General features: G+C 64.4%; 61 protein-coding genes, 1 tRNA gene and 1 other RNA gene (1 of these 63 running past the window's edge). 33 read left to right on the top strand and 30 right to left on the bottom strand.

The features are described 5' to 3' along the window. The first annotated feature begins 40 nt into the window (after positions 1-40). The 4 genes from AR323_RS06360 (at position 41) to AR323_RS06345 (ending at position 3194) form a co-directional block, all read left to right on the top strand. Positions 41-1021, top strand: a complete 981-nt coding sequence (locus AR323_RS06360) for an NAD(P)H-dependent flavin oxidoreductase (protein WP_057883088.1) — start codon at positions 41-43, stop codon at positions 1019-1021. A gap of 47 nt (positions 1022-1068) precedes the next feature. Then, positions 1069-1143 (top strand) — tRNA-Gln (locus tag AR323_RS06355). A 164-nt stretch (positions 1144-1307) separates the two neighbouring features. After that, positions 1308-1877 (top strand): hypothetical protein, encoded by a 570-nt coding sequence (locus tag AR323_RS06350; RefSeq protein WP_152980307.1) that lies wholly within the window; start codon positions 1308-1310, stop codon positions 1875-1877. A 219-nt stretch (positions 1878-2096) separates the two neighbouring features. Beyond that, positions 2097-3194, top strand: a complete 1098-nt coding sequence (locus tag AR323_RS06345) for a reverse transcriptase/maturase family protein (RefSeq protein ID WP_057883086.1) — start codon at positions 2097-2099, stop codon at positions 3192-3194. Here AR323_RS06345 and AR323_RS06340 read toward each other — a convergent pair. The 5 genes from AR323_RS06340 to AR323_RS06320 all read right to left on the bottom strand — a co-directional run bounded on the left by AR323_RS06340 (position 3163) and on the right by AR323_RS06320 (position 8501). After that, positions 3163-3741 (bottom strand): recombinase family protein, encoded by a 579-nt coding sequence (locus AR323_RS06340; RefSeq protein ID WP_057883085.1) that lies wholly within the window; start codon positions 3739-3741, stop codon positions 3163-3165. The two genes, AR323_RS06345 and AR323_RS06340, sit on opposite strands and share 32 nt — an antisense overlap. 859 nt (positions 3742-4600) lie before the next feature. After that, a complete protein-coding gene (locus AR323_RS14815; protein WP_161808720.1) occupies positions 4601-4774 on the bottom strand; it encodes a hypothetical protein in 174 nt (57 codons plus the stop codon). Then, positions 4774-4941: a hypothetical protein gene (locus AR323_RS14810; protein WP_161808719.1), complete on the bottom strand. Its 168-nt coding sequence runs from the start codon at positions 4939-4941 to the stop codon at positions 4774-4776. The genes AR323_RS14815 and AR323_RS14810 overlap by 1 nt, the downstream gene beginning before the upstream one ends. Continuing rightward, complete coding sequence (locus AR323_RS06330) at positions 4941-5714, bottom strand: hypothetical protein (protein WP_057883084.1); 774 nt, start codon at positions 5712-5714, stop codon at positions 4941-4943. Before AR323_RS06330 ends, AR323_RS14810 begins: the two co-directional genes overlap by 1 nt. 1344 nt (positions 5715-7058) lie before the next feature. Beyond that, positions 7059-8501 carry a tyrosine-type recombinase/integrase gene (locus AR323_RS06320; protein WP_057883082.1) on the bottom strand — a complete coding sequence of 481 codons (1443 nt, stop codon included), beginning with the start codon at positions 8499-8501 and terminating at the stop codon, positions 7059-7061. 216 nt (positions 8502-8717) lie between these two features. Here AR323_RS06320 and AR323_RS06315 point away from each other — a divergent pair, with 216 nt between their 5' ends. Further along, positions 8718-9104: a c-type cytochrome gene (locus AR323_RS06315; RefSeq protein WP_057883081.1), complete on the top strand. Its 387-nt coding sequence runs from the start codon at positions 8718-8720 to the stop codon at positions 9102-9104. Between the two features lie 9 nt (positions 9105-9113). On the opposite strand, the gene yghU is transcribed toward AR323_RS06315, so the two are convergent. Continuing rightward, complete coding sequence (yghU, locus tag AR323_RS06310; RefSeq protein WP_057883080.1) at positions 9114-9986, bottom strand: glutathione-dependent disulfide-bond oxidoreductase; 873 nt, start codon at positions 9984-9986, stop codon at positions 9114-9116. Positions 9987-10072: 86 nt separating this feature from the next. On the opposite strand from yghU, the gene AR323_RS06305 reads away from it, so the two are divergent. From AR323_RS06305 to AR323_RS06280, 6 genes are all read left to right on the top strand, one after another. Beyond that, positions 10073-11083, top strand: coding sequence for a DNA topoisomerase IB (locus tag AR323_RS06305; protein WP_057883079.1), 1011 nt, complete (start codon positions 10073-10075; stop codon positions 11081-11083). Between the two features lie 31 nt (positions 11084-11114). Continuing rightward, the gene (locus AR323_RS06300) at positions 11115-11636 is read left to right on the top strand and encodes a CinA family protein (protein WP_057883078.1); all 522 of its coding nucleotides are present in this window, start codon (positions 11115-11117) and stop codon (positions 11634-11636) included. Then, entirely contained in the window at positions 11633-13696 is a 2064-nt protein-coding gene (locus AR323_RS06295; protein WP_057883077.1) for an NAD(+) synthase, read from the top strand. Before AR323_RS06300 ends, AR323_RS06295 begins: the two co-directional genes overlap by 4 nt. A gap of 66 nt (positions 13697-13762) precedes the next feature. Next, complete coding sequence (locus AR323_RS06290; RefSeq protein WP_057883076.1) at positions 13763-14812, top strand: type III polyketide synthase; 1050 nt, start codon at positions 13763-13765, stop codon at positions 14810-14812. Beyond that, positions 14802-15488: a methyltransferase domain-containing protein gene (locus tag AR323_RS06285; protein ID WP_057883075.1), complete on the top strand. Its 687-nt coding sequence runs from the start codon at positions 14802-14804 to the stop codon at positions 15486-15488. Before AR323_RS06290 ends, AR323_RS06285 begins: the two co-directional genes overlap by 11 nt. After that, positions 15467-16552 carry an NAD(P)/FAD-dependent oxidoreductase gene (locus AR323_RS06280; protein WP_268810499.1) on the top strand — a complete coding sequence of 362 codons (1086 nt, stop codon included), beginning with the start codon at positions 15467-15469 and terminating at the stop codon, positions 16550-16552. The genes AR323_RS06285 and AR323_RS06280 overlap by 22 nt, the downstream gene beginning before the upstream one ends. Positions 16553-16561: 9 nt before the next feature. Here AR323_RS06280 and AR323_RS06275 read toward each other — a convergent pair whose 3' ends face one another. Continuing rightward, the gene (locus tag AR323_RS06275; RefSeq protein WP_057883074.1) at positions 16562-17638 is read right to left on the bottom strand and encodes a branched-chain amino acid aminotransferase; all 1077 of its coding nucleotides are present in this window, start codon (positions 17636-17638) and stop codon (positions 16562-16564) included. A 454-nt stretch (positions 17639-18092) separates the two neighbouring features. Then, complete coding sequence (locus AR323_RS06270; RefSeq protein WP_161808718.1) at positions 18093-18635, bottom strand: hypothetical protein; 543 nt, start codon at positions 18633-18635, stop codon at positions 18093-18095. A gap of 52 nt (positions 18636-18687) precedes the next feature. Here AR323_RS06270 and AR323_RS06265 point away from each other — a divergent pair, with 52 nt between their 5' ends. From AR323_RS06265 to AR323_RS06250, 4 genes are all read left to right on the top strand, one after another. Next, the gene (locus AR323_RS06265; protein ID WP_057883072.1) at positions 18688-19473 is read left to right on the top strand and encodes a TlyA family RNA methyltransferase; all 786 of its coding nucleotides are present in this window, start codon (positions 18688-18690) and stop codon (positions 19471-19473) included. A 10-nt stretch (positions 19474-19483) separates the two neighbouring features. Then, a complete protein-coding gene (locus AR323_RS06260) occupies positions 19484-20041 on the top strand; it encodes a TspO/MBR family protein (RefSeq protein WP_057883071.1) in 558 nt (185 codons plus the stop codon). A 37-nt stretch (positions 20042-20078) separates the two neighbouring features. Then, on the top strand, positions 20079-20333 hold the full coding sequence (locus AR323_RS06255; protein ID WP_057883070.1) for an accessory factor UbiK family protein: 255 nt from the start codon (positions 20079-20081) through the stop codon (positions 20331-20333). A 61-nt stretch (positions 20334-20394) separates the two neighbouring features. Beyond that, positions 20395-20691, top strand: a complete 297-nt coding sequence (locus AR323_RS06250; RefSeq protein ID WP_057883069.1) for a hypothetical protein — start codon at positions 20395-20397, stop codon at positions 20689-20691. Here AR323_RS06250 and recF read toward each other — a convergent pair. After that, positions 20688-21758, bottom strand: coding sequence for a DNA replication/repair protein RecF (gene recF / locus AR323_RS06245; RefSeq protein ID WP_057883068.1), 1071 nt, complete (start codon positions 21756-21758; stop codon positions 20688-20690). The two genes, AR323_RS06250 and recF, sit on opposite strands and share 4 nt — an antisense overlap. Before the next feature lie 228 nt (positions 21759-21986). On the opposite strand from recF, the gene AR323_RS15260 reads away from it, so the two are divergent. Both AR323_RS15260 and AR323_RS06240 read left to right on the top strand, forming a co-directional pair. Continuing rightward, positions 21987-22112: a hypothetical protein gene (locus tag AR323_RS15260; RefSeq protein WP_268810498.1), complete on the top strand. Its 126-nt coding sequence runs from the start codon at positions 21987-21989 to the stop codon at positions 22110-22112. Next, the gene (locus AR323_RS06240) at positions 22109-22327 is read left to right on the top strand and encodes a PspC domain-containing protein (RefSeq protein ID WP_057883067.1); all 219 of its coding nucleotides are present in this window, start codon (positions 22109-22111) and stop codon (positions 22325-22327) included. The genes AR323_RS15260 and AR323_RS06240 overlap by 4 nt, the downstream gene beginning before the upstream one ends. 46 nt (positions 22328-22373) lie before the next feature. On the opposite strand, the gene AR323_RS06235 is transcribed toward AR323_RS06240, so the two are convergent. Genes AR323_RS06235 through AR323_RS06215 form a run of 5 tightly spaced genes read right to left on the bottom strand, consistent with a single transcriptional unit; the run spans position 22374 to position 25873 of the window. Continuing rightward, on the bottom strand, positions 22374-23156 hold the full coding sequence (locus AR323_RS06235) for an SDR family oxidoreductase (protein WP_057883066.1): 783 nt from the start codon (positions 23154-23156) through the stop codon (positions 22374-22376). An 11-nt stretch (positions 23157-23167) separates the two neighbouring features. Continuing rightward, complete coding sequence (locus tag AR323_RS06230) at positions 23168-23695, bottom strand: NUDIX hydrolase (RefSeq protein ID WP_057883065.1); 528 nt, start codon at positions 23693-23695, stop codon at positions 23168-23170. Continuing rightward, positions 23692-24366 carry a TPM domain-containing protein gene (locus AR323_RS06225; RefSeq protein ID WP_057883207.1) on the bottom strand — a complete coding sequence of 225 codons (675 nt, stop codon included), beginning with the start codon at positions 24364-24366 and terminating at the stop codon, positions 23692-23694. Before AR323_RS06225 ends, AR323_RS06230 begins: the two co-directional genes overlap by 4 nt. A 13-nt stretch (positions 24367-24379) precedes the next feature. After that, positions 24380-25186, bottom strand: coding sequence for a TPM domain-containing protein (locus tag AR323_RS06220; protein WP_057883064.1), 807 nt, complete (start codon positions 25184-25186; stop codon positions 24380-24382). A gap of 9 nt (positions 25187-25195) precedes the next feature. After that, positions 25196-25873 (bottom strand): LemA family protein, encoded by a 678-nt coding sequence (locus AR323_RS06215; RefSeq protein WP_083495261.1) that lies wholly within the window; start codon positions 25871-25873, stop codon positions 25196-25198. A gap of 152 nt (positions 25874-26025) precedes the next feature. Here AR323_RS06215 and mscL point away from each other — a divergent pair, with 152 nt between their 5' ends. Continuing rightward, positions 26026-26451 carry a large conductance mechanosensitive channel protein MscL gene (gene mscL / locus AR323_RS06210; RefSeq protein ID WP_057883063.1) on the top strand — a complete coding sequence of 142 codons (426 nt, stop codon included), beginning with the start codon at positions 26026-26028 and terminating at the stop codon, positions 26449-26451. A 7-nt stretch (positions 26452-26458) separates the two neighbouring features. Beyond that, positions 26459-26807: a transfer-messenger RNA gene (gene ssrA / locus AR323_RS14330) on the top strand. 187 nt (positions 26808-26994) lie between these two features. Here the strand turns inward: ssrA and AR323_RS06205 are convergent. The 4 genes from AR323_RS06205 to AR323_RS06190 all read right to left on the bottom strand — a co-directional run bounded on the left by AR323_RS06205 (position 26995) and on the right by AR323_RS06190 (position 30834). Beyond that, positions 26995-27231: a hypothetical protein gene (locus AR323_RS06205; RefSeq protein WP_057883062.1), complete on the bottom strand. Its 237-nt coding sequence runs from the start codon at positions 27229-27231 to the stop codon at positions 26995-26997. A gap of 134 nt (positions 27232-27365) precedes the next feature. Continuing rightward, a complete protein-coding gene (locus tag AR323_RS06200) occupies positions 27366-28625 on the bottom strand; it encodes an N-succinylarginine dihydrolase (protein WP_057883206.1) in 1260 nt (419 codons plus the stop codon). Next, entirely contained in the window at positions 28622-29635 is a 1014-nt protein-coding gene (locus AR323_RS06195; protein WP_057883061.1) for an arginine N-succinyltransferase, read from the bottom strand. Before AR323_RS06195 ends, AR323_RS06200 begins: the two co-directional genes overlap by 4 nt. Beyond that, positions 29632-30834 (bottom strand): hydrolase, encoded by a 1203-nt coding sequence (locus tag AR323_RS06190; RefSeq protein WP_083495260.1) that lies wholly within the window; start codon positions 30832-30834, stop codon positions 29632-29634. The genes AR323_RS06195 and AR323_RS06190 overlap by 4 nt, the downstream gene beginning before the upstream one ends. A gap of 167 nt (positions 30835-31001) precedes the next feature. On the opposite strand from AR323_RS06190, the gene AR323_RS06185 reads away from it, so the two are divergent. Beyond that, complete coding sequence (locus tag AR323_RS06185; protein ID WP_057883060.1) at positions 31002-33086, top strand: malate synthase G; 2085 nt, start codon at positions 31002-31004, stop codon at positions 33084-33086. On the opposite strand, the gene rsmA is transcribed toward AR323_RS06185, so the two are convergent. The 4 genes from rsmA to AR323_RS06165 form a co-directional block, all read right to left on the bottom strand. Continuing rightward, complete coding sequence (rsmA, locus tag AR323_RS06180; RefSeq protein WP_057883059.1) at positions 33079-33897, bottom strand: 16S rRNA (adenine(1518)-N(6)/adenine(1519)-N(6))-dimethyltransferase RsmA; 819 nt, start codon at positions 33895-33897, stop codon at positions 33079-33081. The genes AR323_RS06185 and rsmA overlap by 8 nt on opposite strands. Then, positions 33890-34903, bottom strand: coding sequence for a 4-hydroxythreonine-4-phosphate dehydrogenase PdxA (pdxA, locus tag AR323_RS06175; RefSeq protein WP_057883058.1), 1014 nt, complete (start codon positions 34901-34903; stop codon positions 33890-33892). Before pdxA ends, rsmA begins: the two co-directional genes overlap by 8 nt. Next, on the bottom strand, positions 34900-36270 hold the full coding sequence (locus AR323_RS06170; protein ID WP_057883057.1) for a peptidylprolyl isomerase: 1371 nt from the start codon (positions 36268-36270) through the stop codon (positions 34900-34902). Before AR323_RS06170 ends, pdxA begins: the two co-directional genes overlap by 4 nt. A 111-nt stretch (positions 36271-36381) precedes the next feature. Then, positions 36382-38694 (bottom strand): LPS-assembly protein LptD, encoded by a 2313-nt coding sequence (locus AR323_RS06165; RefSeq protein WP_235510471.1) that lies wholly within the window; start codon positions 38692-38694, stop codon positions 36382-36384. 134 nt (positions 38695-38828) lie between these two features. Between AR323_RS06165 and AR323_RS06160 the strand changes: the two genes are divergently transcribed. From AR323_RS06160 to AR323_RS06135, 7 genes are all read left to right on the top strand, one after another. Beyond that, positions 38829-40283: a leucyl aminopeptidase gene (locus tag AR323_RS06160; protein WP_057883055.1), complete on the top strand. Its 1455-nt coding sequence runs from the start codon at positions 38829-38831 to the stop codon at positions 40281-40283. Between the two features lie 8 nt (positions 40284-40291). Next, positions 40292-40441 (top strand): DUF2256 domain-containing protein, encoded by a 150-nt coding sequence (locus AR323_RS14325; RefSeq protein WP_083495259.1) that lies wholly within the window; start codon positions 40292-40294, stop codon positions 40439-40441. Next, a complete protein-coding gene (locus tag AR323_RS06155) occupies positions 40372-40875 on the top strand; it encodes a DNA polymerase III subunit chi (protein ID WP_407701070.1) in 504 nt (167 codons plus the stop codon). Before AR323_RS14325 ends, AR323_RS06155 begins: the two co-directional genes overlap by 70 nt. A 74-nt stretch (positions 40876-40949) precedes the next feature. Continuing rightward, the gene (gene ndk, locus AR323_RS06150; RefSeq protein WP_057883054.1) at positions 40950-41372 is read left to right on the top strand and encodes a nucleoside-diphosphate kinase; all 423 of its coding nucleotides are present in this window, start codon (positions 40950-40952) and stop codon (positions 41370-41372) included. A gap of 88 nt (positions 41373-41460) precedes the next feature. Beyond that, positions 41461-41901, top strand: a complete 441-nt coding sequence (locus tag AR323_RS06145) for a nuclear transport factor 2 family protein (RefSeq protein ID WP_057883053.1) — start codon at positions 41461-41463, stop codon at positions 41899-41901. Between the two features lie 86 nt (positions 41902-41987). Next, entirely contained in the window at positions 41988-42215 is a 228-nt protein-coding gene (locus tag AR323_RS06140; protein ID WP_152980305.1) for a hypothetical protein, read from the top strand. A 54-nt stretch (positions 42216-42269) separates the two neighbouring features. Continuing rightward, positions 42270-42722: a methyltransferase family protein gene (locus tag AR323_RS06135; protein ID WP_057883051.1), complete on the top strand. Its 453-nt coding sequence runs from the start codon at positions 42270-42272 to the stop codon at positions 42720-42722. Here the strand turns inward: AR323_RS06135 and AR323_RS06130 are convergent. Genes AR323_RS06130 through purM form a run of 3 tightly spaced genes read right to left on the bottom strand, consistent with a single transcriptional unit; the run spans position 42719 to position 45994 of the window. Further along, positions 42719-43918 carry a sulfotransferase gene (locus AR323_RS06130; protein WP_057883050.1) on the bottom strand — a complete coding sequence of 400 codons (1200 nt, stop codon included), beginning with the start codon at positions 43916-43918 and terminating at the stop codon, positions 42719-42721. The two genes, AR323_RS06135 and AR323_RS06130, sit on opposite strands and share 4 nt — an antisense overlap. Further along, entirely contained in the window at positions 43918-44865 is a 948-nt protein-coding gene (gene purN / locus AR323_RS06125) for a phosphoribosylglycinamide formyltransferase (RefSeq protein WP_268810497.1), read from the bottom strand. The genes AR323_RS06130 and purN overlap by 1 nt, the downstream gene beginning before the upstream one ends. A gap of 22 nt (positions 44866-44887) precedes the next feature. Further along, positions 44888-45994, bottom strand: coding sequence for a phosphoribosylformylglycinamidine cyclo-ligase (purM, locus tag AR323_RS06120; RefSeq protein ID WP_057883202.1), 1107 nt, complete (start codon positions 45992-45994; stop codon positions 44888-44890). A gap of 154 nt (positions 45995-46148) precedes the next feature. Here purM and AR323_RS06115 point away from each other — a divergent pair, with 154 nt between their 5' ends. The 4 genes from AR323_RS06115 to AR323_RS06100 are packed head-to-tail and all read left to right on the top strand — an operon-like array spanning position 46149 to position 49059. Continuing rightward, positions 46149-47351 carry a heavy-metal-associated domain-containing protein gene (locus AR323_RS06115; RefSeq protein WP_235510470.1) on the top strand — a complete coding sequence of 401 codons (1203 nt, stop codon included), beginning with the start codon at positions 46149-46151 and terminating at the stop codon, positions 47349-47351. Next, positions 47351-47965: an HdaA/DnaA family protein gene (locus AR323_RS06110; protein WP_057883048.1), complete on the top strand. Its 615-nt coding sequence runs from the start codon at positions 47351-47353 to the stop codon at positions 47963-47965. The genes AR323_RS06115 and AR323_RS06110 overlap by 1 nt, the downstream gene beginning before the upstream one ends. A 28-nt stretch (positions 47966-47993) precedes the next feature. After that, on the top strand, positions 47994-48698 hold the full coding sequence (gene epsC, locus AR323_RS06105) for a serine O-acetyltransferase EpsC (protein ID WP_057883047.1): 705 nt from the start codon (positions 47994-47996) through the stop codon (positions 48696-48698). Between the two features lie 7 nt (positions 48699-48705). Continuing rightward, the gene (locus AR323_RS06100; RefSeq protein WP_057883046.1) at positions 48706-49059 is read left to right on the top strand and encodes a DUF2794 domain-containing protein; all 354 of its coding nucleotides are present in this window, start codon (positions 48706-48708) and stop codon (positions 49057-49059) included. Between the two features lie 3 nt (positions 49060-49062). On the opposite strand, the gene AR323_RS06095 is transcribed toward AR323_RS06100, so the two are convergent. Both AR323_RS06095 and AR323_RS06090 read right to left on the bottom strand, forming a co-directional pair. Continuing rightward, positions 49063-49995 carry an SDR family NAD(P)-dependent oxidoreductase gene (locus AR323_RS06095; protein WP_057883045.1) on the bottom strand — a complete coding sequence of 311 codons (933 nt, stop codon included), beginning with the start codon at positions 49993-49995 and terminating at the stop codon, positions 49063-49065. A 116-nt stretch (positions 49996-50111) separates the two neighbouring features. After that, on the bottom strand, positions 50112-50780 hold the full coding sequence (locus AR323_RS06090) for an HAD-IA family hydrolase (RefSeq protein WP_057883044.1): 669 nt from the start codon (positions 50778-50780) through the stop codon (positions 50112-50114). Between the two features lie 58 nt (positions 50781-50838). Between AR323_RS06090 and glmU the strand changes: the two genes are divergently transcribed. Together glmU and AR323_RS06080 are read left to right on the top strand one after the other, a co-directional pair. Then, positions 50839-52215 (top strand): bifunctional UDP-N-acetylglucosamine diphosphorylase/glucosamine-1-phosphate N-acetyltransferase GlmU, encoded by a 1377-nt coding sequence (glmU, locus tag AR323_RS06085; RefSeq protein ID WP_057883043.1) that lies wholly within the window; start codon positions 50839-50841, stop codon positions 52213-52215. A gap of 38 nt (positions 52216-52253) precedes the next feature. Then, positions 52254-52490 carry a hypothetical protein gene (locus AR323_RS06080; protein WP_321164532.1) on the top strand — a complete coding sequence of 79 codons (237 nt, stop codon included), beginning with the start codon at positions 52254-52256 and terminating at the stop codon, positions 52488-52490. Here AR323_RS06080 and AR323_RS06075 read toward each other — a convergent pair. The 3 genes from AR323_RS06075 to AR323_RS06065 all read right to left on the bottom strand — a co-directional run. After that, entirely contained in the window at positions 52487-52714 is a 228-nt protein-coding gene (locus AR323_RS06075) for a DUF1153 domain-containing protein (protein WP_057883041.1), read from the bottom strand. The genes AR323_RS06080 and AR323_RS06075 overlap by 4 nt on opposite strands. Positions 52715-52844: 130 nt before the next feature. Continuing rightward, positions 52845-53186 carry a VanZ family protein gene (locus AR323_RS06070; protein ID WP_057883201.1) on the bottom strand — a complete coding sequence of 114 codons (342 nt, stop codon included), beginning with the start codon at positions 53184-53186 and terminating at the stop codon, positions 52845-52847. A gap of 11 nt (positions 53187-53197) precedes the next feature. Next, positions 53198-54189 carry the 3' portion of an O-antigen ligase family protein gene (locus AR323_RS06065; protein WP_152980303.1) on the bottom strand. The gene runs 250 nt beyond the window's last position, so 992 of the gene's 1242 nt are visible here — the last part of the coding sequence; its start codon lies off the right edge, out of view; it ends in the stop codon at positions 53198-53200.

The raw sequence follows: 54189 nt of genomic DNA, 5'->3' as shown, positions 1-54189 counted from the left end.
CAGGTTGACGCAAACGTAAAGTAAGCGGGAGAGCGGCGACATGGCATTCAAGACGCGGATCACAGAGATGTTCGAGGTCGAAACTCCGATCCTCATGGGCGGGATGACGGGGGTGGGCTATGGCGAACTCGTGGCCGCCGTCGCGGAGGCGGGCGCGCTCGGCTTTATCACCGCGCACATGTTTCCCAGCGGCGCGGCGCTGAAGGAAGAGATCGACAAGGTCCGATCGCTGACCAGCAAGCCGTTCGGCGTGAACCTGACGCTGCTGCCCTCGATCAACCCGATCCCCTACGACGAATACCGCGAGGCGATCATCGAAAGCGGGCTCAAGATCGTGGAAACCGCCGGACGCGCACCGACCGATCATTTGCCTGCGTTCAAGGAAGCCGGCGTCAAGGTCATCCACAAGTGCACCAGCGTGCGGCACTCCGAAAGCGCGGTGCGCAAGGGTGTGGACGTCATCTCGATCGACGGTTTCGAATGTGCCGGCCACCCGGGCGAGGATGACGTGGGCCTGGTGGTACTGCTGCCCGCGACGGTCGATGCCTTGCCGGACGTGCCGATCGTTGCGAGCGGCGGGATGGCCGACGGGCGCAGCCTCGTCGCCGCGCTCGCGCTTGGTGCCGATGCCGTCAACATGGGCACGCGGTTCTGCGCGACGCAGGAGGCCGCGATCCACCCCAACGTGAAGAAGCAGATCGTCGAGAACAGCGAACTCGATACGGTGCTGGTCGGCCGCCCGTTCCGCAACACCGCGCGGGTGGCGCGTAATGCGGTGTCGGAAGAAGTCGCCGCGATCCAGCGCAACCCGAGCACGACCTTTGACGAGGTCAAGCACCTGATGGCCGGCGCGCGCGGCCGCGAGCTCGTCTATGCCAAGGGCGACATGGATGGCGGCATCTGGTCGAGCGGCCAGAGCCAGGCGCTGGTCCACGACATCCCGACCTGCAAGGAGCTTGTCGCCAACATCATGGCGCAGGCCGAAGCCGTCCGCGCGCGACTCGATCGGATTGCGGGCTAGGGGGTCTTTCCTATCGCGCAATCGCCGCTATAGGGGCGGCGCGCTGATGGGGCGTCGCCAAGTGGTAAGGCACCGGTTTTTGGTACCGGCATTCGCAGGTTCGAATCCTGCCGCCCCAGCCAGTTCAACAAGTTCATTATAATTCAAGAACTTGCCAGTCGGATGGGCTCCTCTGTGGGGTCCATATGTGGGGTCCGATTGCGAGGTCCTCCTAGTCTGCGACAGCCACTATGGCTTCCACGCGAAATCGCCCGCCAAGTTTCCGCGCTTCGTTTTCCCCAACGCAGTGCCCACGAGCTATGGGCCTTGCTTCCCACCTTGGCTGGATTCCTGTATAGATACAGGTGGCAGCGAGATCCTTTCGGCCTCGCTTCCCGAAGGTGTTTTGACGGTTTCCTTCGAGATCGGTGCCCGCATCGTCGTTCAGGCGGGCGGCAACGGCCTCGGCTCCAGGGCGAAAGCCAGCTTCCCGGTGCGGGTTGCTTGGCCCTCAGCTGGTGAAAAGGAGAAGTCAGTGCTCTGTATTATCCAACGCCCCAACAGGGCACCGGACAATCTTCGGGGAGCTGGGATCGCGGGGCGGCCTCGCGAGGCGAGCAATGCGTCCGCCGCGCCCAATCGCCCAAGCGGCGGCGGAAACGAACCTGTTCACGGTTTGTTCCGCTGGCTGTTCGGGTTGGTTGCGTGTATAGCCTTGGCAGGCGGCCTTCCGGTCTACTCGATTGGATTGCCCGTTCGCGTCGAGATCGGTGCCCGCATCGTCGTTCAGGCGGGCGGCAACGGCCTCGGCTCCAGGGCGAAAGCCAGCTTCCCGGTGCGGGTTGCTTGGCCCTCCTACGTGCCGCCGGTGTGGTAATTTCCATGGGGAGCCGGCGGTAGCTATGAACGCATTCGAACGCGCTGTTTCGGCTGAAAATCTGTCCGTGGTTTGGGTTGAAAACTCAAGAAGCTGCGTCGCTCTTGCTTCGGTGTAGATAGGGTCTCTGCTGACAAGTTCGAAGCGAACCGTAAGCGCGAGATACGAGAAATACGCTCCCGTCTTTTTGGAGAGCGAGGCCGTTTCAAGAGTGACGGGTTGCTGGCCGTCGCGAAGAAGAAGCCAGACTCTGAAAAATACCGTATCATTTGCGTCCCGACGATGTCCGACCGTCTTATACAGTTCGCGCTCCTGCGGACGCTGAAGGACAAGCTACGCCCAATGGGCCTCGACAATCCTGTGTCCTTCGGAATCGCCGAGGGAGCCGCTCGCGGGGTTCAGGGCGCACGTAGGTTCGCTTGTAATGCTCGAGACGAGCACCCGTATGTCTACAAGACGGACATCCAGCAGTTCTTCGACAACATTCGGCGGGAGGAGTTGTCTCGGTGTCTGGGGCGGGTTGTTCGTCAGCCGTCGCTGTTACCCTATCTCAACGCGTTCTTGCAGACGGAGATTTCGGAAGGTTTCGACAGGAACTGGCGCTCGATCGTGAGCGCGAGCGGCATCCGTAGGGGGATAGGAGTTCGACAGGGGATGCCGCTATCTCCGCTGTTCGCAGGGGCATACCTCCGCGATTTCGACCGAGCGATGGTGAAGACGAAGGTCCCGATTGTTCGCTACGTAGACGATATCGTCGCATTTTTCGATTCAGAGGCGGCTGCACTCGATTTTCATGAACGGATCTCCGATGCACTAGGTGAGATAGGTCTTGCCCTCGGAGCGCCAAACGCAGCCGGGTCGAAGACAGCCATTATCCTGCCCGGTGAACCCGCTCCATTTCTTGGGATGGAGATCAGCAGGTCGCCCATAGGAAAACACCAGTTACGTGTCTCTGCCAACTGCATCGGCGATTGCGTAAACCGCGTGAGGGTCGCTGGCGACCTGGACTATCTACAGGAGAAAAAGGTCCGCCTCACAGGGATGGGGCAATACTTCCAATCAATCGTGAATGGATATATCCACGCGTATGCGGAAGCTCGCAACTGCGACGACCTGAAAACTGCATTGAAGCAGGCTGCCACGGTTGCCCAAGCCTCGATATTGCGTGAGCTATTCGGGCGAGATCGATTAGCGAACCTCTCGGCGAAGCAGTTCGATTTTATCGGTATCGAGAGAGATACGATCCTTCCGAAAAAAGCAGGGCGAAGCGAGCGCAAGCCTGAACTCACGCGGCCCGCTTCTCCACCCGCTGAATAGCAGCGCGGCTCACTCCGTACGTCTTCGCAAGTGCACCAAGGGACACACCTTCGGCCCGCTTCGCCAGCACTTCGGCCTGTTGCTCGTTCGTAAGCACTGGGGGACGGCCCAGCGCTGTTCCTTCGGCCTTCGCTCGGGATAGACCCGCTTGGGTCCGCTCAATCAACAGGTCGCGTTCGAACTCTGCCACAGCGCAGATGACGCCCATAGTCATTTTGCCCGCTGGGCTGGTGAGGTCGATACCCCCCAGAGCGAGGCAGTGGACCCGCACCCCGTCGGAAGCGAGCCGCTCCACCGTCGACCGAACGTCCATCGCGTTGCGGCCAAGCCGGTCCAGCTTAGTGACTACGAGAACGTCTCCGTCCTCCAGTCGGTCAACTAGGCGCGCGAAACCCGGGCGCTGCATAGCGGCAGTGGAGCCAGAGACTGTTTCCGTGATTGACCGCTTGTGATCGACGGTGAAGCCAGCGGCCTCGATCTCGCGAAGCTGGTTATCGTTTGTCTGATCGGCAGTGCTGACGCGGCAGTAAGCGAAGGTGCGAGCCATGAGGCCTCCTGTATCGGAATGGTGGCTCGGATATATCGCTACATCGGAATCCCGGTCAAGCTATTTTTCGATACAGGTTGAAAGGGTGTATCGAAACCGACCGTTTTCGTGCTCCTTGGCCGTGGTGCTTAGAGCAAGCGATGCTTCTCCTTGCGACCTTCCTCCAATAGCACGCAAATGTAGGCTCTCTCGTTGAATGCTTCGCCGATTGCTGATGCGAAGGCCTGCGCGTTGTCTCTGCACATTCGGAGCCCCACAGCGCGGCCTATGGGCGTATCATCCTCGGGGCGGTCTTGCTCTAGATTGCGCCAGTACCAAACCTCGTATTCGGCCTCCTCGACCACAAATGAGCAAGAGAACTCGGAGCCGTATTCTTCGCAGCCGGGCAGCCTATCGCATCCAGCAAGAAGCACGCTTGCTCCTGCTGACAAACCGGCTGCTGCTAGGGTCTTTAGGGAACCCATGTGATTGATCCTCCCGCAATACCAATGTCCCATTCTCATCTTAGTGCTCATGCGTCGACCCCGCCCGCGAAAGGTGGGGGGATGCCCCGCTGGGACACCACAGCCCAAGGATAAGAGGCTGCGATGTTACCCAGCGGGGCACCTTCGACGTCCCGACGGCCCCCATGGGGGGATGCCGGGCCTGTCCGTAGCGCCATACCGCTTCGGATTTTTTGAGCAAAATCTAACGGGCCTTGCGGGGCATCCATAGGATACCCAGCGTGGCCGCTAGGGTTTGCAGTTTAAGGGTGAAAATCGGCTGCAGGAGCGCGCAGAGATGCGTCAGGGGCACGAGGGTGCCCCGAGGTGCCACTTGGGCGCTCTGCGAGTCAGGATGGTGCGATTTAGCGGCAATCCTAGACCTTCTTGCCGATAGGCTTGGGTCGCAGGGCATGAAGCGGACAGTTCGCGCTGGCGCACTCGCTAACCTGCTGACGCCACGTCCCCGGCTGGTCCGGGTCGTAGATGCACTCCCGGCACTTGGCGAAGACTGCATCGCGGTAGGAGCCGCGTGGGGCGACCGAGGCCATCAGGCCAGCCCCCCGATGTCCTCGCGAAAGATACCGGGCATGATCTCGTAACGGGTCACCCGGTTACGTTCGGCAAACCCCGGCGACTTGGGGTCGTGGGGATCGACGTAGGGTTCATCCCGGTCATCGCGTAGCGCGGAGATGACGCGAGGCTTGCGACCCCTCATCACAGCACCTCATTGCGAGAGAAGCGCGCAAGCTGGTCGGCCAGTCCGTCAACGCGCCGTTTCCGTTCGTTGGCTGCGGCCTGCACCTTGGCTTCTGCGTGGATCGCCGCGTCTTCTTGCTGGCGCTTCAAGATGCCCACACTGTCCTGCAGGGCCTTGGCTAGTCGGCGCTGGGCTTCGATGCCGTGCTTGCCGTCCGGTGCCACGAGAAGGCTGCTCTTGTAGGCAAGCTCCTTCAAACGTCCTTCCATGGCCCGACGTCGGTCACCTTGCACCGCGAAGACCGGAACGGCCTCCTGCTTTCCCGTGGCCTCGTTGAAGACCGTGTCATGCCGTGAGACTTCGCCGAGTTCCTTGAAGATGCGATCGGCTTCGCGTTCGGCATCGGCGTGTTCGTTGGCGATTGTCAGGAGTTCGGAGTGATAGGGGAGCGCGTCAGGGCCGTTTCCAACGAGACGGCGAGTGGTGGCGCGCACGGACTGAATGGCCTTGAGGACAAGCTCCGCTTCCTTGCCTGCTCGCTGATCGAACGGGATGCCCTGGAGGTCGGCTTCGACCTTCTGGCGGAGGTCTGGGGGAAGCGCCGTGGCCTTCGGGCTGGAGAGCTTGAGTTCGCTGGGAAAGCTGGTCCCGCTGGGCACGTCATTGAAGGCGTCCATTGCAAGAATGCTGTCCGCGATGCCCTTGTCTTCGGGAGCGATGTCGTAGGAGGGCGGAGTGTAGGTGCTGCGCGTCTCGGCTTCCAAGCCGGACGCATTGGTGGTGTCGGTCATAAATGAGACTTTCTGGGTATGGGGTGGGTCAGGCGCACAAGGCGCACGTCGAAAGGCCCCGACGGTGAACCGAAGGAGCTGGTTGGGCTGGTGCCCGTGGGCGGGTGAGTGGAGCGGACCCGTCCGTGCCGCTATCCGGCAGAGCCGGAAGGGGAGTGCCCTGCTAGGGGGCGTGGGCGTGTTGGACACAAGCTGGTGCCCAATCGCCGAATGCGTCTGCGAAGGGGTCTCCCTCGGTGTCCTCATCGGCACCCTCGGTGTCCCGCAGGATCGCTGGGGTGCGCGGAGGCTGCTCTGTTCGCCAGAGACCATGGACCTGTCGGATGCGCTCTAGGGTCTCCGTGGGTTGCTCTAGGATACGCGCAGCGGCCCCGACGGCTTGGGCAGTCTGACAGGCCCGGGAAGCCCGGTGACAGGCGTCCCGCTCGGCACACCTGCAAGCCAGCTCGGCAATCGAGATGTAGCCCCGCTCATAGCGCAGGCGGATGCGGTGGAGGCCTAGCTGTTTCGGCTGGACTGCCGTCAGTGCCCGCTGGGATCGACCACGCCACATGGCGGACCATATCTCGTCCTTTAGTGCAATCTCTTGCTCACGACGCGCTTCTGCGCGCTGCTCGGCTGCCTTGCCCTTGGCGTTCTTGCGGCAGTCGCCACAGGTTATCGCCCGATGACCAGCCCTTTCGAAGTAGGAAGAGATTGGCTTGTCCTCCCCGCACTTTCGGCAGGGCTTCGTGTCGTTCATGGGGGTCTCCTGCCGATGATGTTGTGGGAGGGGTGGAGATAAAGGTTCACGTCGGGTGTCCCGAGGGAGAACTAAAGGAGAGGAACCATCTGTCTGACCTAGACCGTTCCAGCTTCCCTCCCCTATGTGTGCAACCGTTCTCACCGGCTGCCGCTATTCGTGTGAGGTTCACGACACCGCTCCTCCAAGTTTCCTTGGCGCAGCCCGGCTCTTCGCTACGGGGTGCCCTGCTCACGCGAGGGCGCAACTGTCTGACCTGAGCCGTCCAGCTTCCAGCGGGTCCTATGACTTCCCGCCGCTTGATTTCAGCTCAAGCTCCGAAGGCTGCCGCGATGCGCTCGTGGGGGCGGGAAAAGGTTTCTTCTCCAAGAGTGGGTGTTAATCGATTTAAGGACAGGTGGGCGCGGGGCGACCTGACCGAAAATGCTTCCTTCTCCAAGGGTGAGGGTTAATCGATTTACGGATAGGGGGCACGCGCTCGCCTGCCCCGAAAAAGGTTTCCTATTACCGAAAGTGAGGGTTAATCGATTTACGTATAGACAATCCTGCGCCCACTCGTCGTCCGAGAAAGCTTCATTCCCCAAGGGTGCGGGTTAATTGATTTACGGATGCGGCAGGGGTACGTCGGGGTAGTCAATCAAGGCGACGATCTCCGCCAGCCGCGCAAGCGACACTCCCGCTCCGTATCGCCCGAAGGTGAACCCCTTTTCGTGTCCAACGAGCTGGGCAACTTCGCTTTCGGGGACGCTCGCAGCCTCCAGTTGTCCCACGACGTTCTTGCGGAACGAATGGAACACCTTGCGGCGATCATCAAACCCCAGCGCCAGCTTGAAGCGTGAGAACTCCTTGCCCGCGTCCGCTCCAGCTTTCTTGCCGGGTCCTTCGGGATTGAACCCCGGCCAGATGCGCCCGGTGGGCTTGGCGTCCTGCCGCTTCAGAAGCCACGATAGGCGCGGATGTAGCGGAACGCGACGAACCCCCGCGACTGTCTTCGCGTCGGTTACCTGAATAAACGGCACCCCGTCTGCCTTCCGCACTTGCTCCCATTCAAGCGATGCGATTTCGTCCAGGCGCATCCCAGTGAACATTGCCACCTGCATCACCTCTACGAGGTCAGCACGCTTGGGCGGGGGATCGAACAGGCGCTGCAGTTCCTCCGTTTCCCATGCGAGATACCCGCGCACGTTCCGCCCGTCCTTCAGCTTCTTGTGAAAGCCGGAGAAAGGATTGTTGCCCTCGCAGTGGTCGCGCTCTTGCGCCCATTTCCAGAACGACTGGAGGGTCGCCATGTGGCGGTTAATCGTTGCATCGCTCAAGCCGCGCTCTTGCCGCCCGAACTGCTGTTGCAGCTGCGACCAAGAAAGACCCTTGCTCTTGGCGGCTGGGGAGCGGCCCCACAGTGGGTTGAGCTGCCGCAACGCATCTACGAACGCGGCAGCGTCGGACTTGCGAATGTCGCGAATGGGGCGCGGCCCCCAGTAGAGCGCGAAGAGGTCGAACGTGGCGACCTTCTGCTGTTCTGTATTGGTTTCCTTCAGGCCCTGCTGGGTGCGCCATAGCGTCAGATAGTCGTCAGCCAGTGCGCGAAACGTGGGTTCGAGTTCGACCCGTCGGGGCACTCTGCGGCCCTGCCGTTGCAACAGGGCGTCATTCAGGGCTGCCAGTCGGACACTGTCAGCTTCCGGCAACTCCTTGTCGCCAAACTGGTCGGCAATCTGATCGATCGCTCGCGAGATTCCGGCGGTGACTTCGTCGGGATCACCGGGGTCTCCTTGCAGGAGGAAGGCTCCGCCGATGGCATCGCCGAAGACACGCGAATAGATGTCGCGAAGGCGGCTGGGGTCCGGTGGTCCATCGTTCCCCATTTGCGCCCACTCAATCCGCAGGGCCGCTTCCCAGAGGTTAGCCTCTTGTAGAGCCTCCTTGCGGTCCGACGTCGCGAGATGGCGATATAGGAACTTCCGACCCTCGTATTTCGCGACCAAGTGGGAAGGGATACGGACCTTGGTTTGCCAGCGTTGCCGGTGCAGTTTGAGCGATGCCATGCGCCGCCCAATGGCAACCCCGGAGTCCCTTGGCAAGCCCCTGTGGGGTCCATTTGTGGGGTCCGTTTGTGGTGCCGTAACCCTTGGAAATGCTACCTTTTCAGAGAAACCAAGGGGTTAGATACCCCTTGTCAGAGTCTCCTGCCGCCCCAGCCAGTCTCTCATGACATGTACGGCAGCATTGCGGTTCGCGGATCGCGGTCGTAGCCTGCCGGCATGAACCCTTTCCTCCCGATCGTCGCATTCGCCGCCTTGCTGGGTGGCTGCCAGGTGGTCGCGCCTCAGCCCGAGCCGCGCGGTTCGTCGGCGATGGCGACTTTCGATCCGAAGTCGCCAGAGGGTCGGGGTCTGAAACTGGCGCGCAATCGGTGTGCCGATTGTCATTCGGTCGATTACGGCGAAAGCTCGCCCGTCCCCGATGCGCCGAGCTTCGCCGCCATAGCCAATTCGCGCGGGCTTACCGCGCCCATCCTTGCCGGATGGCTGGAGGATCACCGCAACTATCCCGAGGAAATGTACTTCGAGATTCCCGCTGAACACATCGCCGACCTCGCGGCTTACATGATCACCCTGCGGCGACCCGAGGCCGATCCCAAACCCTGATAGTCAAGGTCAGTCGGTCGGCGGACCTTTCCATTCCACGCTGGCCGACATGGCCTCATCCAGACCGTCGAAGTCGCTCGCCGAGTGCCGCTCGCGCAGGGCTGCGGTGTTGACGATCAGGCCGCGGCGCACTGCCGGCCGTTCGCCGATGGAGCGGGTCCAGCGGGCAAGGTTGCCGTACTCGTGGACCGACAGGAACCTTGCCGCGTCGCCGTAGATGGCGCCGCGCATGAACATCCCGAGCCATGTATAGGCCGCGATATCGGCGATCGAGTAGTCGTCACCGGCGAGGAACTCCGTCTCGCCCAGGCGCAGGTCCGCCACCGACAGGATGCGTTTCGTTTCCATCGCATAGCGGTTGATGGGGTATTCGAACTTTTCGGGCGCGTAGGCGTAAAAGTGCCCGAAGCCGCCGCCCAGAAAGGGTGCCGTGCCCATCTGCCAGTTCAGCCAGCTCAGGGTTTCGGCGCGGGCCGGAGCATCTTTCGGCAGGAGAAAATCGAACTTCTCGGCCAGATGGATCAGGATCGCCCCGCTTTCGAAGACGCGAAACGGTGCTGCGCCGCTCCGGTCCTCGAGCGCCGGGATTTTGCCGTTGGGATTGAGCGCGGTGAACCCGCTGCCGAATTGGTCGCCGTCGCGGATGTTGATCATCCAGGCGTCGTATTCGGCCGCATGAGCCGCTGCGAGCAGCTCCTCGAACATCACGGTGACTTTCTGGCCGTTCGGCGTGCCGAGCGAATAGAGCTGGAAGGGGTGATCGCCGACCGGCAGGTCCCTGTCGTGACGCGCGCCGGCGGTCGGCCGGTTGATGTTGGCGAATTGCCCACCGTTTTCCGTATCGTTGGTCCAGACCTTCGGCGGGGTGTAGGTATCGGGCATCGCGGCGTGTCTCCGGAAAATTGCGCTGCCAGGCAAATGGGCACCGCCTGGTGGAACCACAAGCCGCGGCACGCCGTTGCGCGAACATGGTCGCTCAACTCAAGCTCATCTATGTCGACGACGACATGCCCGGCATCACCCGCAAGCGCAGCGGCAAGGGATGGGCGTATTATGGGCCGAAGGGCGAGCGGATCACCGATCCCGACGAACGCGACCGGTTGAACCGCGTGGCCTTGCCGCCGGCCTATGTCGATGCCTGGTTCTGTCCCGCTCCGAACGGGCACATCCTGGCGACCGGGATCGATGCCAAGGGGCGCAAGCAATACCGCTATCATCCCGATTTCCGCACCGCCCGGGAAAGCGAGAAGTTCGACGGGTGCACGACGTTCGGTCGCCTGCTCCCGCTGGTGCGCAAGCGTGTGGAAGAGGACCTCAAGGCTCGCTCCCTCACGCGCGAACGGGCGATCGCGAGCGTCGTCCGACTGCTCGATCTGGGCGCGATCCGGGTGGGGAACGACGCCTACGCGAAAGCGAACAAGAGCTTCGGGGCGACCACCCTGCGTCAGCGCCATGCCCAGGTGAAGGGCCAGACGTTGCGGCTCAAGTTCAAAGGCAAGCACGGCATCGAGCGCGAGGTCGTCCTGTCCGACCGCAGCCTCAGCCGGGTCGTACGCGCGATGCAGGACCTGCCGGGCCAGCGACTGTTCCAGTATATCGACGAGGCTGGCGAGCAGCGCTCGGTCGGCTCGGCCGATGTGAACCAGTACTTGTGCGAGACGATGGGCGAGCATTTCACGGCCAAGAGCTTTCGCACGTGGCACGCCAGCGTTCTGGCCTTAAAGGTGCTCGCCGACAGCCATGGCCAGATGAATTTGAAGTCGCTGCTGCAGGAAGTGGCCGACCATCTCGGCAACACGCCCGCCGTGACCCGCCGGAGTTACGTCCATCCCGCCGTGATCGCCTTGGTCGACCGGCAGCAGAAATGGCGCGATGCACTGAAGATGCCGCGCGCAACGCGGTGGCTTTCGCGGGAGGAGAGAACACTCATCGACCTGCTGGAAGAAGCACCTGGCGCGGCGAAACTGTTGGCGGCGTAATCGAGCGCCGCGCCCATGATGATTTGAACACATGGCAAAGCGCACTGCCGAGACGCTCCATTCCGCGGTTCCGGACCGGCTCGAAGCAACGGCCTGCGCGGTATTGCAGGCAGCGCACGACCGCAAATTCACGATCGCGACAGCGGAAAGCTGCACGGGCGGTCTTCTCGCGGCACTGCTGACCGACGTACGCGGACTGGGTCACGTTTTCGATCGGGGCTTCGTGACCTATTCCGATGCGGCGAAATGCGACCTCCTCGGGATCGACCGAAGTCTAGTTAAAGGGTGCGGCGCGGTCAGCGAACCGGTCGCCCGCGCGATGGTGGCGGGCGCTCTCGCGCGATCGAAGGCGGACCTCGCAGTTTCGATCACCGGTTTCGCAGGTCCGGGCGATGACGATGACGAAGAGGGGCTCGTTCACTTCGCGTGTGCGACGCGAGACGGTCCATGCGACCACCGCAAGGAACACTTTGGAGCTATCGGTCGCGCAGGTGTCCGGATCGCCGCGCTTGAAGTCGCGCTCGCGATGATGGACAACGCGCTCCACGCATGAGCAAAACCGAAAGCCACACGTTCTATTCGCTCCACACGCACGGGCTGGTCCGTGTTGCCGCGAGCACGCCCCACGTCCGCACGGCCGACGTCGCGTTCAATCGCGATGCCATCGTGATGGAAGCCCGGCGCGCGCACGAGGCCCATATCGACCTGGTGGTCTATCCCGAGCTTTGTTTGTCGTCCTACGCGATAGACGACCTGCACCTGCAACTCGCCATGCTGGAAGCGATAGAGTCAGCGGTCGGCGAAGTGATCACGGCGAGCGCGTCCCTCAGGCCGCTACTGCTCATCGGCGCGCCTCTGCGGCACAACGGCCGCATCTACAATTGCGCGCTCGCGATCCATCGCGGGCGCCTGCTCGGGGTCGTGCCCAAGAGCTACCTGCCCAACTACCGCGAATATTACGAGAAGCGCTGGTTCGCGAACGGCCGTCAAATACAGGGCATGGAAATCGCAGTCGGTGGAGAGGTCGTCCCGTTCGGTACCGACCTGATCTTTGCGGCGGACGAACTGCCCGGTTTCCGCGTCGGGGTGGAAATCTGCGAGGATTTCTGGGCGCCGATCCCACCATCTACCTATGCCGCGCTGGCCGGGGCCACGATCCTGGCCAACCTGTCGGCGTCCAACATCGTCATCGGCAAGTCCGACGAACGCCACTTGCTGTGCCGCTCGCACTCGAACCGCGCGGTCGCTGCCTACGTCTATTCGGCCTCCGGTCACGGCGAGAGCACGACCGATCTCGCATGGGACGGGCAGGGCATGATCTACGAGCTGGGCGACCTGCTCTGTGAAAGCGAACGCTTCGCCCTGGAACCGGAGCTGTGCATCGCCGACGTCGATTGCGATCGCATCCTGTCCGAACGGATGCGGATGCAGACGTTCAACGACGCCGTCGAGGAAGCGGGGCGACCCGAGGATGCATTCCGCGTGGTCGGCTTCGCGCACGAACCCGATTTCGCCGACGTGGGCCTCGTTCGCCCGGTTCGCCGCTTTCCGTTCGTGCCCAATCGGGCGGACAAGCTCGACGAGGACTGTTACGAGGCGTTCAACATCCAGGTCGACGGCCTGATGCGCCGGTTCAAGTCCACCCGCGGCGAATCGATGGTGATCGGCGTGTCTGGCGGTCTCGATTCGACCCACGCGCTCATCGTCGCCGCCAAGGTCTGCGACCGGCTCGGCCTGCCACGCACCACGATCCGCGGCTACACGATGCCCGGTTTTGCCACCTCCGAGGGAACGAAGTCGAATGCCTGGCGCCTCATGAAGGCGCTCGGCATCACCGCGGAGGAAATCGACATCAAGCCCGCCGCCACCCGGATGCTGCACGACATCGGCCATGCCTTCGCTAAGGGTGAGCCCGTCCACGACACCGTGTTCGAGAACGTGCAGGCCGGGCTGCGCACCGATTACCTGTTCCGCCTTGCCGGCCAGCATCGCGGGTTCGTGATCGGCACCGGCGACCTCAGCGAACTGGCTTTGGGCTGGTGCACGTATGGTGTGGGAGACCAGATGAGCCATTACGGGGTCAACTCCGGCGTGCCCAAGACGCTGATCCAGTATCTCATCCGGTGGGCGACGCGGACCAATCAGTTCGATGCCGAGACCGACGCGGTGCTGGAGGATATCGTCGGGACCGAGATCAGCCCTGAACTCGTCCCCCCCGGTGCCGACGGCGCGATTCAGAGCACAGAGAGCATCATCGGGCCGTACGAGCTCAACGACTTCTTCCTGCACCACACCATTCGCTGGGGGCAGAAGCCGTCGAAGGTCGCGTTCCTCGCCTATCACGCATGGCGCGACGCGAGCCGCGGTCGCTGGCCGCTGGCATTTCCAGGTCACGCGAAGCACGAATACGATCTCGCCACGATCCGCCGGTGGCTGGAGAATTTCCTCCAGCGGTTCTTCGGTTTCAGCCAGTTCAAGCGCAGCGCATTGCCCAATGGGCCGAAGGTCAGCGCGGGCGGAGCCCTGTCGCCGCGAGGCGACTGGCGGGCGCCGTCGGACGCGGTTGCCGACGTCTGGCTGGCCGAACTGCGCGCCAAGGTTCCCGAAAGCTAGACAGCCGGGACCGTTCCGCCGCATGATCCGTTTCAACGCGAAACCATCATACGGACCGATCCGCCCATGCCCCGCATTTCTGCGATCGCCACCGCGGTCCCGGACCTCGATTTCGAGCCTGATTATCGGCGCTGGGCGCTCTCGCGACTGGGCGAGGGGCGCGAGGGGAAGCTGTACGAGCGAATGGCCAACCGCTCGGGCATAGAGCATCGCTGGTCCGTCCTCGACGAAGCCGACGCGCGGTTGGACGAAGGCGTCGGCTTCTATGGCGGAGAGCCGCCGAGTACCTCGGCTCGAATGGCGATCTATGCGAAGGAAGCGCCCGAACTCGCGCTGAAAGCGATCGCCGGATTGCCGGAGTTGGGCAGGGTTACTCACCTTGTCGTCGCCAGTTGCACAGGGTTCGTAGCCCCGGGTATCGACCAGATCGTCGCGCGCCGCCTGGGGCTGGGAGCAGACGTGGAGCGCGTGCTGGTCGGTTTCATGGGCTGCTATGCCGCCGTCACGGCGCTGCGCACTGCACGGCATATCGTCCGGTCTGAGCCGCTCGCGCGGGTTCTCGTGGTGACGGTCGAGCTGTCGAGCCTCCACCACCAGGAGGAAATGGACCTCGAGCCCCTCTTGATGGGTGCGCAGTTCGGCGACGGCGCTGCCGCGGCGATCGTTACCGCGCAGGAGGCCGGGCTCGAGCTGGGCGAGGGCATCTCGGCCGCGCTCGAGGAAAGCGACGAGCTTATCACCTGGCGGATCGGGGACACTGGCTTCCACATGCGTTTGTCGGGCGAGGTGCCCGGCCGGATCGCGACCGCGCTCGCCGATCCGGTCGTGCAACAGCGAGTAACCGGCGGTCGCGATCCCGGAGAGATCGCCGCATGGGCCGTCCATGCCGGGGGACGGTCGATCCTCGACGCGGCTGAAAAGGGTCTGCACCTCGCGCCGGATGCGCTCGACGCATCGCGCGAGGTCCTGCGGTTGTGCGGGAACATGAGTTCGTCCACGCTGATGTTCGCGCTGAAGCGGATCATGCGCGACCGTCCGGAGAGCGGCGTCGCGTTGGCGTTCGGTCCGGGCCTGGCGATGGAGGGGTTTCGGTTCGGCTGGGCGGATGCTGGTTGAGCGCGCCCTTAGCGAGGAACTGATGGACGATCCCGCGCTCGATGCGGGAACCTACACGCAAGTCCTCCACGACCTCGCGCAGGTCAACACGGTCACGCTGGCGCGGCGCCCGACGCTCGATTTCCTCGCGCGTTCAGTGGGTCAGAGGGCGAAGTTCAGACTCCTCGACGTCGGCTTCGGCGATGGAGACATGTTGCGCGCCATTGCCCGTTGGGCTCGGCGACGGGGTATCGAGGCGGACCTTGTAGGCGTCGACCTCAATCCGCGCAGCATCGCTGCGGCGAGAAAAGCGACGCCATCGGACCTGAAGATCGACTACCGTGCCGGCGATTATGAAGATCTGGCGAGTGAGGGCTGGGATTGCGTCGTCTCGAGCTTGGTGGCGCACCACATGACCCCTGCTCAGCTCGTCGCGTTCCTGCGCTTCATGGAGCGGGAGTCCGCAGCCGGCTGGTTCGTCAACGACCTGCACCGGCATGGTTTCGCCTACACCGGCTGGCCCGTCCTTGCGAAGGTCATGCGCTGGCATCCGATCGTGCGCCATGACGGGCACCTTTCGATTGCGCGCTCCTATCGCCCTGACGAGTGGTCGCCGTTGCTCGCCGAGGCAGGCATTTCCGGTGCACGGGTCGTCCGCCAATTCCCCTTTCGCCTGTGTGTCGAGCGATTGCGTTGAGCGAGCCGCTAATCCTTGGCGCGGGGCCGGCCGGATGCATGGCGGCGATCGCCCTCGCGAGCGGCGGGGTGCGGCCAACCTTGCTGGATCGCGACGCGACCGTGGGCGATGCCCTGTGCGGAGGTTTCCTGTCATGGCGGACGGCTGAACGGTTGCGTGCGGTGGGGATCGGACCGATCCAGCTTGGCGCGCATCCTGTCGAGACGCTCGCGCTGGTTGCGGGCAAATCCGAGGCGATCGCCGCCCTGCCGTCGCCCGGCTTCGGCCTCTCGCGACGGGCGCTCGACACCGCGCTGCGTCGGCGTGCAGTCACCGAGGGCGCGCGTCTGGTCATCGACCGCGCACGCACCGTACGTTCCGGGATGGTCGAGGGAGAGGAAGCCGATCATCCGGCCGAGGCGATCTTCCTCGCGAGCGGCAAGCACGATGTGCGCGGAGCCCCGCGGCCGCGCGAGGATGACGACCCGGCACTCGGCATTCGCATCCGTATCCCCGCTCATGACGCGCTGCGGGCGATGCTGCGAGGCCGGATCGAGCTGCACCTCTTTCGCTGCGGTTACGCGGGAATCGTCCTGCAGGAGGACGGTTCGGCAAACATCTGCCTGGCCCTGCGCAAATCGGCACTGGCAGATGTCGGCGGACAGCCGACGGCGCTGCTCGACCGGCTGGCGGACATGCATCCGCGCTTCGGTGAGCGGATGGCGTTCGCGCCGGACGATACAGCGATCGATACCGTGGGTTCGGTTCCGTATGGCTGGATCGCCCGCGACACGCAGCGGGGACTTTGGCGACTGGGCGACCAGGCCGCCGTGATTCCCTCGCTGGCGGGCGAGGGCATGGCCATAGCGATGGAAAGCGGCGTCGCGGCAGCGCACGCGTTCCTGGCGGGCACCGATGCTGCCACCTTCCAGCGGAGCTTTGCGCGGCGCGCGGCGCGGCCTATTCGCACCGCGAAGCTGATCTGGCAGGTTGCCGAAACGGGGGCGGGCGCACGGATTCTGACCGGAGTGGCCAGGGCGCTGCCGGCCCTCGCCAGGACGGCGATGGGACTGACGCGAATCTAGGGCCGATCGCTAGAGTTTCATCACCCAGCCATGCGTGTCGGGTGCATGGCCGCGCTGGATCGACACCAGCTTTTCGCGCAACTTGCCCGTCAACTGGCCGGGGCCGCCCGATCCGATCGTGAAGGCGCCCTCGGGACCCTCGACCTTGCCGACCGGCGTGACGACCGCCGCAGTGCCGCAGGCCATCGTCTCGAGAAGATGGCCGCTTTCCGCATCGCGGCGCCACTGGTCGATCGAGTAGCGTTCTTCGCGAATCGTCAGGCCTTCGTCGCGCAAAAGCTGGATCAGGCTGTTGCGGGTCACGCCGGGCAGGATCGTACCGGTGAGCGGCGGAGTGATCACGGTGCCGTCCGCGAAAACGAAGAACAGGTTCATGCCGCCCAGCTCTTCGATCCACTTGCGTTCGACCGCGTCTAGGAACACCACCTGGTCGTGGCCCTTGGCGATCGCTTCGGCCTGCGGGACGAGGCTTGCGGCATAGTTGCCGCCGGTCTTGGCCGCGCCGGTGCCGCCCGGTGCCGCGCGCACGAAGTCGCGGCTGACCCAGATGCTGACCGCGGGAACGCCCGACTTGAAATAGTTGCCCACCGGCGATGCGATCACTAAAAACTTGTACTCGCGTGCCGGCCGCACGCCGAGGAAAGCCTCCGACGCGAACATGAAGGGCCGCAGGTAGAGCGATCCGCCTTCGACCGTGGGAAACCAGTCGCGATCCTTAAGCACGATCTGGCGGCATGCCTCTACGAACAGCTCTTCGGGAATGTGCGGCATCGCCAGCCGGTCCGCCGAGGAGTTCATTCGCGCGGCGTTCGCATGGGGGCGGAACAGGGCGAAGCTGCCGTCGGGATGGCGATAGGCCTTGAGGCCTTCGAATATCTCCTGCGCATAGTGCAGCACCGCACAGGCGGGATCGAGCAGCAGCGGTTCGCGCGGACCGATGCGGGCGTCGTGCCAGCCCCGATCGGCATGAAAATCGACCGTCACCATGTGATCGGTGAACACGTTGCCGAAACCCGGATCGGCGATCGCCTGCGTGCGGGTTTCACCGGGCACGGGCGCGGGATGGGGGAGGTGCGCGAAATCCATGGTGCGTGCGGTTAGGGCGACCGGCGTCGCGGTGCAAGCGAAGCGAGATTGCGGCGACTAAAGACTGGCGGGCAGGCGCAGCTTGCGCGGTTGTCTCAGCGCGTGTCGTTGCCGGATATGAGAAGGGCGGCTCCTGGCTTGCAGGAACCGCCCTTCGCATGGTCAGCGGCCAGTGTGGCCGCCCACGAAGCCTCTATCGGCAAAAGTAGGATCTACCGATAATGCTCCGCGAGGGTCGACACCGACCTCCCTGCTGAACCATGAGACATCGGATCACCTCCTTTCGCGCTTAAAAAGCCAGACCGCCGTTTCACCGGTGGCCGAGAGCCGCGTGGGTCGCTGGCCTCAAGCCGGAATGTGAGTCTTTCGCGCGCGCAACACAAGTCTTGAAAATAAGTTTTTCACTGTCAGTATCGACACTTCGGGCTCGCTGGACAGGCGGGCCTTTTTCGTATCAGCGACAGTCTTCGATCACCCGCGTGATTTCCGGCCAAGTCGGCAGGTAAAGTGCCGATTGTCCGGGCACTTCGACGGCAAAGCGCCCCTTCGAGAAAGCGATCGCATCTAGAAGCGGGTCGGTGGGCGACAGGCTGGCGATGATCGACGGCAGGGTGCCCGATTGCGCGTTCGCAGTCAGCGCGCGGTCGGCAGTTTCGGTGCGAATCCGCATGGGCACGGTCTGCGTCCCGGTTCCGGCCCGCGCCAGGGTGATCCGCCGCTCGGTCTTCAGGCAGGTGACCGCGAAGCGCGCATCCGCACCCGAATCGCCGAACAGTGCCGCGGTCGATCCGCTCGCCGCGCGGTAATACCAGTCGCCGGGGGTCTGGGGCGCGTCCATCCAGGTGCCGTCTGCCGGTATCGGCACTGGTGAGGCCACCGGCGCGGGTGTCGGGGCAGGGCGTGCGACAGGCGGGGGCGGGGTCGGCTTCGGAGCCGGAGCGGCGCACGAGGCGGCGCCGATGCAGGCGATGACAGCGATACTTCCACGAAAGCGCATGTTTTCTCCCGGTTTGACAGCCGTTCAACGCACGCTAGGCGATCAAGGGTCCATGGGAAAGAAGCGCCTCGACCAGATCATCGTCGATCGCGGACTGGCGGAAAGCCGTTCGCGGGCGCAGGCGCTCGTCATGGCGGGACTGGTTTTCTCAGGGGATCGCAAGCTCGAAAAGCCGGGTCAGCAGTTGCCCGAAGACGCCCCGGTCGACGTGCGCGGACGCGACCATCCGTGGGTTTCGCGCGGCGGGATCAAGCTCGCCCACGCGATCGACGCCTTCGGGCTCGACCCCGCCGACGCGACCGCGATGGATATCGGCAGTTCGACGGGCGGTTTCACCGACGTCCTGCTGCAGAAGGGCGCGGCACGCGTATTCGCTGTGGATTCGGGCACGAACCAACTCGCCTGGAAGCTGCGGCAGGATCCGCGCGTCGTGGTGCTCGAGCAGACGAGCGCGCGGGTGCTGACCGCGCAGCAGATCGATGCCCCGTGCAACTGGGTGGTCTGCGATGCATCCTTCATCGGTCTCGCCAAAGTGCTCGAGCGCCCGCTGGAGCTTGCCGCGCCGGATTGCCGCCTCGTCGCGCTGATCAAGCCCCAGTTCGAGGTGGGGCGCGAGGAAGTGGGGAAGGGCGGGGTGGTGCGCGACCCGGCACTTCACCGGCGCGTGTGCGACGAAGTGCGGCTCTGGCTCGAGGGAAGCGGCTGGGCGGTCGACGGGATCGTGCCCAGTCCCATTACGGGACCGGAGGGCAACGTGGAGTTCCTCGTCGTCGCGAGACGTGGCAACGTTGCGTCCGCATCGGCACTCGGCCACAACCCGGCCGACGAATCGCCGTGACGGAGACTCAATGACCGCTCTCGCCTCCCGCGGACAGTTGCGCGCCAGTTTCATTCGCTGGGCGCTATTCACGGTGCCGCTCGTCGTGTTGCTGGGATTCCTGGCGGGCAGGCTGTCGGGCAGCGGTGCCGACACCATGTGGTTCGAATCGCTGGTCAAGCCGGCGATCTTCCCGCCGCCGATGTGGTTCGGGATCGTCTGGACCATACTTTACGTGATGATGGGCCTCGCTTTGGCGATGGTCTGCGCGGCCTGGGGCGCAAGGGGGCGCGGCATCGCTATCGCGGCCTTCGTGGTGCAGTTCGCCGTCAATCTCACTTGGTCGCCCACGTTCTTCGCACTGCACGAGATTCGCAACGCCCTCATCGTAATCGCCGTGCTCGACGTGCTGGTCATCATCACCATTGCGCTGTTCTGGCGGGTGAGGAAGATGGCGGCGGTCCTGCTGCTCCCCTACCTTGCGTGGATCCTGTTCGCGACGGTGCTCAACTGGCAGTTTCTCGAACTCAATCCCGACGGCGGGATAGAGGCACCGGCGAACGGCGCGGTCGAGCGCTACGAATTCTGACTTGCGGGCCGGACCGGGCAAAGCCACATAGCGTCCCATGCAAAGCGAAAACCCCATCGTCGCCGATCTCGTCAAGCTGGCCAATGCCGCAGCGGGCACTTTCGCTGGCATGACCCGCGAAGCGCGCGACGGAGCGCGTGAACGGATGCGCGAGGCATTCGGCGGAATCGACTTCGTCAGCCGCGAGGAATTCGACGCGGTGAAGGACATGGCCGCCCGCGCGCGCGAAGACGGCGACAAGCTCGCGGCACGCATTGCAGCGCTCGAAGCGAAGCTCGCCGACCGAACCTGACATTGCGCAAGTGCGGAACGGACCCTTTCCCGCTCGGTTGAGCGGCTGAAAGGACGTTTCCATGTTCACCCAGCTCAACCCCCCGATCCCGCTCCATGTCCTCGACAAGGGGGATGGGCTGGCGATCGGCCTGATCGACTACGGGCCAGAGCATAACCTGCTGTGGATCACCGCGCTCGACGCGACTGGCGAAATCTGGTGCGCGCCGAACCCGCAAGTGCGGATGCAGGCGAACTGGAGCATGGGGCGGGCAAAAAGCCCTGCGGTTGCGGCTTCGAAGGAGCGCATGGCATCGAAGAATGCGGGCCTTGGCGAAGCCTGCGCCGATTGTGCGGACCGGGTGCCCGAAGCCGCCTAGCTTTCCCGCGCGGCCGACCCGCCGACCACTCGCCAGACCGCCGTTTTGCGAAGCACGGGCTGGAACGGCGCTGTCTCGGTACCGGTGAACCAGACCTGCAATTCGTGATTTCCCAACCGCGCGAACAGAGCTTCGCGGCGCAGCGGGTCGAGGTGCGCGGCCACCTCGTCGAGCAGCAGCACGCTGGCCCGCCCGCGTGCGGCAATCGCGGCGTGCGCCAGTGTCACCGCGATCAGCATGGCCTTCTGTTCGCCGGTCGAACATTGCGCGGCAACCTGACCCTTGCCGGCCATCGTCACGCCCAGGTCGTCGCGATGCGGTCCGGCCAGCGTACGGCCCGCAGCTCGGTCCGCGCCGCGAGAAGCGCGCCATGCATCGGGATCGGGCGCACCGCCGGTCACGAGCGTGAGGTCGGGTCGGGCGAACGGTTCGGAGGGCAGGGCTTCCAGCTCGCCGACCAGCGCCTCCACCAGCCGGACGCGGCCGCCGGCCAGCGCGGATCCGGCTTCGGCCATCTGCGCTTCGATACCGTCCAGCCACACCGGGTCGGGCGCGGTGTCGCCCGCCAGCAGGCGATTGCGCTCGCGCAGGGCAGCTTCGTAGCGGGCCGCATGGCGAGCGTGCGCCGCGTCGAGCGCCACCGCCATCCGGTCCAGCCAGCGTCGCCGTGCGCCCGCACTGTCGAGGAACAACCCATCCATCGCCGGCGTGAGCCATGCGAGCGAGAGCCACTCGCCCAGCGCCAGCGCGCTCGCTTCGGCACCGTTGATGCGCACCGTACGGCGGGTGGGGCGCGCGGGATCGGTCGAAGTCGCCAGCCGCACGGGTTCGCCGCCTGCGACGAGCGAGGCGCCTACACCGAAGCCGCCGGGTCCGGCTGCGCCCGCCATATCGTTCAACGGGGCGCGGCGCAGGCCGCGTCCGGGCGCCAGAAGCGACAGCGCTTCCAGCACGTTGGTCTTGCCCGCGCCGTTGTCGCCTACGAGCAGGTTGAACCCGGCCGCGCCTTCGAGCGAAGTGGCGGCATGGTTGCGAAAGCTGGACAGAGAAATGCGGTCGAGCGCCATTGGAAGCTCTCGGGATAGCCCGACCGAGCCATTCCCGCCAGCGCCCAAACACGCGATGCCAACAGATGGGAAAATTTCCCAATGTTGAGCGAGTTGTTCATCCTGGGTTTATCGCGGCGATTGCCGAAATGGCGGATTTCCGCCGTTTTTCGAAATTGGCACGCCCCTTGCGAAGTAGCTGACATCCGACGGATGGCCCGCCGGGACAACTCGAAGAGGGAAACGACAATGGAAATTCTCAACAACAAGGCTGCCGCTGCGGTCTTCTCGCTTGCCTTCAGCCTCGTGATGTTCGCGGCTGCGATCGCTCCCGCCAACGGGGGCGCGCTCCTCCCCGGCGGCATGCTGGCATGAACGGCCTCGACAATCCCCGTCCTGACGTGACCCCGGTCAAGCAGGGCTTCCACCTCGATCGGAGCAACGCCAAGGTTTTCGGTGTCTGCGCCGGCATCGCCCGGCACTTCGATATCGACCCCATGATCGTTCGCGTGGCCTTCGTGGCCGGAACGGTCCTCGGCTTCGGTTCGCTGCTGCTGGTCTACCTGGCGATCGCGCTGATCGCCGACTGAGGAGGGCGCGGAGGGTATCCGCGCCCCCCTTTATTCTCTCAAAGACTCACATCGCGCTGATGCCGCCGTCGAGCTTGAGCTCGGCACCGGTCATGAAGCTGCTCTCGTCGCTGGCGAGGAACAGCACCCCATCGGCGATCTCGCGCGGTTCGCCCACCCGCTTGAGCGGTATCTGACGGGCCAGCTTGTCCATGATCACGCTCTTCTCGCGCCCCGTGCTCGCCACCATCCCGTCTAGGATCGGCGTGTCCACGAAAGTCGGATGCACCGAGTTGCAGCGGATGTTCCAACCCATCTTGCCGCAATAGAGCGCGACCGACTTCGACAGCATCCACACCGCCGCCTTGCTGGCGTTGTAGCCGGGCATCGTGTCGCTGGCGATCAGCCCCGCGATCGAGCTGATGTTAACGATCGAACCGGGCTGGTTGTCCTTCATCAGCGGCAGCGCCTTCTGGCAGCCGAGGAACACGCTCTCCACGTTGATCGCGAAGCCGCGCCGCCATTCCTCCAGAGTGCAGGTCTCGATATTCCCGCGCACGCCGACCCCGGCGTTGTTGACGAGGACCGACAGGCCGCCGAGCTTGTCCCGCGCCATCTCGATCGCGGCGTCCCAGTCTTTCGGGCTCGTCACGTCGTGCTGCATGGCGAAGGCCGTGCCTGCGCCGTGCGCCGCGTCGATCGCGGCCGCGGTCGCTTGTGCACCTGCGCCATTGATGTCGGTGCACAGCACCCGCGCGCCTTCGCGGGCGAGGGTCTGGCAGTGCGCCGCGCCGAGTCCCTGCGCCGCACCAGTCACCAGCGCCAGCTTGCCCGCCACCCGTCCAGCCATGTCCGTCTCCGTCAGAATTCGCCTGCCAGAAGCAGACCCATTATTCGAACGTCGATCCCGACGCCCGCGTTTCTGCGTTCCTCGACGAAAACCGAAAGCTCGGCAAGAGGGACCCGGTAGACCGTGATGTCCTCTCCGTCGGTGCCCCCGCCGACGCCTGTCTGCCGAAGGCCCGACGCGCGGACGAGGGTGAAGCTTTCGCTCACCATGCCCGGCGAGCTGTAGAATTCGCCCAGGCTTTCGAGGCTTTCGGCCTTCCAGCCGGTTTCCTCTTCCAGCTCGCGGCCCGCCGCATCGAGCACCTGTTCGTCGGGATCGTCCTGGTCGCCGACCAGCCCCGCAGGCAGTTCGAGGCAGACCTTGCCGAGCGGCTCGCGGAATTGCTCGACGAGCAGCACGTGCCCGTCCTCGACCGCAAGGATCACCGCCGCGCGGATGCCGCGAACCCGGCTGACGTATTCCCAGCGCCCCTTGCGCTTGGCGGCAATGTAGCGGCCTTCCCAGACGGTCTCCTCAACTACCGCGTGATCGACCGTCATACTTCGATGAGCCGGTCGGGCAGTTCGTTCACGTCGTTTTCGTGGCGCGGGAAGTGCTCGGCCAGCACCGCGCCGACGTCGGCGATCCCTACGGCGAGCCCTTCGGCCACGCGCCCTTCGCGGATGTGGACCAGCATGTCGGCCATCGCGCCGCCCCAAACATCGGCCGAAACCTTTGTGGCGATCTCCTCGTCCGCGACGATCTCCGCCCGGTGCTCGCGCATCGACAGGTAGATCAGGACCCCGGTTCGCCCATGCGTGCGCCGTTCGGCACCGACCTTGAACTTGCGCACCGCGGCTTCGCGCACGCGGGCCTTTTTCACCGGCGGAGGGATGAGGAAGAACTTGAGCGGCTGCCAGAACTGGATCGCCCACACTGATACGAATTTCACCACCACCAGGGCCAGCGCGAGCGACAGTACGGCCTGCGGGTGCCAGTCGTGGTTCCAGCCGCCCAGAAGCAGGTCCACCTTGGCAAGGTAGAAGTCTGGGAACAGCGCCAGGAAGGCCAGCGAGGCGGTCGACGCCAGGATCGCCCAGCCGAGCTGGATGTCGCTGTAGCCGTCCGACCGCTCGGCCAGGACGGTCACGATCTCGCCCGCGGTTTGCTCCTCCGCGGCGGCGACCGCAGCGGAGACCAGCTTGTGCTCTGCGTCGTTCAGATAGCCCATCACCAGACCCCGACTACCATCCGCCCGACGCGCCGCCGCCGCCGAAGCTGCCGCCGCCGCCGGAAAATCCGCCGCCGCCGAAGCCGCCGCCGCCACCCCAGCCGCCGCCGCTCGAGCCGCCGCGCGCGATCGCCTTGCCGGCTTCCCACAGGATGATGTCACCCACCACGTTGCCGGTCAGCGTCCCATTGTGGCGCCCGCCGCGGCGCCGTCCGCGGAACAGCGGCAGGATGAAGAAGAACACGATGAAGACCAGCCAGATGATTCCGCCGATCGGAAAACCGCCGTCGCTCTCGGCAGCCTGCAGTTCCGCCTGCTGGGCCACGCGTGCGGCCTCCTCGGCGGGCAGTTCGAGCTGCTTGATGATCGCGTCCGCCCCGGCGACGATGCCGCCGGGCATGTCGCCCGCCTTGAAGGCCGGCAGGATGGTGTTCTGCACGATCAGCGTGGAATAACCGTCGGTCAGGTAAGGCTCGAGACCGTAGCCGACCTCGATCCGCACCTTCCGGTCGTTGGGCGCGACGAGCAGGATGACCCCGTCGTTGCGCTCCTCGTCGCCGATGCCCCAGCTGCGGCCGAGGCGGTATCCGTAGTCGGAGATCTCGTATCCCTCGAGACTGGGCACCGTGGCGACCACGAACTGCCGCTGTGTGCGCGTCTCGAACGCCGACAGCTTAGCGTCGAGCGAAGCTTCGACGTCCGCAGGGATGACGTCGGCGAGGTCGACCACCCGGCCGGTCAGGGGAGGGAACTCCTGCGCCAACGCCGGCGACGCGAACAGCGCCGCCAGCGAGGCGAGGAAAAGCGCGATGGCGCGCACGCGGCGGCGTCAGTTTGCCGCGGCGGTCGCGGCCGGCGCGGGGGCGTTGTCGTTGGCGCCGGCAGCGGGCGGAACCGTTGCCGAACCCGATGGCGTCATGTCGAGCGTGGGGGCGACTTCGGCGCCGGCGGTCACGGCCCGATAGGGCACGATCGGCTTGGAGCCGTAGATCACGTTGGCACCGATCGCGCTCGGGAATGTGCGGATCTCGGTGTTATAGTCGCGAACCGCTTCGTTGTAGTCGCGGATGGCGATGCGGACCTTGTTCTCGCTGCCTTCGAGCTGGCCCTGCAGCATCTGGTAGTTGGTGATCGACTTGAGGTCCGGATAAGCCTCGAAATTGGCGAGCAGGCGGCCGAGGCCGGTGGAAAGCTGGCTCTGCGCCGCCTGGTATTCGGCCATCTTGGCCGGATCGGTCAGGTCGTTCGCTGTTACCTGGATGCTGGTCGCCTTGGCACGCGCCTCGATCACGTCGGTCAGGATGCCGCGCTCCTGTTCGGCAGCGCCGCGCGCGACTTCGGCGAGATTGGGAATGAGGTTGGCGCGTTCCTGGAACGCGGCCTCCACGTCGGCCCAGCGAGCCTTGGCGGTTTCCTCCTTGGTCGGGATCGTGTTGATCCCGCACGATGCGAGACCCAGAGCGGCGAGCGCGACAATCGCGGCGCGGCGAACGACGGTGAAATTCATCGACGGTAACCCCTTCTTCCCAGTGGAGAGCTTGCAAGCCCTGCCTGTATTGCGAATCTAGCACACCGTGGCCCCCATTCAAGCGAAGCCGGTTGCCTTCGCCGAGAATTTTCGCAAGGGTCGCATCAGACGCACCAAGGTGGGAGACGCGCGTGTTCCAGGAATTCAAGACCTTCATCAATCGGGGCAACGTGCTCGATCTCGCGGTGGCGGTGATCATCGGCGCGGCCTTCGGCAAGATCGTGACGTCGCTGACCGACAGCGTGATCATGCCGGTGATCGGCTGGCTGTTCGGCAGCATGGACTTTTCGAGCTATTTCATCCGCCTCGGGCCCGTGCCCGATGGCTACACCGGCTCGCTGACCAACTATGCCGCGCTGAAAGAGGCGGGCGTACCGATGATCGGCTACGGCGATCTGATCACCCAGCTCGTCAATTTCCTGATCGTGGCCTGGGTGATCTTCCTGATCGTGAAGGCCGCGAACAAGGTTTCGCACAAGCCGGAAGACGCGCCTGCCGGTCCGACCGAGGTGGAACTGCTCGCCGAGATCCGGGACGAACTGAAGAAGCGTCCCTGAAATTCGGTCACTTCACATTAAGCCGGCATCGCCTATATCGGGCGTTGCCGGCTCTCGGGCCGGATATGGCGATAAATTGCGGTGTGCAATAGACACAGCGGACCCGGGGGCAGTACCCGGCGGCTCCACCACCTTCTCCGGCGTTGCGGAGAAAATGACGGGGCCGAACTAGGATCGACGTGTGTTGAAAAGCATCGTTTTTGCTCGGGCTGAGTAACCCGTTCAAGGCTCAAAACCCACAAGTGCCAACGATAACGAAGCACTTGCTCTCGCTGCGTAATTCTAGGGGCTAACGCCCTGAAGTTACAAGGCTTTGAGCACGGTTCGGACCGAACCGGGTAACAGAATCGGAAACCGGGCGTCCGGGGGTACGTAGCAACAGAAACCCCCACCTGCTTTCGCTGTCATATTCCCCCGACGCCGGCCTGCGAACGGCACCGTGCTGTGCTTTCGGTGCTCACGATCCGTCAGGTCGCTGCGCGCCGGTTCTCGCGCGTCACCATTCCCGGCTCGCCCTCGACGAAATCCGAAAGCGAAAGCGCGTCAGGTTGCCGCTGCGCCCTCGCGTTCCTTCTCGTACCGGATGCAGTCGAAGATCTTCGCGCCGGCAAGGAACACCGAACCGGTCACCGCCAGGAAGAGCAGCTGCCCGCCTACTCCGGGATACTGATCGAGATAGACCGCGCCGCGCTCGCAGGCGCCCAGGGCCAGCGCGTAAATGATCAGCGACGCTTCGAAGCGCGTCTTGATGACGAAGAGGCGCCTGATCTTTCCCAGCATGCCGATGCTCTCGCAGTCCGTGTCGAACGATTAACACATCGGCTGGGCGAATGTGCCTCGCAAAAGGCAGGCTGTCCCATACGATGGTTAATGCTGGGGCGAGTGTAACCGACCTCCGAGAGACGTCCAGAGCGTTAACCCAGAATGTCGAGGCCCAAGCTTTCCAGCAACCGCGCGCGCGCGGACACGACCGCCGCGAGAAGGGCGGGCTGACCGATGTCCGCAGGGTCGATCTGTTCGGGCCAGCTTGCCGCGATCACCTGTTCGATCCGGTCGGCTTTCGCTTCGTCGAGCATGAACCGCGGATCGACCGTGTCCGGATCGGCGACGACCCGCAGCCGCAGGCACGCAGGACCGCCGCCGTTGGCCATCGATTGGCGAACGTCGACGGGAAAGACGTGGCGGATCGGTCCATTTCCCTTCACCAGCCCGTCGAGATAACGGGCCACTGCGGGTACCTCGCGGCATTCGGTCGGAACGATCAGCGCGGTTTCGCCTGACGGCAAGGTCACCAGCTGCGCGTTGAACAGGTAGCTGCGGATCGCATCGGCCAGACTGACTTCGGCGGACGGCACCTCGACCACTTCGAGTGCCGGAAACGCTTCGCGCATCCGTTCGATCGCGGATGCCTGGTCGGCGAAAGCCTCGGCATGGGTGAACAGGACCGAGCCGTTGGCGACCGACACGACATCGTTGTGAAACGCGCCCGCCGCGATGGCTGCCGGGTTCTGCTCGATGAACAGGGTCCGTGCCGGATCGAGGCCGTGCAGCCGCGCCACGGCACGGCTCGACTGCTCGTGCTGGCGAGCGGGGAACGGTCCTCCGCTGCGGCCGAACACGAACACTTCGACTCCCGGCTGGTCATGGCCGGCGCACAACCGCATGTGATTGGCCGCGCCTTCGTCGCCGAAGCTGGGCGGGACGGGCTGGTGGATCGCGAAGTGCGCCTCGTCGGCGAATGCGACAGCGAGCTGGCGGGCGGTATCGGGCCATTCCTGCGCGCGGTGCGGCATCGTCACCAGGTTGGCTGGCGTCAGGTGGCAGCGCCCGTCCGCCGTGTCGGGGGCGGGGCTGACGGTGGCGGCGTTGGCGGTCCACATCGACGAGGCGGACCACGCGGCCGCGGTCAGGGCCGCATCGGTACTCTCTTCCGCGCCGAGCCGATCGAGAAAACCCAGGTTCGGGCGGGGCAGGGGAACGAAAAACCCCTGCGCCAGGCCAAGCCCCAGGTTGTGCCGCATCTTGGCGAGCCCTTGCAGCGCCGCCGCGCGCGGGTAGCTCGCGGTCCCCGCGTGCGCCGTCGCGGCGAGGTTGCCCAGGCTCAGCCCCGCATAGTTGTGGCTCGGCCCGACGATCCCGTCGAAGTTGATCTCGACCAGAGAGTCGCGGTTCACCGCGCGACGCTCCACACCGTGTCCCCGGTTCCGACGCCGAGGAGCTGCACGCTCTTGGCATCGATCGCCACCTCGTCGCCTTCTAACTTCCGCGTGCCGAAGCACGAGCGGAAATCGCCCAGCCGCCCGCAGGCAAGGATTGCGCGCTCTCCGCCGTCGAGGTCGCTGCGGGCGATAGTGGCCGCTCGCGCATCGCGGATCGATTTTACGTCGTCGGTGCGCGCGGTCATGGTCGGGCCGCCGTCGAAGATGTCGACATAGCCGTCGTGCCGGAAGCCCTCGTTCTCCAGCATCCGCATCGCGGCCCGGCCGGTGGGGTGGGGCATGCCGATCACGTTGCGCGCGTGATCGTCCAGCATCGCGATATAGACCGGATGTTTGGGCATCAGGTCGGCGATGAACTGGTTGCCGTTGATCGCGTTGAAATAGTCGGCGTCCTGGAAGCTCATGCCGAAGAACCGGCCGGCCACCCCGTCCCAGAACGGCGAGCCGCCGCGCTCGTCGATGATCCCGCGCAGTTCGGCCAGCACGCGCTCGGCGAAGCGGGCGCGGTGCATGGCGATGAACAGGTATCGGCTGCGGGCCAGCAGCAGCCCCAGGCCGCCCGCACGCTCGTTGGGATGCAGGAACAGCCCGCCGACTTCGCTCGACCCTTCGAGGTCGGTCACGAGGCTCAGCAGGTCGGCGCGGACCGTGCGCTCCAGTTCCTGCGAATGCTGGGTCAGGGTGGTGATTCGATAGGAATAGAACGGCCAGCGCTGGCCGACCTTCGTCATTAGCTGGCAGGTGCCGCGCACGTCGCCCGTCTCGGCGTTTTCCAGCACGAGGACGAACTGCTCGTCGGCAAGGCTGTCCTCCTCGCGGCTAAAGGCGCCCTCGGTCCGCTCGAGCTTCTGGCCGAGCGAGGCGCGGTCGGCGGGCAGGTTGGTAAAGCCGCCGCCGGTGAGCTTGGCCATCTCGTACAGCGGCTCGAGATCGTCGATATGCGCGGCGCGCAGGCGAAAGCTCAAAGGGGTTCTCCGGATGCGAGTCGGGCCAGAACCAGCGCCGACAGCGCTGCGCGCTCGGCAAGACTGGGCACGATCATGAATTCGTCGGGCGAGTGGATCGCGCCGCCGCGAACGCCCATCGTGTCGACCACCGGGATGCCGCAGGCGGCGATGTTGTTGCCGTCGCACACGCCGCCCGATGGCTGCCAGCCGATCTGCTGGCCAAGCTCCGCGCCGCACTCCTTGACCAGGTCGAACAATTTCTGCGCCCGTTCGTCGACCGGCTTGGGCGGGCGGGTGATGCCGCCATGCAGGTGCGTGGATACTTCGTGGAGCGTTGCCAGCTCTTCGAGCAGCGTGGTGAGATCGATACGGAATTGCTCCGCCGCTTCGGTCGACTTCGGGCGAATGTTGAACCGAAGCACGGCGTGATCGGGCACGACGTTGTTGGCCGATCCCCCGTCGATCCTGGCCGGATTGACCGACAGATCGGCGTGACCCATCGCCTTCAGCCGCACCGCGAGATCCGCCGCCGCGACGATCGCGTTGCGCCCCTCGTACGGATTGCGCCCGGCATGGGCGGACCTGCCGGTCACGGTGACGCTGTAGTTGCCGCTTCCGCCCCGGGCATGAGCCAGCGTCCCGTCGGGAAGGGCGCTGGGTTCATAGGTCAGGGCGGCGTACTTGCCCTGCGCGAGAGATGCGATGAGCGCCGACGACGACAGCGATCCCGTCTCCTCGTCGGAATTGATCATCACGTCGTAGCCGATCGCCTGTCCGGCGCGGGTGCCTTCGAGCGCCAGGAGGGCGTGAAGGATCACCGCGATCCCGCCCTTCATGTCGGCAAGGCCGGGGCCGACGAGCGTCTCGTCATCGACCCAGCGCTGGTGCTGGAACGGATGATCGACGGGGAACACGGTGTCCATGTGGCCCGTCAGCAGAACCCGGCGCTCGGCCTGCGGACGGACGCGCACAACGAGGTGCCGACCGTGCGGCTTTTCGACCTCGCGCCCGTCCGGCGCGACCACCGTGACCGGCGCGGGATCGACCAGCTCGATCTCGCCCGGCAGCGCCGAGAACGCGTCTGCCAGCAGGGCGGCCTGCTTCGCCAACCCGACGAGGTTGGCCGTGCCGGTGTTGATCGCGCTCCATGCGCGGGTGGTGGCGAGCATGGCCGGAGCGTCGATCGCGGCGGTGAATTGATCGGGGGTGAGTTTCATTTGAAACCGTTCCTAGCGCCAGCGGCAGGGCTGTCCAACCCCGCGCACCCGGCGGTTGCAATCGTTCCACGGCTTGTGCATTGGCGCGGCTCGCTTCCTCCCCGGACGACAGTTATTCGATGGTGTGCCGATTCCGATCGGCGCGCAGGACAACGTGCGAGGACAGTGTGAGCGATACCGTTTCCAAGGCCGGCCTTCAGGTGGACAGCGCACTGGCGCGCTTCGTGGAGGAGGATGTGCTCGCCCCGCTCGGGCATGCGCCAGACGCGTTCTGGAAGGGCTTTGCCGCGCTGCTCGCCGACTTCGCCCCCCGCAATCGCGCCCTACTTGCCAAGCGCGACGAACTGCAGAGGCAGATCGACGATTGGCACCGCGAACGCCGCGGGCAACCGCACGATCCGCAGGCCTACCGCTCGTTCCTGCAAGACATCGGCTATCTCGTTCCCGAGCCCGGCGACTTCACGATCGGGACGCAGGGCGTCGATGCGGAAATCGCCACCATGGCGGGGCCCCAGCTCGTCGTGCCGGTGCTCAATGCGCGCTTCCTGCTCAATGCAGCGAACGCCCGCTGGGGCAGCCTTTACGATGCCTATTACGGAACCGACGCGCTCGACGCTCCCCCGGCACGACCCGGCGGATACGACGGACAGCGCGGCGCGGCGGTCATCGCGCAGGTGCGACGGTTCCTCGATCAGGCGCTGCCGCTGGAAGGCGGCAAGAGCTGGAACGCGATTGGCGGGCCGGATGACATTTCGCTTGCCGATCCAGCGCAGTTCGTGGGCGATACGGCGCGCGGAAAGATGTTCGCGAACAACGGGTTGCACGTCGAAGTCGTATTCGATGCGAACAGCCCCGTCGGTCGCGACGACCCTGCGGGCATTTCGGACGTCGTTCTCGAAAGCGCGCTGACGACGATCGTCGACCTGGAAGATTCGGTCGCCGCCGTCGATGCGGCGGACAAGCTGGCTGCCTATCGGAACTGGCTCGGAGTAATCCGGGGAGACCTGTCGGACACGTTCGAGAAGGGCGGCCAGTCCATGACGCGGCGCCTGGCGGACGACGTGCGTGCGGGCGACTCCAGCCTTCCGGGCCGAAGCCTGCTCTTCGTGCGGAATGTCGGCCACCTCATGACCAATCCAGCTATCCGTTTGGCCGATGGCGGGGAAATTCCCGAAGGGATCATGGACGCGGTCGTCACCAGCGCGATCGGCGCGCACGATGTTCGCGGGCTCGGGCGTTGGCGGAACAGCCGCGCGGGCAGCATCTACATCGTGAAGCCCAAGCAGCACGGCCCCGAAGAATGTCAATTTACCAACGACTTGTTCGACGCGGTTGAGGACTTGCTCGAACTGCCGCGCCACACGATCAAGGTCGGCGTGATGGACGAGGAGCGCCGCACCAGCGCCAACCTCGGCGCCTGCATTCACGCGGTGCGGGACCGCATCGTGTTCATCAACACCGGCTTCCTCGACCGGACCGGCGACGAGATCCACACCTCGATGCAGGCCGGCCCGATGATCCGCAAGGCGGAGATGAAGACCAGCACGTGGCTGACCGCCTACGAAGCGCGCAATGTCGCGATCGGGCTTCGGCATGGCCTGTCGGGAAGGGCGCAGATCGGCAAGGGCATGTGGGCGGCCCCCGACATGATGCGCGACATGATGGAGCAGAAGATCGGCCATCTGAAGGCCGGCGCGAACACCGCCTGGGTCCCGTCACCAACCGCTGCGACGCTCCACGCCACGCACTACCACACGCTCGACGTCTTCGCCCGCCAGAAAGAACTTGGTGAGGCGCCCGATCTCGACGCGCTGCTGGCGATTCCGCTCGCCCAGGGGACGAACTGGTCGGAGGACGAGGTTCGCGAAGAACTCGACAACAACGCGCAAGGCCTCTTGGGCTATGTGGTGCGGTGGATCGACCAGGGCGTCGGCTGCTCCAAGGTGCCCGATGTCCATGACGTGGGCCTGATGGAAGATCGTGCGACCCTTCGCATCAGTTCGCAGCATATGACGAATTGGCTTCATCACGGGGTCTGCAACGCAGAACAGGTGATGAATTCGCTACGTAGAATGGCGATGAAAGTCGACGCCCAGAACGCGGGCGACCCATCGTACGTGCCGCTGGTCGGGAACGAGGACGGCCCCGCTTTCCGCGCTGCGGTCGACCTGGTCTTCAAGGGAATCGAGCAGCCCTCGGGCTATACCGAGCCGCTTCTGCACGCGTGGCGACAGGTCGCGAAAGCTAGCTGAGTTCGCGCGCAATCGAAACGAATTCGCTCACCGTCAGGGTTTCCGCCCGGCGCTGCGAATCGATGCCGAGCGCCTCGAGAGCCGCCAAGGCGCCCGGCAGGCCCTTGAGGCTCTGGCGGAGCATTTTCCGGCGCTGACCGAAGGCGAATTCGGTAACCTTTTCAAGCAATCGCACCGAGACGCCTTCGGGCATCGCGGCAGGTTCCAGGTGAACGACGGCGCTCATAACCTTTGGCGGAGGGGTGAAGGCGCTGCGGTGGACCTTCATCGCCAGGCGCGCGGTGGAACGCCACTGGGCCAGCACGGCAAGGCGTCCGTAGGCGCCATCGTCGGGGCCGGCGACGATGCGCTGGGCGACTTCCTGCTGGAACATCAGCGTCAGGCTGGTCCAGCGCGGTGGCCATTGCTCGCCGCCAAGCCACCGAACCAGCAGCGCCGTGCCGACGTTGTACGGAAGGTTGGCGACGACCGCATAGGGCTCACCCATCAGTCCGTTGTGGTCGAGCTTCATCGCGTCGCCCTCGATCACGCGCAGCTTGCCGGGAAATGCCGCTTCGAGTTCGGCCAGCGCGGGCAGGCACCGACGGTCCATCTCCACCGCGGTTACGCGGGCACCGGCTCGCAGGAGCGCACGGGTAAGGCCGCCGGGGCCAGGGCCGATCTCGAGCACGGCCTTGTCGGCCAGATCGCCCGGCAGCGCCGCCAGGCGAGCGAGCAACTGCTCGTCGAACAGGAAATTCTGGCCCAATGCCTTACTGGCCGACAGGCCGTGGCGCGCGACGACTTCTCGCAGTGGCGGAAGGTCAGCCATGGATCGCCCGCCGACCGGCGCATTCGCCCGCCATGCGGATCGCCGCGATCGTGGCGCCCGCGCTGGCGCGACCCGTTCCCGCTATGCCGAATGCGGTCCCGTGATCGGGGCTGGTGCGCACGATCGGCAGGCCCAGCGTCACGTTCACGCCGCTGTCGAAATCGAGCGCCTTCAGCGGAATCAGGGCCTGATCGTGATACATGCACAGCGCCACGTCGAAGTCTCCCCGCGCATGGGCCGCAAACAGCGCGTCGGCGGGATGGGGGCCAGTAGCGGCGATGCCTTCTGCCTGAAGCCGTTCTATCGCCGGGGCGATGATACGCGCCTCCTCATCGCCGAACCGGCCGCCTTCTCCTGCATGAGGGTTGAGCGCGGTAATCGCGATACGCGGATGCTCGATGCCGAAATCCTGCTGAAGTGCGGCAGACGCGATATGCGCGCGGCGGCAGATCAGATCGACCGAAATCAAGGCGGGCACCAGAGCCAGCGCCACGTGCACCGTCAGTGGGATAGTGCGTAGCTGTGGACCGGCCAGCATCATGACCGCGTCCTGCGCGGCGACGCCGCAGGCATCGGCGACATACTCTGTCTGGCCCGGGTGATCGAATCCGATCTCGGCCAGCAAAGCCTTGGCGATCGGTCCGGTGACCAGCCCGGCCGCCTTTCCGCTTTTCGCAAGAGTGGTCGCTTCGGCAAGACTGGCCAAGGCAAGCGATGCGCCTGCCCGGTCGGGTGCGCCCGGCTTCCATTCACCGTCCAGATCGCTGCACACCGGGAGCGCCCGGTGAAATACCCGCTCGGCCTGCTCTAGCGACGAGACAGTCTCGATCGGGACCACGAGCCCGCGCGACGCCGCAGCTTCCGCCAACAGGCGCGCTCCGCCTATTGCCACGAATACGGGCAGTCCTGATTGCTCGCGCCGAACCCAGGCCTCGACCAGCAACTCCGGGCCGACCCCCGCCGGGTCGCCGATGGAAACGGCGAGCGGGCGAGGTGGCTGGGTCAGTTGTATTCGATCACCGCATCGTTGCGCAGGTCGCGCAGGTAACGCTGGGCGCGCTTGTTGATGCGGTCGTCTTCGAGCTGGTTCATGAGATCGTCGAAGCTGGGGCCGCCGACCGTTTGCGGATCGTCACGACCGCACAGCATCAGCACGCTCACGCCGTCCTCGACACCTCCGAACGGCGGGGTCACCTGGCCGATCTGGAGATCGACGAGCATCCCCTGGATGGCTTCCGGCAGCGTCCGCAGAACGATTCCGTCGCTGCTGGCGACCTTGGCGCCCATCCCCGTCGCGACTTCGTCGGCCGTTCCGCAACCGCGCATCTGGCCGATACCGGCCACGAACTTCTGCAGTTCGGCCTGTGCCTCCGCCTCGGCAATGCCCTCCTGGAATTCGTAGGATATCTGCTTGAGGCTCAGGACTGCATCACGCGGATCGGCGGTCAGGATCGCCTTCTTGTCGATCAGCGCAAGAATGCTGTAACCGCCCGAATTCTCGATAGGCCCGACGAGCTGACCGACCTGCATCTGGCGGGCAGCGACGGCCAATTCGCTTGGCAGCATTTCAAGCCGCACGAACCCGAGGTCTCCGCCCGCCGCGGCGGTCGAGGATTCCGAGTACTGCCGGGCATATCCCACGAAACTGCCGCCCTGGCGCAGCTGCTCGATGATCTGGGCGATATTGGCGAGTACCTGTTCACGATTCTCCGGAGTAGCCGCCAGCCAGATTTCACCGAGGCGATACTCCTCGGTGCCCCGGCTCGCCTCGAGGCGGGCCATGATTTCGTTCACTTCCTCCGCCGAAACGTTGACGAACGGGGCGACATTGCGCTGGAGGAGCCGCTGCCAGGACAACTCGCCAAGGATCTGGCGCTTCAGCGAAGCGGGGGAAGAGCCGACGCGCTCGAGATATGCATCCATCGCATCGACGTTCTGGCCGAAGTTCTGCGCCGCCACGCGGGCGTATGTCTGATCCACCTCTGCCTGGTTGATCGTGATCTCCTGCGCGCGGGCTTCCTGGATCTGAAGCGTCTCATCGATGAGGTTGCGCAGGACCTGGGTGCGAAGGCGCTGCAACTCATCTGCTGCGATTTCGCTGCGCGATGCGGCTACCACCAGGGCGACGCGCTGGTCCACGTCGGTCCCGGTCACAATCTGACCGTTCACCACTGCCGTTGGCTTGCGCGTGTTCGGATCGTTCTGGCCGAGAACGGCGATATTGCCGGGCAAGTTGAGGCCGTTGCCGACCGGAGCCTGCTCGGCAGGCTGCGCATCTTGTGCGGCAGCGGCAATGGGAGACACGGCGAGGCCAAGCGCGGCAACACCGGAAAGCAACTTGGAAAAGGTTCGTTCGATCACGCCTTGGTCCATATGCATCGACGGCCGGAAGGGACGTCGGATTGAGCCCGGGCGGGTGGGCCGGAACGGCTTAACCCAAGCTGAGTGCGCGCGGCGGATAGCGCGTTAACGCGGCTCTGCCAACTAGCGGAAACCAAGGTTCCGCAAGGCGAAATAGAACTGGAAGGTGTTGCCCCTGCGCGCATCCCCCTGGTCCAGATAGTCCCGGCGCCAGGTCGCGCCCAGTTCTAGGCAATCGTCCTGATAGGCCACTCCGATCCGTGTGCGGATGGGATCGAAGCCGTCGGCGCTGAACGTCGGGTCCTCAGACCGGTCGGTCAGGTTGAATACACCCGATCCGAAAACCGACCAGTAGCGGGCGAACGCCACCCGCCCTGCAAACCGAAGCTCCTCGCGGTCGCGCAAGTCCTCGATGGTGGGTGCGATGTCGCGATTGAGACGGAGGTACCCGACTTCTGCATAGGTCCTGCTCGACCCGACGGTCGCGTCGATCTCGTTCCGCCGCACCGCAAGGCTGTCCTTGTCCAGCCGGAAGCGATGTGTGAACTTGACGAAATCCCTGAAGCGCACGTCGGTTCTTCCGACGAAATCGGACACTCGTTCCGAAAGGCCGGTTCCGTCCGGTAGGATCGTCGCGCGGTTGGTCAGCCGGACCGACTGCCCCACGGTCGTGCTGATCCGCCAGTTGGGGCGCGTAAGCTCCCAGTCGACTCCATAGGTAACGCGCGGACCATCCTCGATCCGGTCGTAGCCGGGGAAGCGGTTGAGCGAAAAGAGGTTCGAATCCTCTAGGTCGATGGCGCGGGCATCTTCGTTCGGGACGGCGAGGTTGCGGATGCGAGGCGTCACGACGAACTGCACACGCGGGGTCAGCACCTGGGTGCCCCCGAACGCAGCGCCGATCAGCGGCCATTCGATATCGGCCGCCGCCAACGCCACTCCGCGCGTTTCCCATCCCGGATTGCCACGGTAGATGGCGGTCGCGGTCAGTTCGTTCTCGTCGGAATGGTACACGTCGCCGCGCAACAGGCCGGTCAGGGTGACCAGTTGCCCGAGGCCGGTGATCTGCTTCAGGTCCCATTTCGCCCCGGCAAAGGCCCGTTGCGTGTCCTGCCCTTCCGGTCGGAACAGCGCGAGCGAATTGGCCTGTAGTTCCAATTTTCCGCCGATCCCCGGGGCGTCGAGCCGATAGCGATAATCGATCATCGGCAGCGCGATCGGCACCTGGCCCTGCGGCACGCCCAACCGTAGGGTCTGCGTCGCATAGCCGGCGATGGTGAGATAGGAATCCTGGTCGATCCGCTCGATCTCGATCATCGAACGCAGGCGATCGTCGCGGCTGATGTCATACCGACGAAGGAAGGTGCGGTCGGTCGCGCGTCGAGCGGAAAAAGTGAGGCTCCAGTTCGGGTCGAACTGAAATCGACCGTTCGCGAAGATATAGCCGCGCAGTCGGTCGGCGCCGCTCGCGGCGCCGCCGAAGGGATCGAGCCGACGGCTGTAGGTAAGATATCCAGTGGCCTGATAGGCTCCCCGGTCAGTAAGGTGCCGCCATTGCGCGGAGGCCATCGGCGGGGCGTCGGTAAATGCGTAGGCGCTTACCGTCAGGTCCTTGTTGGGCGCCAGGTTGAGATAGTAGCTGCCGGAAACCTCGAGCCCGTTGTTGCGCGAATACTGGATGTCGGGGATCAGGAAGCCCGAGACCGGTCGCCCGTCGGTTCGCACCGACAGCCCGGGGAGAGGGATGAGCCGAGCTCCGAATATTTCGAGATACGCGCCTCTGAACCGAACGATCTTATCGTCCGGCGAATAGATCACGCGGTCTGCGGTGATTCGCCAACTGGGTTCCTTAGGACAGCGGTCTTCGGTCGCGACCTCGCAGCCGGTGTAGGCCGCCGTCGTCAACTCGATGGTACCGTCGGCTAGGCGCTCGCCATTGGCGGCGGCCAGCCTACCGCCTTCCCGAAGGGCTAGGAGGAGATCCTCCATCGCCCCTGCCTCGAACTCGTCGTTGAGTTCGATGCGGCTGGTGTACAGCTGGTTGCCGTCCTCGTCGACGAAGCGGACATCGCCGGTGGCGACGATCTGACCGCTCGTCCGGCTCCATGTCACCTGATCGGCGCGTACAGAGCGATCCTCGCTTCGCAGGACCACGTCTCCGCTCGCGGTGACGGTGTCGTTGTCCTGGTCGTAAGAAACCGAATTCGCTTCGAAATTGATTCGCTCTGCATCGCCGGGGGCGGGCGGCATCGTGGCGGGGTCGATCGGCGGAATCGGCGTCGTGAGGTCGGGAGGCGTGCCTTGCGGCTCCTCCACCGTCCCCATCCCGGCGGCAGCGCCGTCCTGGGCGGTGACAGGAGAGGCCGACAGAGCCAGTGCCAGCGCGGCAAGGCTTGCGCAGCCGGCACGATTGCCGTTCGGCAAGCGGCGTTTCATGGCTTGCAGCGGTCCGATCGAAGCGGGGAGCATCGCTTGCCTATCGCAGCACTGCCGCCTAATCGCAATCGCCATCCTGCCTCGGGTCACGCGTTGTTTTTCCATGCCCGGGCACGCCAATATTCGGAGCTAACATGCAGATTCAATTCGCCGCGACCGTGCCTGCCGGGACTCAGATCGTCGCTCGAGTCGTCAATCAGGACAGCCTACCGGCGGACCTTGAAGCGACGCTGGCGCACGGTGCGCGCACCGCACGGTTCACGGGCAAGGCGGGGCAGGTGTTCGACGGGTTCGCCGGACGCAACGGCGAAATCGTCCGCGTCGCGATCGCGGGCGCCGGCGACAAGGGCGACGAGGGCCGTCTCGCCAATTTGGAAAAGGCCGGCGGGGCGCTCGCCGCCAAGTTTGCGTGCTCCGGGTCGGACACGATCGCGGTCGAGCTGGAAGGTTTGACCGACGAGGAAGCCGCTGCGGTCCTGATGGGACTTCGCCTGCGTACCTGGCGCCACGATCGCTATCGCACCCGGATGAAGGACGAGCAGAAGGTCACTCTCAAAAAGGCCGTGGGCATCGGCGGTTCCGCCGGCGTCGAAGCGGCGTGGCGGGATGCCGAGGCCGTGGCCGAGGGTATCGAGTTCACGCGCGAACTCGTCGCGGAGCCAGCGAACATCATCTACCCCGAAAGTTTCGTGGCCCGTTGCCGCGAGCGCTATGAAGGCACCGGCCTTGAAATCACCGTCCTCGGCGTCGAGGAAATGACGAAGCTCGGCATGGGGGCTCTTCTGGGCGTGGGGCAAGGTTCGGAGCAGCCTTCGCGCCTGCTTGCCGTAAAGTGGAACGGGGGCGAACCCGGCGGCCGTCCGATGGCTTTCGTCGGGAAGGGTGTCACGTTCGATACCGGCGGTATCAGCATCAAGCCGGGACCCGGCATGGGCGACATGAAGTGGGACATGGGCGGGGCCGGGGCCGTCGCCGGCGCGATGCTGGCACTCGCCAAGCGGAAGGCGAAAGCCAACGTCATCGGCGTCATGGGCCTGGTCGAGAACATGCCGGACGGCAAGGCGATGCGCCCCGGCGACGTGGTGACGACGATGAGCGGTCAGACCGTCGAGGTACTGAACACGGACGCGGAAGGCCGCCTGGTCCTGTGCGATGCTCTGACCTGGGTGCAGAAGGAGCACGATCCGGTCGCGATCGTCGATCTGGCAACCTTGACCGGTGCGATGATCATCAGCCTCGGCTTCGAATACGGCGGCATGTTCGCCAACGACAACGATCTTGCCGATGCCTTGGCGAAAGCCGGAACGTCGAGCGGAGACAAGCTGTGGCGGATGCCGCTCGGCCCCGCCTACGACAAATTGATCGATTCACCGATCGCGGACATGCAGAACATCGGCCCGCGCGAAGGCGGCTCGATCACGGCGGCGCAATTCCTCCAGCGGTTCATCGATAAGGGACGCCCGTGGGCGCACTGCGACATCGCGGGAATGGTCTGGGCGGCCAAGCCAGGAGCGACATGGGGCAAGGGCGCGACCGGCTACGGCGTCCGCCTGATCGACCGCTACGTGCGCGACGCGCTGGAAGGCTGAGTTCCAACATGCCACGCATGCGGCGCAAATCGGACCTGCCCAGCAAGGTCTGCGTCGCATGCGGATTGCTATTCGCCTGGCGCAAGAAGTGGGAGCGCGACTGGGACAGCGTGAAATACTGCTCCGATCGGTGCCGATCGCGGGGCGCTGCTGCGTGAAGGTAGACTTCTGGCAATATTCTGAAGGTTCGGTTGCGCGCATCGTGGCTCTGATCGCGGGCCGCGTACGCGACGGCGGCGATCGATTGCTGATTTTGGATGGCGACGACGACCGCCGCACGGCAATTTCCCAGGCTCTGTGGGAATCAAAGCCAACGGCATTCATGGCCAACGGCGAGGCCGATGCGCCGCATGCAGCGCGCCAGCCGATCCTGCTCTCGGCAAATTGCGATCCGGTCAACGGCGCAAAAGTCGCGGTCTTCGCGGACGGCGTATGGCGCGACGAAGGCGAATCGTTCGAGCGCACTTTCCTGCTGTTCGGAGAGGCCGGGGTAGTGCCTGCGCGAGCCGTCTGGCGAGAGTTCGACGGTCGCGATGACGTGACGCGCAGCTACTTTGCGCAGGAAGACGGCAAGTGGGTGAAGAAGGCCTGACGCTTGCGCACGGCGCGCCGCATCGCTAGGGGCGCGCGCAAATCCCCGACACAATTGCCTGCAAGGAAATCCCCATGGCGGTCACCCGCACCTTTTCGATCATCAAGCCCGACGCCACCCGCCGCAACCTGACCGGCGCGGTCACCAAGATGCTGGAAGACGCAGGCCTGCGCGTCGTCGCGTCGAAGCGTATTCATATGACCCGCGATCAGGCCGAAGGCTTCTACGCCGTCCACAAGGAGCGTCCCTTCTTCGGCGAACTGTGCGATTTCATGACCAGCGGCCCGGTCGTGGTGCAGGTGCTCGAGGGCGAGGACGCGGTGAAGCGTAATCGCGACATCATGGGTGCGACCAACCCGAGCGACGCGGCCGAGGGCACAATCCGCAAGACCTTTGCCGAGGGTATCGAGGCCAACTCGGTCCATGGTTCGGACTCGGAAGAGAATGCCAAGATCGAGATCGATTATTTCTTCAAGCCCGAAGAAATCGTCGGCTGACTAAGCAATGGAGGCGGCTGATCCCGCCTCCGGCTCGCTTTAACAAATGTGATAGCCGGGTGATCCGGGTGCGTGGTAGCGCGCCGGGATGCTATGGAATCGTGGTCGGAAATGCAAGGCTCTGGCCGCGCGCTTCGTGGCGGCGATCAACGCGCACGATGCCCATGCGATGGGCGCGCTCGTGACCGACGATTTCACCTATATCGATAGTTGGCGCGAGGGTGTGACGGGCAGGGAGCTTGTCATCGCCGGCTGCCGCGCATTGTTCGCCGCAGACCCTGGGTTCCATATCGAGGTGGAGTCCAGCAGCTTCAGCGATCCATATGTTCTCATGCGTGGCTGGGTCAGCAGCGACAATCCGGCGATCGGCCGCCGCCGCGCGGTCTGGCGTGCCCGCTGCGAAGGAATGCAGATCGGCGAATGGCAATCTTGGGCCGACGGCTCTCCTCCCGCGCTTAGTCGCGCACTCGCGCCCGACAAGGCGATCGATATGTCCCATCGCGCGCCGAAGAGGCCTGGCACACCCTGATTGTCAGGCGCTTTTGCCGCTTGGTGCGATTGGTGATACGAATGTGGCTGCAGGGTCGTGTGCATCTTTCTCTGGGGAGAAAGAAGATGAGTCGAATCCTTGCCATACCGATCGCATTGGTTTGCTACGCCGCGTTTTTCGGATCCTTCGTCTACTTGGTCGGGTTCACCGCCGGAATCGACTGGTTGCCGACAAATGTCGACAAGGGGCTGCCCGCCACACCGTTGACTGCCGCAATTATCGACATTGCACTGATCGCCCTCTTTGGCTTGCAGCACTCCGTGATGGCCCGACCGGGCTTCAAGGCGGCCTAGGCCCGCATCGTTCCACCAGCCATCGAGCGTTCGGTCTATTGTCTCGCCGCTGCGTTGTGTCTCGTCGCCTTGTTCGCCTTCTGGCACCCGATCGAGGGCACGGTCTGGTCAATATCCTCCGAACCGATCCGGATCGCAATCTGGGGGGTCTTTTTGATGGGCTGGACGATCCTGTTCATCGCCACCTGGCTGATCAGTCATTTCGAATTGTTCGGGATCGCCCAAGCCTGGCGTCACACCCGGGGCGTTGAGCCTCCACCGCAGGAGTTTCGCACTCCGTTCTTCTATCGCTGGATCAGGCATCCGATCTATACGGGTTTCCTGATCGCTTTTTGGGCAACGCCGGACATGACGTATAGTCATCTCCTGCTCGCGCTGGGCATGACGATATATATCTTCATCGGCATCGCGCATGAAGAACGCGACCTCGTCGATCATTTCGGAGAGCGTTACATCAATTACCGGACGCGCGTTGGATCGGTCATTCCGGGGGTCGGTAGGCGCTAGGTCCGCGCGCGGGCAAACTGGTGCAATGTGCCCGCATGGTGGTGATGGGGCGATTTCTCGGCAGCCGCCTGCTCGCGTTCCATCGCTGCGATGGCTTGCCCGTTTAGCTCGATGCCGAGGTCGGAATATGCTGACGCGATGGCCGCGCGCCAGTCTGCATTTATCGCTGCGTATTGTATCGTTGCCACAGGCCCGTCGTGCGCATGCAAACCCTCGGCTGTCCGTCGCTCGCGAAGCGTTAGCTTGCGGCGCCATTCGGTGAGGATCGCGTCGAGGTTTCGAATGTCCGATTGAAAGGCGGACTGGCTGGCGACCATCGATACGGTGCTGTCCAGCACCGCTTCGGTTTCTCTCTTGGTGATGACCACCCGTGCGGAAGGCAGGGCAGCGAGCAACGCGGGGAGGTCTTCCGCGAACTGTGGGCACTTGAGGACCCGCGGCCGCGACGCGTTGCCCATTGCCACGCAGTCCGTGCGCAGAATGCGCGCGAACTCATTGTAAATGGGTGCGGAATCTCGCGCTTCGCTAAAAGCCACGTAGGACGGAATGTGCCACTGCGCTTCGAATGCACAGGGATTGAGCGCCGCCGAAAGCCAACCGATCTCCTCGTCGGAGCGTGTCGCACCGAACGGATGCAGCGTATCGAGCCAGGGATTGATCCGCCGTGCGACAGCGAGAGCGAATGCTGCCTTTGCCGGCCTGAAATCGGGCCGCTCGGGCACCGGGTCGAAACTGTTGCAGAACCGGGTGCCGGTGTGGGCCGGGTCGGCCGCCAGAAGGCGGTGAATCCGCGTAGTACCGCTGCGCATTTGGCCCGCCACCACGATCGGTGGCGCGATCGGCGTCTCGAGGATTTCGGGACGGTGGCGCCACAATCGGCCCAGGGCGTGACGTTTGCGAATAGCACCAGTCAGCTGGCCATAGGCCATCGTATGCCCCAGCGCATTGAGTTCGGCCTCTTCCCTCAGCGACGCGCAAAGTCGAGAGAGCCGCAAGCGAAAATCCGCGACGTCTTCGGGGCTTCTCCCACCGCTTTCGTCCGCCGCATCGAAACCGCGTGCGCCAATCTCCCAGAGGTGATCGGGATCGAGCGGCGGCTTGCGGGTGATGCCCCTTTTCCACATGGCGGCGATCGCACGGTCTGCAGATAGCGCCGCCGGTGCCACGGCCAGCGGGTGCGGGCGTGGAGGTGCCATCAGAATTCGTCAGCCACGTCTAGCAACCGGGTGACGCCCTTGGGCGCAACCGAACGCCAGCTGCGCTGCAACCATTCGGCGACGCCGTCCCAGTCCAGACCGGGGCGGTTGAGTATCAAGCCGACCCAGCCGCTGGCTCCGTAATAGGCCGGCTTATGGTAGGCGTGCGGCTGAGTCTCGATCAGTCCTTCCAACTCGTCCATGCTGCCGGTCTTCACCAGCAGCGATATGTGCGGCGTACCGTGGTGCTGGTCGGCGAAATAGGCGAAGAACTTGCCCGATTTCTCGCTCCCCACGCGCCAGCCGGGTGAGCCGTGACTTTCGCGCTCATGCGTTTCGGGCAGCTGCAGGGCCAGCCTGCGGATATTTTCGAGCAGCCAGGCAGGGTCATTCGGACGCGAGACATACTTGCTTACCACCCGCGAATAGAGCTGGTGCTCCGCGATGCGCACCCTGTCCGCGAGACTTGCCTCCGTGTCGTCGGGGCGGATCGCGACGGTTGCCTGCGCAAGGACGTCGCCAGCGTCGAGATCGCGAGTCACCAGGTGGACGCTGCAACCTGCCACTGTATCGCCAGCTTCCAGCGCCGCGCGGTGCGTGTGCAGACCGCGATATTTCGGAAGAAGCGAAGGATGGATGTTGAGGATCCTACCTTCCCACCGATCGACCATGTCCGGACCCAGCACCCGCATGTATCCGGCCAGGGCGATGTAATCCGCGCCGGCTTGGCGGATGGCGGTGTCCATCGCCGCGTCGTGCGCAGCGCGGTCCATCCCCCTGTGATCGAGCGCGAAAGTGGCAAGCCCTTCCGCTTCTGCCAGCTTCAGTGCGGCAGCATCGGGGTTGTTGCTGGCGACAAGGACGATTTCGTAAGCCGCTCCCGGAAGCCGACTTGCGTAAAGCAAGGCCGCCATGTTGGTGCCAGCTCCGGACACGAGCACAGCCACCTTCGCTCTCGCCTGCCCCGTGTCAGGCAAGATGCCCGGCTTCCCACGGTTCTCGGGCGGACCAGGTTTCCGCTGCCCCGCGAACGGTGCAGCCGCGCGGTCCATCTATGACCTCGCCAATGCGCCAGGCGGTCTCTCCGTTCGCCTCAAGATATGCAGCGACCTCGCGCGCCATTTCGGGCGTCACCGCCAGAACCATCCCGATCCCGCAGTTGAAGGTACGCGCCATCTCGCCGGGTTCGATGTTGCCCTGCGCCTGGAGGAAGGCCATCAGACGTGTCTGTTCCCACGCGTCGGCGTCGATCACGGCATGGGCCCCTTCGGGCAGGACACGCGGAATGTTCTCGAGCAGTCCGCCGCCGGTGATGTGCGCGAGCGCGTCGATCTTGCCACTGCGGACTAGCGGAAGAAGGCTTTTCACATAAATCCTGGTGGGCGCCATCAGGGCGTCGATCAGGCGCATTTCGGGATCGAACATAGCAGGGCGATCGAGTCGCCAGCCCATGTCTTCGGCCATCCTCCGCACGAGCGAGAATCCGTTCGAATGGACGCCCGAACTGGCGATCCCGATCAGTACGTGTCCGGGGGCAACCTTGTCGCCGGTCAACTGCTCGCCGCGCTCCACCGCGCCGACACAGAAACCGGCTAGGTCGTAATCGCCCGCGGCGTACATCCCCGGCATCTCGGCCGTCTCGCCGCCAATCAGCGCACAACCAGCCTGCCTGCAGCCGTCGGCAATGCCGGCGATCACGCGCTCGGCCACGCCGTTCTCGAGCTTGCCCGTCGCGAAGTAGTCGAGGAAGAACAGCGGCTCGGCACCCTGGACGATCAGGTCGTTGACGCACATTGCCACCAGATCGATGCCGACGGTGTCATGCCGATCGTGTTCGATCGCAAGCTTGAGCTTCGTACCCACCCCGTCGTTGGCCGCGACCAGTAGCGGGTCGGTATAGCCAGCAGCCTTCGGATCGAAGAATCCACCGAATCCGCCCAGTTCGCTGGTCGCGCCGGGGCGTGCGGTCGATTTTGCCAGAGGGCCGATCGCACGGACGAGAGCGTTGCCTGCGTCGATCGACACTCCGGCCGATTCGTAGGTGTAGGAGCGTGGGGGCGGACCGTTCGATGCCATCCACTCGCCCTGACGCATTCGCGCTTGGATTTCCATGCCCGTTTGGGCAAAAGGCCGCCAGTTTTCCCCTATGGTACCTTCCCGATCACTCCCGCGCGACCCGCGCCGCGCCGCAATCCTCTTCGTTGCCGTGCTTTGCGCGGCCGTTTTGCTGATGTTGGGAGGACGTGCGCTCGTCGCCCAGATCGGTGGCGATCGCGGCATCGCGCCGGTGGCAGCGTCGGGCGACATTACCGTGAGCGGTGTCGAGGTGGATGTCACCGCAAAGTCTGCCGAGGAAGCGCGTGATGAAGGCTGGCGCGAGGCGATGAAACTCGCATGGAAGAAAATCGGCGGACCGGCGATACCCGATGGTCAGCTATATTCGCTGGTTTCTTCCGTTGTCATCGAGCGTGAGCAGCTTGGCCCCAATCGCTACATCGCCACGCTGGGTGTCGTGTTCGACCGTGCGCGGGCTGGTGGCATTCTCGGCCGCGGAGGCGACGTGCAGAGTTCCGCGCCGCTATTGCTGGTGCCGATTACGTTCAGCGGCGGCACACAGACGGTCTATGAAATGCGGAATCCCTGGCAACGGGCCTGGGCCGAATATCAGCCCGGCGCGAGCCGCATCGATTACGTGCGACCGACCGGTGCCGGCGGGGACTCGCTCTTACTGACTTACGGGCAGGCTGGACGGCGCAGCCGGACCTGGTGGCGCAACGTCCTCGACCAGTTCGGCGCGTCCGACGTGCTGTTCGCCATCGCCGACCTCAAGCACCAGTACCCAGGTGGGCCGGTGCGCGGGCAATTCACCGCTCGCTATGGCCCCGATAATGAATTGATGGAAACATTCACCATGACCGCTCCGAATCAGGCATCGCTTCCCGCGATGCTCGACAAGGCGGTCCTCCGCTTCAATTCGATATTCGAGTCGGCGCTTGCGAGCGGCCAGCTGAGGCCCGACGCCTCGCTCAACCTTGGCGGACTGCAGATCGACCCGGCCATTCAGCGCCTTATCGACATTGCCCGCGCCGCCGACGCCCAGGCAAGGGCGGCGAGGGCTGCCGAAGCGGCAAACGCGCAAGCCGGGACGGCCGTGGCGCCGCCCCCGCCGTCGAGCGGGGCCGCCGGTCAGACAACGATGGGCAGCTACATCATCCAGTTCGATACGCCCAATGCCGGCGCTTTCGACGCTTCTCTTGCCGGCGTCCGCGGCGTTCCCGGCGTACGGGGTGCTGCTGCGACGAGCACGGCGATCGGCGGCACATCGCTGATGAGCGTCGTCTATGGTGGAACCGCCGAAGAGCTTGCGGCAGGATTGCGTGCGCGGGGATTCACCGTTCGTCAGTCGGGCAACTCGATCTCGATCAGCCGCTGATGGGACAGATCGCGCTGCCGCTTACCGTGCGCCGCGCGGACGACCCGGTGCGCATCGTCGTCGGCAACGCCAATCGCGCCGCGATCGATGCCCTGTCCGATCCCGGTAATTGGCCATATGGCACGGCCATCCTCGCGGGACCGGCAAGAAGCGGAAAGTCACTGCTTTCCCGGTGGGCGGAAGCGCAACACGGCAATCTCGAGGCGATCGACGGCGCCGATGTAGTGGACGAAGCGGAGTTGTTTCATCGCTGGAACCGAGCGCAGGAAGGCAGCAGCGCACTTCTCTTAGTGACCGACCGCGACCCTTGGAATGTCGGCCTTCCCGACCTGCGCAGCCGGCTCGGAGCGGCGCTGCACGTGGAGATCGGCGTGCCAGACGACGATATGATCGCGGCGCTGATCGAATCCCATGCACAAGCACGCGGTCTTGCGCTGGGCGAGGGGGCGCTTACCTATCTCGTGCCGCGCTTGGAGCGCAGTTTCGCCGGGGTCGAGGCGGTCGTCGACGCGATCGACCGGCTGAGCCTCGAACGCAAGGTGCCGGCTACCCAGTCGGTCTGGCGGGACGCGCTCGAATCGGTGCAGGGGGCGGAGCAGCCCCGCTTGCTTTGATGCGCGATCGGTGGGAGATTCGCGAAAGATGTTCGAGAAACTGACCTCATATCTCGACTCGGTTCGCGCCCGCGATCCGGCGCCGCATTCCCGCTGGGAAATCCTGCTGTACCCGGGCGTGCTGGCACTGGGCCTGCATCGGGTGGCGCATTGGCTTTATGAGGCGAAGCTGTATTTCCTTGCCCGTTTCGTGAACCATTTCAGCCGTTTCCTTACCGCGATCGACATTCATCCGGGCGCCGAGATCGGGGAGAATTTCTTCATCGATCATGGCTTCACCGTGATCGGCGAGACTGCCGTCATCGGCAACAACGTGACGATCTACCAGTGCGTGACGCTGGGAGGGACTAATCCGACCAATGGGGTGGGCGGCAAGCGTCATCCCACGATCGGCGATAATGTGATCATCGGTTCGGGCGCGCAGGTGATCGGCCCCATCATGGTCGGCGATCGGGCACGCATCGGTGCAAACGCGGTCGTCACCGACGATGTGCCCGAAGGCGCGACGATGATCGGCCTCAAGGCTCGGTCGACACTCGTACCCGCTGAAGAGTGGATGAAGGAATTCATCCCCTACGGGACGCCGTGCGACGATCCGTGTGCACCCAGCCGGGACTGCGTGGAAAAGCTTGAGACCGAACTCGCCGCGCTTCGCGCCGAGATCGCCGGGCTGAAGTCTGCGATAGGTGCCTCCGCTCCGGTCGCTCGCAACCGCACGGCAAAGCGCGGTTGACCGCCACATGAGCCTTGGCCAGGCGGGCGGAGGCTCGATCGTTCCGTTTCCCGGACGCATTCCTAATCAGGTCGGTTTCGAGCGTCAGGAGCTGTCGCGGATCCTCGATCTTTACGGTCGGATGGTCGCGGCGGGCGAATGGCGGGACTACGCGATGGACTTCACCAGGGATTTCGCGGTGTTCGCCGCTTTTCGCCGAGCTGCCGAGCGCCCGCAGGCGCGCATCGAAAAGCGGCCGGCCCTGCGCGGCCGCCAAGGGATGTGGACCCTGTTCGGCGAGCACGGTCAGGTGCTCAAACGCGGCCACGAACTCGCCGGGGTCCTGGCCCCGGTCGAGCGTCGTCTCGTAAAGGCCGTCTGAAACCTAGCCGCGAGTGGACTGCGGCGCTGCGTCGCCCATGACCTTTTGCATGGCTTTCAGGATCGCACCGGACTGCTCGGCGCCCGAATTGGGGGCGACCAGGTTATTCTGCGCGGAAATCTCCGCCCAATGCGCGGCGAAACCTTCCACGGTTCGCTCAGCCTCGGGAAGCCAGACCGCGTCGTTCATCATCACCCAAGCGGAGTGGTAGCCGCCGCCGCCCGCGCCGACGATCGCGTTCGTGGGCGCATCCTCGCTGACGAGGTAGAGCGCTGCCGGAACCACGTTCTCCGGCGCGAACAGCTTGAAGGCCTGCTCGGGGAAAAGGTCCTCGGTCATCCGGGTGCCGGCTACCGGAGAAAGCGTGTTCACCTTGATGTTGTACTTGCCGCCTTCGAGCTGCAGCGTCTTCGTCAGACCGGCGAGGCCGAGCTTGGCGGCACCGTAATTGGCTTGCCCGAAGTTGCCGAACAGCCCGGTCGACGATGCAGTCATCAGGATGCGGCCATACGCTTGCTCGCGCATGGTTTCCCAGCACGCCTTGGTCACGAACGCCGATCCGGTGAGATGCACCTTCAGAACGAACTCGAAATCCTCGGGCGTCATCTTTGCAAAGGTCTTGTCGCGCAGCACGCCCGCGTTGTTGATGAGGACGTGGACGCCGCCCCACTTCTGCTTGGCGTCAGCGACCATCTTTTCCATCTGCTCGTAATCGGTGACCGATCCGCCGTTGCTCACCGCTTCGCCGCCGGCACGCTCGATTTCTTCGACCACCTGAAGGGCCATGTCCGAATGGCCGGTTCCGTCGCGCGATCCGCCCAGGTCGTTGACCACCACCTTGGCGCCGCGGCGCGCCAATTCGAGCGCATATTCGCGACCCAGACCCCCGCCGGCGCCGGTGACGATGGCGACCTTGTCCTTGAACGAAATGGTCATGGCGAAATCCTTCTGCTGCCTGACGCTGGTTTACGCGCCCGTAAAGTGTGCTGCGGCGTTGGCATCATCCGGTCTGCGATGCAACAGGGGGCGCGACGGGATGTGATGCCGTAACGTTAGAGCGTCTGGAGCACGCCGACCAGTTCGCCGAGCGAATCGATCACGGCATCGGCGCCCATATTGTGCGGGTGCAAATCGTGATAGCCGAAGGTAACAGCAACCGTTGGCACGCCTGCCGCCTTCCCCGCCTTAATATCGTAGGTGCTGTCACCGACGAAAGCGGTCCGTCCTCCGCCGCACCGATCCCGCGCGGCCCAGATCGGATCGGGCGCTGGCTTCGACTTGCCCTTGCCCAAGCTGTCGCCACCGATGACGCAATCGAAGCGATCGTAGAGCTCCAGGGCTCGCAGGACTCCGCCCGCGAATTCCTCGAACTTGTTCGTGACGACCGCAAGTCGCACCTGGCGAGCTGCCAGTTCGTCGAGCATCTCGATCGCGCCCGGGAAGGGCTGGGTGTGGTCGGCATAGTGTGCGCCGTAATAGCCGAGCATTGCCTTGTAGAGTTCGCGGAAGCGGCCATCCTCACAGCCGCCCTGCGCGTCGATCGCCCGGCGCAGCATGATCTTCGCCCCGCCACCGATCAGGTCGGTGGCGCTCTCGATCGGGACCGCGGCGAAACCGCCCAGCGTCAGGGCATGGTTGACCGCGGTACCAAGATCACGGTGGGTCTCCAGCAGGGTGCCGTCGAGGTCGAAAGCCACGATATCGAATGGGAAATCGGTCATCGTCGAAGGGGTAGCGGGGATTCTTTCAACCGCAAGCAATCGGTGGCATGGCGCGGTCATGAGCACACAACGCGCATTCGCCGCCGTCATCCTTGCCGCGGGCAAGGGCACTCGCATGAAGTCGGACCTGCACAAGGTCCTCCATCCCATCGCAGGGCGGCCGATGCTGGATCATCTGCTCGACAGCTTTGCCGCGCTTCGGCCCGAGCGAACGGTCGTCGTCGCCGGCGACCGCTTCGAGCAACTCGAAGGTGCCTTGGCGGGGCGCGGTATCGAGATCGCGCGGCAGGAGCCGCAACTCGGAACTGCGCACGCCGCGTTGATGGCCAAGCCTTTGCTTGCGACATTCGACGGCCATGTCCTCGTATGCTTCGGAGATTGTCCGATGCTCAAGGCGGCAACCATAACACGCATGATCGACGCGCTCGAAGCGGGCGCTGGCGTAGCGGTGCTGGGTTTCCGACCGGACGATACCCTGGCTTACGGAAGGATCATCGCCGATCCCGACGGAACGGTGCGCAAGATGGTGGAGCACAAGGACGCCAGCGACGACGAGCGCGCGGTCAATCTCTGCAATTCGGGCGTCATCGTTGCCCATAGCCGCGACATCTGGCGGCTGCTTGAAGCGGTCGGAAACGACAACGCAGCGGGCGAATATTACCTGCCCGACGTGGCGACCAACGCCATCGGCGAAGGTGCCAAGGTGATCGTCGTGGAAACCGGTCCAGGCGAAGTCGCCGGTATTAATTCGCGGGGCGAACTCGCCGCCGCCGAAGCGCAGTGGCAGGCGTTCAAGCGCGAGGAAGCGATGGCCGGAGGCGCTTCGCTTCGAGCGCCCGATACGGTTTTCTTCAGTTACGACACCGAAATCGGGCGCGATGTGACTATCGAGCAAAACGTCGTCTTCGGACCGAGCGTGAAGATCGCCGATGGCGCGCGGATCAGGGCATTTTCTCATCTTGAGGGCGCCACCGTTGGCGAGGGCTGCGAGGTCGGGCCGTTCGCGCGCCTGCGTCCCGGCGCCGTGATGAAGGCCGGCGCCAAGGTGGGCAACTTCGTTGAGATCAAGCAGGCGGTCTTGGGCGAGGGGGCCAAGGCGAACCATCTGTCCTACCTCGGCGACGCCGAAGTAGGCGCGGGCGCGAACATCGGAGCGGGCACGATCACCTGCAACTACGACGGATATTTCAAGTACAAGACGGTGATTGGCGAGCGGGCATTCATCGGCTCTAACAGCGCCCTGATCGCTCCGTTGCGGATCGGGGCCGACGCTATCGTGGCGGCTGGCAGTGCCGTCAGCCGCGACGTGGATGAAGGCGAACTGCGCATGGTCCGGGCCGAACAGCTGGTGAAGCCGGGCTGGGCCGACCGCTTCCACGACGCCATGAAGAAAAAGAAGGCGGCAGAAAAAAAGGGTCGGGAGACGCAGGGCTGACTGCGGACCGTGCGACCTGCTGGCTATGCGATAGACCATTGGGATTGCGGGTCCAGCAGCATCATACGGTACCCAAGGCCAAGAAGGGGCGCGATACGGTACCCGTCCACCCGATCTGCCACCGCGCGATCCATGCGAACTTCACCAACGCCGAGCTGTCACGCATTGGCGGAGACCGTACCGTGCTGCTCGAGAACGCGGCGCTGGCGAAATTCGTTTCCTGGGTAGCGGGAAAGCCGCCCGACTTTCACGCACCCACCCGGACCAGGAACTAGGCCAGTTCCTTCGATTGTTGCTGGTCGACCTTTTCTTCCCACGTGCGAAATTCGCTGCGGCTGAGAAGGTATCGCCAGCGCGCCTCGTCGAACGTGATCAGCTTGTCGCGCACGGCGCGGACCACGTCGGCCTTGCGTTGGTCCGACCAGTGGACCCTGTGCGACTTGGGCAGGCCAGCACGCTTGATCGCTTCGGACACTGTGCTGTCATGTGGGTAGGCCATTGCAAATTCACTCCTAGACGCCCCCCGTCTGAAGCGAATCTCACCGTCAACGGTTAATTCCGACTTGCCCGACATGGTTACTTTTGGGTTGTCCATCCGGACCGTGCTTTGGGCACGATGAGATGAGTTTTCAGAGCCTTGGAAGTATCATCCGGGTTGCGCCGAGAGCGAGAATCGCTGCCCCCATGTCGGCAAACCAGTCGCTCCATTGTGCGTCGCGACCAAGCGCGGGAATGGCCTGTGCGATCTCGATGAACGCCCCGAAACCGGCCAGCCCGATGAACAGATACGCGATCGAACGATCGCGCCATCCGGCCGCCGCCAGCACGCCCAGCGTGGCGAAGGCAAGCATGTGCATCACCTTGTCGCCCGGTTGGAGCGGAACCTGAGGAGGCTTGGGAAGCAGCGCCATGACCAGCGCGAATGCAGCGGCTGCGAAGAACACCGCACGTATGATGAGGGTGGTTCGCATGCAGCCCATATTCATGGCCTTACGCCGGGAGCCTTTGGTCGCGGTCCTGCATCGCTGTTGCCCAGGACGACCAGCAGTATGCCCACGGCCAATGTGGGATAGGCATAGAACAGGGGGCCGTCGACAATTCCTTCCGCGCCGACCGCAACCAATGCGCACAGTGCCGGAAGCGATCGAGGAAGCGGCTTTTGCCAGCGTCGGATCGAGTGGGGGATGGCGTGCCAGGCGACGACGATCATCGCAAGTGTCCCGACCAGTCCCCACTGGACGAGGAACTGCAGAACAACGTCATGCGGATGATTGGCCGGCCAGCCCGCACGATTGAGAAAGCGGAACTGACCTTCACCGTATCCTATAAGGGGCTGGTCGCGGAATAACCGGATGGCTTCCAGCCACAGCAAGTCGCGATTGGATGCTACTTCGCCGATGGTCGCGCCACCCTTCTGTACGACCCCGAGAATGCGAGGGATTCCCCACATCGAATGTGGTGGGATCCAGATCAGCGACAGGAGTACGCCTGCGAGGAAACCTGTCGCCATGCGGATGAAAGCCCGAATTCTTTGCCCTCCTTCGGCCAGCGCGAGAGCGACGACGGCGCTTACCAAGGTGGCGATCACGCCCGCACGGCTGCCGCTCCAGAGACTCAGCGCAGAACCGACTGCGATACCAGCCATGGCGACGAACCAGACCACCCCTTGCTGTCGGTAAGCGGCAAACCCGAAGCCGGCGCCAGCCGCGAGCACGCCGAAATACGACAGGTGCCGGACATGGCTGACCCCGAAGCCGACGCGAAGCCAATCGAAATCGGGATCGTTGCGAAATGCGAAAAGTACGGCCCACGTCGCCACAGCAAACAGTGCGATGCCGCAGATCATCGCCAGGACGAGGTCGTTGTCGTTTTTGCCGGTGGTGTTCTTCAGCGTGTCCCAGATCGCCAACGCCACCAACGCATGGGCTACCGTGATCATGAGATGCAACAAAGCATAGCTGGGCACCGGGGCCA

Source organism: Tsuneonella troitsensis, assembly GCF_001441535.1.
In the GTDB taxonomy this organism is placed as follows: Bacteria; Pseudomonadota; Alphaproteobacteria; order Sphingomonadales; family Sphingomonadaceae; genus Tsuneonella; species Tsuneonella troitsensis.
Note: the sequence above shows the minus strand (reverse complement) of the source record. Positions and strands in the feature narration are given on the sequence as shown.

What these genes read in the sequence shown, in the direction of transcription:
- AR323_RS06285 (WP_057883075.1), top strand. Translation starts at nt 14,802, where the DNA reads ATGCTGGTTGAGCGCGCCCTTAGCGAGGAACTGATGGACGATCCCGCG.
- AR323_RS06095 (WP_057883045.1), bottom strand. Translation starts at nt 49,995, where the DNA reads ATGACCATTTCGTTCAAGGACAAGGTCGCCATCGTCACCGGCGCCGGC.
- AR323_RS06075 (WP_057883041.1), bottom strand. Translation starts at nt 52,714, where the DNA reads ATGGCCTACCCACATGACAGCACAGTGTCCGAAGCGATCAAGCGTGCT.
- AR323_RS06235 (WP_057883066.1), bottom strand. Translation starts at nt 23,156, where the DNA reads ATGGCTGGACGGGTGGCGGGCAAGCTGGCGCTGGTGACTGGTGCGGCG.
- AR323_RS06340 (WP_057883085.1), bottom strand. Translation starts at nt 3,741, where the DNA reads ATGGCTCGCACCTTCGCTTACTGCCGCGTCAGCACTGCCGATCAGACA.
- AR323_RS06140 (WP_152980305.1), top strand. Translation starts at nt 41,988, where the DNA reads ATGAGTCGAATCCTTGCCATACCGATCGCATTGGTTTGCTACGCCGCG.
- glmU (WP_057883043.1), top strand. Translation starts at nt 50,839, where the DNA reads ATGAGCACACAACGCGCATTCGCCGCCGTCATCCTTGCCGCGGGCAAG.
- AR323_RS06115 (WP_235510470.1), top strand. Translation starts at nt 46,149, where the DNA reads ATGTTGGGAGGACGTGCGCTCGTCGCCCAGATCGGTGGCGATCGCGGC.
- AR323_RS06130 (WP_057883050.1), bottom strand. Translation starts at nt 43,918, where the DNA reads ATGGCACCTCCACGCCCGCACCCGCTGGCCGTGGCACCGGCGGCGCTA.
- AR323_RS06315 (WP_057883081.1), top strand. Translation starts at nt 8,718, where the DNA reads ATGAACCCTTTCCTCCCGATCGTCGCATTCGCCGCCTTGCTGGGTGGC.
- AR323_RS06170 (WP_057883057.1), bottom strand. Translation starts at nt 36,270, where the DNA reads ATGGACCAAGGCGTGATCGAACGAACCTTTTCCAAGTTGCTTTCCGGT.
- yghU (WP_057883080.1), bottom strand. Translation starts at nt 9,986, where the DNA reads ATGCCCGATACCTACACCCCGCCGAAGGTCTGGACCAACGATACGGAA.
- AR323_RS06250 (WP_057883069.1), top strand. Translation starts at nt 20,395, where the DNA reads ATGTTCACCCAGCTCAACCCCCCGATCCCGCTCCATGTCCTCGACAAG.
- AR323_RS06215 (WP_083495261.1), bottom strand. Translation starts at nt 25,873, where the DNA reads ATGAATTTCACCGTCGTTCGCCGCGCCGCGATTGTCGCGCTCGCCGCT.
- AR323_RS06240 (WP_057883067.1), top strand. Translation starts at nt 22,109, where the DNA reads ATGAACGGCCTCGACAATCCCCGTCCTGACGTGACCCCGGTCAAGCAG.
- AR323_RS14815 (WP_161808720.1), bottom strand. Translation starts at nt 4,774, where the DNA reads ATGGCCTCGGTCGCCCCACGCGGCTCCTACCGCGATGCAGTCTTCGCC.
- AR323_RS06295 (WP_057883077.1), top strand. Translation starts at nt 11,633, where the DNA reads ATGAGCAAAACCGAAAGCCACACGTTCTATTCGCTCCACACGCACGGG.
- recF (WP_057883068.1), bottom strand. Translation starts at nt 21,758, where the DNA reads ATGGCGCTCGACCGCATTTCTCTGTCCAGCTTTCGCAACCATGCCGCC.
- AR323_RS06320 (WP_057883082.1), bottom strand. Translation starts at nt 8,501, where the DNA reads ATGGCATCGCTCAAACTGCACCGGCAACGCTGGCAAACCAAGGTCCGT.
- AR323_RS06205 (WP_057883062.1), bottom strand. Translation starts at nt 27,231, where the DNA reads ATGCTGGGAAAGATCAGGCGCCTCTTCGTCATCAAGACGCGCTTCGAA.
- AR323_RS06110 (WP_057883048.1), top strand. Translation starts at nt 47,351, where the DNA reads ATGGGACAGATCGCGCTGCCGCTTACCGTGCGCCGCGCGGACGACCCG.
- AR323_RS06275 (WP_057883074.1), bottom strand. Translation starts at nt 17,638, where the DNA reads ATGGATTTCGCGCACCTCCCCCATCCCGCGCCCGTGCCCGGTGAAACC.
- AR323_RS06360 (WP_057883088.1), top strand. Translation starts at nt 41, where the DNA reads ATGGCATTCAAGACGCGGATCACAGAGATGTTCGAGGTCGAAACTCCG.
- AR323_RS06100 (WP_057883046.1), top strand. Translation starts at nt 48,706, where the DNA reads ATGAGCCTTGGCCAGGCGGGCGGAGGCTCGATCGTTCCGTTTCCCGGA.
- AR323_RS14810 (WP_161808719.1), bottom strand. Translation starts at nt 4,941, where the DNA reads ATGAGGGGTCGCAAGCCTCGCGTCATCTCCGCGCTACGCGATGACCGG.
- AR323_RS06270 (WP_161808718.1), bottom strand. Translation starts at nt 18,635, where the DNA reads ATGCGCTTTCGTGGAAGTATCGCTGTCATCGCCTGCATCGGCGCCGCC.
- AR323_RS06165 (WP_235510471.1), bottom strand. Translation starts at nt 38,694, where the DNA reads ATGAAACGCCGCTTGCCGAACGGCAATCGTGCCGGCTGCGCAAGCCTT.
- AR323_RS06070 (WP_057883201.1), bottom strand. Translation starts at nt 53,186, where the DNA reads ATGCGAACCACCCTCATCATACGTGCGGTGTTCTTCGCAGCCGCTGCA.
- purM (WP_057883202.1), bottom strand. Translation starts at nt 45,994, where the DNA reads ATGGCATCGAACGGTCCGCCCCCACGCTCCTACACCTACGAATCGGCC.
- ndk (WP_057883054.1), top strand. Translation starts at nt 40,950, where the DNA reads ATGGCGGTCACCCGCACCTTTTCGATCATCAAGCCCGACGCCACCCGC.
- AR323_RS06090 (WP_057883044.1), bottom strand. Translation starts at nt 50,780, where the DNA reads ATGACCGATTTCCCATTCGATATCGTGGCTTTCGACCTCGACGGCACC.
- AR323_RS06265 (WP_057883072.1), top strand. Translation starts at nt 18,688, where the DNA reads ATGGGAAAGAAGCGCCTCGACCAGATCATCGTCGATCGCGGACTGGCG.
- AR323_RS06160 (WP_057883055.1), top strand. Translation starts at nt 38,829, where the DNA reads ATGCAGATTCAATTCGCCGCGACCGTGCCTGCCGGGACTCAGATCGTC.
- AR323_RS15260 (WP_268810498.1), top strand. Translation starts at nt 21,987, where the DNA reads ATGGAAATTCTCAACAACAAGGCTGCCGCTGCGGTCTTCTCGCTTGCC.
- AR323_RS14325 (WP_083495259.1), top strand. Translation starts at nt 40,292, where the DNA reads ATGCCACGCATGCGGCGCAAATCGGACCTGCCCAGCAAGGTCTGCGTC.
- AR323_RS06230 (WP_057883065.1), bottom strand. Translation starts at nt 23,695, where the DNA reads ATGACGGTCGATCACGCGGTAGTTGAGGAGACCGTCTGGGAAGGCCGC.
- AR323_RS06260 (WP_057883071.1), top strand. Translation starts at nt 19,484, where the DNA reads ATGACCGCTCTCGCCTCCCGCGGACAGTTGCGCGCCAGTTTCATTCGC.
- AR323_RS06305 (WP_057883079.1), top strand. Translation starts at nt 10,073, where the DNA reads ATGGTCGCTCAACTCAAGCTCATCTATGTCGACGACGACATGCCCGGC.
- AR323_RS06290 (WP_057883076.1), top strand. Translation starts at nt 13,763, where the DNA reads ATGCCCCGCATTTCTGCGATCGCCACCGCGGTCCCGGACCTCGATTTC.
- AR323_RS06330 (WP_057883084.1), bottom strand. Translation starts at nt 5,714, where the DNA reads ATGACCGACACCACCAATGCGTCCGGCTTGGAAGCCGAGACGCGCAGC.
- AR323_RS06300 (WP_057883078.1), top strand. Translation starts at nt 11,115, where the DNA reads ATGGCAAAGCGCACTGCCGAGACGCTCCATTCCGCGGTTCCGGACCGG.
- AR323_RS06255 (WP_057883070.1), top strand. Translation starts at nt 20,079, where the DNA reads ATGCAAAGCGAAAACCCCATCGTCGCCGATCTCGTCAAGCTGGCCAAT.
- AR323_RS06225 (WP_057883207.1), bottom strand. Translation starts at nt 24,366, where the DNA reads ATGGGCTATCTGAACGACGCAGAGCACAAGCTGGTCTCCGCTGCGGTC.
- AR323_RS06190 (WP_083495260.1), bottom strand. Translation starts at nt 30,834, where the DNA reads ATGAAACTCACCCCCGATCAATTCACCGCCGCGATCGACGCTCCGGCC.
- AR323_RS06145 (WP_057883053.1), top strand. Translation starts at nt 41,461, where the DNA reads ATGCTATGGAATCGTGGTCGGAAATGCAAGGCTCTGGCCGCGCGCTTC.
- epsC (WP_057883047.1), top strand. Translation starts at nt 47,994, where the DNA reads ATGTTCGAGAAACTGACCTCATATCTCGACTCGGTTCGCGCCCGCGAT.
- rsmA (WP_057883059.1), bottom strand. Translation starts at nt 33,897, where the DNA reads ATGGCTGACCTTCCGCCACTGCGAGAAGTCGTCGCGCGCCACGGCCTG.